57 protein-coding genes and 1 tRNA gene (1 of these 58 only partly in view) are annotated in these 55,381 nt (G+C 73.0%); 37 read left to right on the top strand and 21 right to left on the bottom strand.

The window, feature by feature from the left end; all coding sequences use genetic code 11:
* From ACIRQF_RS19615 to ACIRQF_RS19590, 6 genes are all read left to right on the top strand, one after another.
* Positions 1 to 128, top strand: the 3' end of a protein-coding gene (locus tag ACIRQF_RS19615; protein ID WP_382487644.1) for an ABC transporter substrate-binding protein. Its footprint begins 1,498 nt before the window's first position; the window shows 128 of its 1,626 coding nt (coding positions 1,499–1,626); its start codon lies off the left edge, out of view; it ends in the stop codon at positions 126 to 128.
* A gap of 112 nt (positions 129 to 240) precedes the next feature.
* Positions 241 to 1,164 (top strand): ABC transporter permease, encoded by a 924-nt coding sequence (locus tag ACIRQF_RS19610; protein ID WP_403517394.1) that lies wholly within the window; start codon positions 241 to 243, stop codon positions 1,162 to 1,164.
* The gene (locus ACIRQF_RS19605) at positions 1,157 to 2,188 is read left to right on the top strand and encodes an ABC transporter permease (RefSeq protein WP_376632073.1); all 1,032 of its coding nucleotides are present in this window, start codon (positions 1,157 to 1,159) and stop codon (positions 2,186 to 2,188) included. Before ACIRQF_RS19610 ends, ACIRQF_RS19605 begins: the two co-directional genes overlap by 8 nt.
* A gap of 6 nt (positions 2,189 to 2,194) precedes the next feature.
* A complete protein-coding gene (locus tag ACIRQF_RS19600; protein ID WP_376632075.1) occupies positions 2,195 to 3,178 on the top strand; it encodes an ABC transporter ATP-binding protein in 984 nt (327 codons plus the stop codon).
* Positions 3,171 to 4,523 (top strand): ABC transporter ATP-binding protein, encoded by a 1,353-nt coding sequence (locus ACIRQF_RS19595; protein WP_404093586.1) that lies wholly within the window; start codon positions 3,171 to 3,173, stop codon positions 4,521 to 4,523. Before ACIRQF_RS19600 ends, ACIRQF_RS19595 begins: the two co-directional genes overlap by 8 nt.
* Positions 4,524 to 4,724: 201 nt before the next feature.
* Positions 4,725 to 5,681: a hypothetical protein gene (locus ACIRQF_RS19590; RefSeq protein WP_404093584.1), complete on the top strand. Its 957-nt coding sequence runs from the start codon at positions 4,725 to 4,727 to the stop codon at positions 5,679 to 5,681.
* 4 nt (positions 5,682 to 5,685) lie between these two features.
* On the opposite strand, the gene ACIRQF_RS19585 is transcribed toward ACIRQF_RS19590, so the two are convergent.
* Positions 5,686 to 7,875, bottom strand: a complete 2,190-nt coding sequence (locus ACIRQF_RS19585) for an alpha/beta fold hydrolase (RefSeq protein WP_404093581.1) — start codon at positions 7,873 to 7,875, stop codon at positions 5,686 to 5,688.
* A gap of 156 nt (positions 7,876 to 8,031) precedes the next feature.
* On the opposite strand from ACIRQF_RS19585, the gene ACIRQF_RS19580 reads away from it, so the two are divergent.
* From ACIRQF_RS19580 to ACIRQF_RS19565, 4 genes are all read left to right on the top strand, one after another.
* A complete protein-coding gene (locus ACIRQF_RS19580; RefSeq protein ID WP_376632082.1) occupies positions 8,032 to 8,226 on the top strand; it encodes a hypothetical protein in 195 nt (64 codons plus the stop codon).
* Between the two features lie 41 nt (positions 8,227 to 8,267).
* Complete coding sequence (mshB, locus tag ACIRQF_RS19575) at positions 8,268 to 9,218, top strand: N-acetyl-1-D-myo-inositol-2-amino-2-deoxy-alpha-D-glucopyranoside deacetylase (RefSeq protein WP_376632083.1); 951 nt, start codon at positions 8,268 to 8,270, stop codon at positions 9,216 to 9,218.
* Complete coding sequence (locus ACIRQF_RS19570) at positions 9,215 to 9,631, top strand: DUF6113 family protein (RefSeq protein WP_404093578.1); 417 nt, start codon at positions 9,215 to 9,217, stop codon at positions 9,629 to 9,631. The genes mshB and ACIRQF_RS19570 overlap by 4 nt, the downstream gene beginning before the upstream one ends.
* A 291-nt stretch (positions 9,632 to 9,922) precedes the next feature.
* Complete coding sequence (locus tag ACIRQF_RS19565; protein ID WP_404093576.1) at positions 9,923 to 11,977, top strand: hypothetical protein; 2,055 nt, start codon at positions 9,923 to 9,925, stop codon at positions 11,975 to 11,977.
* 73 nt (positions 11,978 to 12,050) lie between these two features.
* On the opposite strand, the gene ACIRQF_RS19560 is transcribed toward ACIRQF_RS19565, so the two are convergent.
* Entirely contained in the window at positions 12,051 to 12,275 is a 225-nt protein-coding gene (locus ACIRQF_RS19560) for a hypothetical protein (RefSeq protein WP_376632089.1), read from the bottom strand.
* 124 nt (positions 12,276 to 12,399) lie between these two features.
* Between ACIRQF_RS19560 and ACIRQF_RS19555 the strand changes: the two genes are divergently transcribed.
* Positions 12,400 to 12,477, top strand: a tRNA-Trp gene (locus ACIRQF_RS19555).
* 10 nt (positions 12,478 to 12,487) lie between these two features.
* Here the strand turns inward: ACIRQF_RS19555 and ACIRQF_RS19550 are convergent.
* A complete protein-coding gene (locus tag ACIRQF_RS19550; protein WP_382483388.1) occupies positions 12,488 to 13,324 on the bottom strand; it encodes a tetratricopeptide repeat protein in 837 nt (278 codons plus the stop codon).
* Positions 13,321 to 14,322, bottom strand: a complete 1,002-nt coding sequence (locus ACIRQF_RS19545; protein ID WP_404093574.1) for a GNAT family N-acetyltransferase — start codon at positions 14,320 to 14,322, stop codon at positions 13,321 to 13,323. Before ACIRQF_RS19545 ends, ACIRQF_RS19550 begins: the two co-directional genes overlap by 4 nt.
* 112 nt (positions 14,323 to 14,434) lie before the next feature.
* On the opposite strand from ACIRQF_RS19545, the gene fdxA reads away from it, so the two are divergent.
* Positions 14,435 to 14,755 (top strand): ferredoxin, encoded by a 321-nt coding sequence (gene fdxA / locus ACIRQF_RS19540; protein ID WP_010474859.1) that lies wholly within the window; start codon positions 14,435 to 14,437, stop codon positions 14,753 to 14,755.
* 77 nt (positions 14,756 to 14,832) lie between these two features.
* Positions 14,833 to 15,927 (top strand): bifunctional succinyldiaminopimelate transaminase/glutamate-prephenate aminotransferase, encoded by a 1,095-nt coding sequence (locus tag ACIRQF_RS19535; RefSeq protein ID WP_404093572.1) that lies wholly within the window; start codon positions 14,833 to 14,835, stop codon positions 15,925 to 15,927.
* A 70-nt stretch (positions 15,928 to 15,997) separates the two neighbouring features.
* Here the strand turns inward: ACIRQF_RS19535 and ACIRQF_RS19530 are convergent, their stop codons facing one another.
* On the bottom strand, positions 15,998 to 16,459 hold the full coding sequence (locus tag ACIRQF_RS19530; RefSeq protein ID WP_376632097.1) for an ATP-binding protein: 462 nt from the start codon (positions 16,457 to 16,459) through the stop codon (positions 15,998 to 16,000).
* A gap of 391 nt (positions 16,460 to 16,850) precedes the next feature.
* Positions 16,851 to 17,789: a hypothetical protein gene (locus tag ACIRQF_RS19525; protein WP_404093569.1), complete on the bottom strand. Its 939-nt coding sequence runs from the start codon at positions 17,787 to 17,789 to the stop codon at positions 16,851 to 16,853.
* A gap of 38 nt (positions 17,790 to 17,827) precedes the next feature.
* On the opposite strand from ACIRQF_RS19525, the gene dapE reads away from it, so the two are divergent.
* The gene (dapE, locus tag ACIRQF_RS19520) at positions 17,828 to 18,922 is read left to right on the top strand and encodes a succinyl-diaminopimelate desuccinylase (RefSeq protein ID WP_382483392.1); all 1,095 of its coding nucleotides are present in this window, start codon (positions 17,828 to 17,830) and stop codon (positions 18,920 to 18,922) included.
* An 84-nt stretch (positions 18,923 to 19,006) separates the two neighbouring features.
* Positions 19,007 to 19,756 carry a TIGR00730 family Rossman fold protein gene (locus ACIRQF_RS19515; RefSeq protein WP_376632102.1) on the top strand — a complete coding sequence of 250 codons (750 nt, stop codon included), beginning with the start codon at positions 19,007 to 19,009 and terminating at the stop codon, positions 19,754 to 19,756.
* A 185-nt stretch (positions 19,757 to 19,941) separates the two neighbouring features.
* On the opposite strand, the gene folP is transcribed toward ACIRQF_RS19515, so the two are convergent.
* The gene (gene folP / locus ACIRQF_RS19510) at positions 19,942 to 20,802 is read right to left on the bottom strand and encodes a dihydropteroate synthase (protein WP_376632104.1); all 861 of its coding nucleotides are present in this window, start codon (positions 20,800 to 20,802) and stop codon (positions 19,942 to 19,944) included.
* Positions 20,803 to 20,915: 113 nt separating this feature from the next.
* Between folP and ACIRQF_RS19505 the strand changes: the two genes are divergently transcribed.
* Positions 20,916 to 21,236: a DivIVA domain-containing protein gene (locus ACIRQF_RS19505; protein ID WP_404093565.1), complete on the top strand. Its 321-nt coding sequence runs from the start codon at positions 20,916 to 20,918 to the stop codon at positions 21,234 to 21,236.
* On the top strand, positions 21,233 to 21,823 hold the full coding sequence (locus ACIRQF_RS19500) for a DNA-3-methyladenine glycosylase I (RefSeq protein WP_404093562.1): 591 nt from the start codon (positions 21,233 to 21,235) through the stop codon (positions 21,821 to 21,823). The genes ACIRQF_RS19505 and ACIRQF_RS19500 overlap by 4 nt, the downstream gene beginning before the upstream one ends.
* 21 nt (positions 21,824 to 21,844) lie before the next feature.
* On the opposite strand, the gene ACIRQF_RS19495 is transcribed toward ACIRQF_RS19500, so the two are convergent.
* Positions 21,845 to 22,648, bottom strand: coding sequence for an enoyl-CoA hydratase/isomerase family protein (locus tag ACIRQF_RS19495; protein WP_376632109.1), 804 nt, complete (start codon positions 22,646 to 22,648; stop codon positions 21,845 to 21,847).
* 280 nt (positions 22,649 to 22,928) lie between these two features.
* On the opposite strand from ACIRQF_RS19495, the gene ACIRQF_RS19490 reads away from it, so the two are divergent.
* Positions 22,929 to 23,096 (top strand): DUF3117 domain-containing protein, encoded by a 168-nt coding sequence (locus tag ACIRQF_RS19490; RefSeq protein WP_376632111.1) that lies wholly within the window; start codon positions 22,929 to 22,931, stop codon positions 23,094 to 23,096.
* 93 nt (positions 23,097 to 23,189) lie between these two features.
* Here the strand turns inward: ACIRQF_RS19490 and ACIRQF_RS19485 are convergent, their stop codons facing one another.
* A complete protein-coding gene (locus ACIRQF_RS19485) occupies positions 23,190 to 23,804 on the bottom strand; it encodes an O-methyltransferase (RefSeq protein ID WP_376632113.1) in 615 nt (204 codons plus the stop codon).
* Positions 23,805 to 24,012: 208 nt separating this feature from the next.
* On the opposite strand from ACIRQF_RS19485, the gene sigE reads away from it, so the two are divergent.
* The 5 genes from sigE (at position 24,013) to ACIRQF_RS19460 (ending at position 28,573) form a co-directional block, all read left to right on the top strand.
* Complete coding sequence (sigE, locus tag ACIRQF_RS19480; protein ID WP_376632115.1) at positions 24,013 to 24,771, top strand: RNA polymerase sigma factor SigE; 759 nt, start codon at positions 24,013 to 24,015, stop codon at positions 24,769 to 24,771.
* On the top strand, positions 24,768 to 25,469 hold the full coding sequence (locus ACIRQF_RS19475) for an anti-sigma factor family protein (RefSeq protein ID WP_376632117.1): 702 nt from the start codon (positions 24,768 to 24,770) through the stop codon (positions 25,467 to 25,469). The genes sigE and ACIRQF_RS19475 overlap by 4 nt, the downstream gene beginning before the upstream one ends.
* 85 nt (positions 25,470 to 25,554) lie before the next feature.
* Positions 25,555 to 27,363 (top strand): trypsin-like peptidase domain-containing protein, encoded by a 1,809-nt coding sequence (locus tag ACIRQF_RS19470; protein WP_404093557.1) that lies wholly within the window; start codon positions 25,555 to 25,557, stop codon positions 27,361 to 27,363.
* A 91-nt stretch (positions 27,364 to 27,454) separates the two neighbouring features.
* The gene (locus ACIRQF_RS19465; RefSeq protein WP_376632121.1) at positions 27,455 to 27,895 is read left to right on the top strand and encodes a sec-independent translocase; all 441 of its coding nucleotides are present in this window, start codon (positions 27,455 to 27,457) and stop codon (positions 27,893 to 27,895) included.
* A 75-nt stretch (positions 27,896 to 27,970) separates the two neighbouring features.
* Positions 27,971 to 28,573 carry a hypothetical protein gene (locus ACIRQF_RS19460; protein ID WP_376632123.1) on the top strand — a complete coding sequence of 201 codons (603 nt, stop codon included), beginning with the start codon at positions 27,971 to 27,973 and terminating at the stop codon, positions 28,571 to 28,573.
* A 148-nt stretch (positions 28,574 to 28,721) separates the two neighbouring features.
* On the opposite strand, the gene ACIRQF_RS19455 is transcribed toward ACIRQF_RS19460, so the two are convergent.
* The 3 genes from ACIRQF_RS19455 to ACIRQF_RS19445 are packed head-to-tail and all read right to left on the bottom strand — an operon-like array spanning position 28,722 to position 31,739.
* A complete protein-coding gene (locus tag ACIRQF_RS19455; RefSeq protein WP_376632125.1) occupies positions 28,722 to 29,855 on the bottom strand; it encodes an Mrp/NBP35 family ATP-binding protein in 1,134 nt (377 codons plus the stop codon).
* 44 nt (positions 29,856 to 29,899) lie between these two features.
* Positions 29,900 to 30,478: a DUF1003 domain-containing protein gene (locus ACIRQF_RS19450; RefSeq protein ID WP_404093554.1), complete on the bottom strand. Its 579-nt coding sequence runs from the start codon at positions 30,476 to 30,478 to the stop codon at positions 29,900 to 29,902.
* Entirely contained in the window at positions 30,471 to 31,739 is a 1,269-nt protein-coding gene (locus tag ACIRQF_RS19445; RefSeq protein ID WP_376632129.1) for a magnesium transporter MgtE N-terminal domain-containing protein, read from the bottom strand. The genes ACIRQF_RS19450 and ACIRQF_RS19445 overlap by 8 nt, the downstream gene beginning before the upstream one ends.
* 224 nt (positions 31,740 to 31,963) lie before the next feature.
* On the opposite strand from ACIRQF_RS19445, the gene ACIRQF_RS19440 reads away from it, so the two are divergent.
* Complete coding sequence (locus ACIRQF_RS19440) at positions 31,964 to 32,800, top strand: hypothetical protein (RefSeq protein WP_404093552.1); 837 nt, start codon at positions 31,964 to 31,966, stop codon at positions 32,798 to 32,800.
* Positions 32,801 to 32,914: 114 nt separating this feature from the next.
* Here the strand turns inward: ACIRQF_RS19440 and ACIRQF_RS19435 are convergent, their stop codons facing one another.
* On the bottom strand, positions 32,915 to 33,430 hold the full coding sequence (locus ACIRQF_RS19435; protein ID WP_404093549.1) for a hypothetical protein: 516 nt from the start codon (positions 33,428 to 33,430) through the stop codon (positions 32,915 to 32,917).
* A 50-nt stretch (positions 33,431 to 33,480) separates the two neighbouring features.
* On the bottom strand, positions 33,481 to 34,614 hold the full coding sequence (locus ACIRQF_RS19430) for a magnesium and cobalt transport protein CorA (RefSeq protein WP_376632134.1): 1,134 nt from the start codon (positions 34,612 to 34,614) through the stop codon (positions 33,481 to 33,483).
* A gap of 420 nt (positions 34,615 to 35,034) precedes the next feature.
* Here ACIRQF_RS19430 and ACIRQF_RS19425 point away from each other — a divergent pair, with 420 nt between their 5' ends.
* From ACIRQF_RS19425 to ACIRQF_RS19410, 4 genes are all read left to right on the top strand, one after another.
* The gene (locus ACIRQF_RS19425; RefSeq protein WP_404093546.1) at positions 35,035 to 35,625 is read left to right on the top strand and encodes a suppressor of fused domain protein; all 591 of its coding nucleotides are present in this window, start codon (positions 35,035 to 35,037) and stop codon (positions 35,623 to 35,625) included.
* A gap of 112 nt (positions 35,626 to 35,737) precedes the next feature.
* Positions 35,738 to 36,376: a DUF6758 family protein gene (locus ACIRQF_RS19420; RefSeq protein WP_382483406.1), complete on the top strand. Its 639-nt coding sequence runs from the start codon at positions 35,738 to 35,740 to the stop codon at positions 36,374 to 36,376.
* 276 nt (positions 36,377 to 36,652) lie between these two features.
* Positions 36,653 to 37,513: a PHP domain-containing protein gene (locus ACIRQF_RS19415; RefSeq protein ID WP_376632140.1), complete on the top strand. Its 861-nt coding sequence runs from the start codon at positions 36,653 to 36,655 to the stop codon at positions 37,511 to 37,513.
* Positions 37,514 to 37,681: 168 nt separating this feature from the next.
* Positions 37,682 to 38,287, top strand: coding sequence for a MarC family protein (locus ACIRQF_RS19410; protein WP_376632142.1), 606 nt, complete (start codon positions 37,682 to 37,684; stop codon positions 38,285 to 38,287).
* A 107-nt stretch (positions 38,288 to 38,394) separates the two neighbouring features.
* On the opposite strand, the gene ACIRQF_RS19405 is transcribed toward ACIRQF_RS19410, so the two are convergent.
* Entirely contained in the window at positions 38,395 to 38,547 is a 153-nt protein-coding gene (locus ACIRQF_RS19405; protein ID WP_376632144.1) for a hypothetical protein, read from the bottom strand.
* A gap of 108 nt (positions 38,548 to 38,655) precedes the next feature.
* On the opposite strand from ACIRQF_RS19405, the gene ACIRQF_RS19400 reads away from it, so the two are divergent.
* Entirely contained in the window at positions 38,656 to 39,573 is a 918-nt protein-coding gene (locus ACIRQF_RS19400) for an NYN domain-containing protein (protein ID WP_382483412.1), read from the top strand.
* On the opposite strand, the gene ACIRQF_RS19395 is transcribed toward ACIRQF_RS19400, so the two are convergent.
* Positions 39,533 to 40,435, bottom strand: coding sequence for an alpha/beta fold hydrolase (locus ACIRQF_RS19395; RefSeq protein ID WP_382483414.1), 903 nt, complete (start codon positions 40,433 to 40,435; stop codon positions 39,533 to 39,535). The genes ACIRQF_RS19400 and ACIRQF_RS19395 overlap by 41 nt on opposite strands.
* Before the next feature lie 144 nt (positions 40,436 to 40,579).
* Complete coding sequence (locus tag ACIRQF_RS19390; RefSeq protein WP_404093540.1) at positions 40,580 to 43,423, bottom strand: DEAD/DEAH box helicase; 2,844 nt, start codon at positions 43,421 to 43,423, stop codon at positions 40,580 to 40,582.
* A gap of 479 nt (positions 43,424 to 43,902) precedes the next feature.
* Between ACIRQF_RS19390 and ACIRQF_RS19385 the strand changes: the two genes are divergently transcribed.
* Entirely contained in the window at positions 43,903 to 44,634 is a 732-nt protein-coding gene (locus ACIRQF_RS19385; protein WP_376632152.1) for a ferritin-like fold-containing protein, read from the top strand.
* A gap of 17 nt (positions 44,635 to 44,651) precedes the next feature.
* Here ACIRQF_RS19385 and ACIRQF_RS19380 read toward each other — a convergent pair whose 3' ends face one another.
* The 4 genes from ACIRQF_RS19380 to ACIRQF_RS19365 form a co-directional block, all read right to left on the bottom strand.
* A complete protein-coding gene (locus ACIRQF_RS19380; protein ID WP_376632153.1) occupies positions 44,652 to 44,921 on the bottom strand; it encodes a hypothetical protein in 270 nt (89 codons plus the stop codon).
* Positions 44,922 to 45,122: 201 nt separating this feature from the next.
* Positions 45,123 to 45,350 (bottom strand): DUF3107 domain-containing protein, encoded by a 228-nt coding sequence (locus ACIRQF_RS19375; protein WP_376632155.1) that lies wholly within the window; start codon positions 45,348 to 45,350, stop codon positions 45,123 to 45,125.
* 129 nt (positions 45,351 to 45,479) lie between these two features.
* A complete protein-coding gene (locus ACIRQF_RS19370; protein WP_376632157.1) occupies positions 45,480 to 46,139 on the bottom strand; it encodes a TetR/AcrR family transcriptional regulator in 660 nt (219 codons plus the stop codon).
* Between the two features lie 422 nt (positions 46,140 to 46,561).
* A complete protein-coding gene (locus ACIRQF_RS19365) occupies positions 46,562 to 46,777 on the bottom strand; it encodes a hypothetical protein (protein WP_376632159.1) in 216 nt (71 codons plus the stop codon).
* Between the two features lie 123 nt (positions 46,778 to 46,900).
* Between ACIRQF_RS19365 and ACIRQF_RS19360 the strand changes: the two genes are divergently transcribed.
* The 7 genes from ACIRQF_RS19360 to ACIRQF_RS19330 all read left to right on the top strand — a co-directional run bounded on the left by ACIRQF_RS19360 (position 46,901) and on the right by ACIRQF_RS19330 (position 55,172).
* Positions 46,901 to 47,884 (top strand): alpha/beta fold hydrolase, encoded by a 984-nt coding sequence (locus tag ACIRQF_RS19360; RefSeq protein ID WP_376632161.1) that lies wholly within the window; start codon positions 46,901 to 46,903, stop codon positions 47,882 to 47,884.
* Between the two features lie 8 nt (positions 47,885 to 47,892).
* Positions 47,893 to 49,443 carry a DUF3152 domain-containing protein gene (locus ACIRQF_RS19355; protein WP_404093537.1) on the top strand — a complete coding sequence of 517 codons (1,551 nt, stop codon included), beginning with the start codon at positions 47,893 to 47,895 and terminating at the stop codon, positions 49,441 to 49,443.
* 122 nt (positions 49,444 to 49,565) lie between these two features.
* A complete protein-coding gene (locus ACIRQF_RS19350) occupies positions 49,566 to 49,661 on the top strand; it encodes an Ms4533A family Cys-rich leader peptide (RefSeq protein ID WP_376632165.1) in 96 nt (31 codons plus the stop codon).
* 174 nt (positions 49,662 to 49,835) lie between these two features.
* Positions 49,836 to 51,566, top strand: a complete 1,731-nt coding sequence (locus ACIRQF_RS19345; protein WP_404093534.1) for an ABC transporter substrate-binding protein — start codon at positions 49,836 to 49,838, stop codon at positions 51,564 to 51,566.
* Entirely contained in the window at positions 51,563 to 52,552 is a 990-nt protein-coding gene (locus ACIRQF_RS19340) for an ABC transporter permease (RefSeq protein ID WP_404093531.1), read from the top strand. Before ACIRQF_RS19345 ends, ACIRQF_RS19340 begins: the two co-directional genes overlap by 4 nt.
* Entirely contained in the window at positions 52,549 to 53,538 is a 990-nt protein-coding gene (locus tag ACIRQF_RS19335; protein WP_382483425.1) for an ABC transporter permease, read from the top strand. The genes ACIRQF_RS19340 and ACIRQF_RS19335 overlap by 4 nt, the downstream gene beginning before the upstream one ends.
* Entirely contained in the window at positions 53,535 to 55,172 is a 1,638-nt protein-coding gene (locus ACIRQF_RS19330) for an ABC transporter ATP-binding protein (RefSeq protein ID WP_404093528.1), read from the top strand. Before ACIRQF_RS19335 ends, ACIRQF_RS19330 begins: the two co-directional genes overlap by 4 nt.
* The last annotated feature ends 209 nt before the right edge of the window (positions 55,173 to 55,381 follow it).

Raw genomic sequence — 55,381 nt, 5'->3', positions numbered from 1 at the left:
TCAAGAACGACATGGGCGCCATCCCGCTCTGGTACCAGAACGGGAGCGCCGGCTACTCGGAGCGGGTCGAGAACGTGACGCTCAACCCGTTCAGCGTCCCCGTCTACGACCAGATCAAGGTCAAGTGACGCCTTAGCAGGCCGTACCGGTCGGCAGCGTACGGCCCGGCCCGCGGATCCCCCGCGCCGGGCCGTGCAGCTTTCCCCGCCCGGCTTCCTCCCCCCACTACTGGAGGTTTTCGTGGGTCGCTATGTGATCCGGCGGCTGCTGCAGATGATCCCGGTCTTCTTCGGCGCCACGCTGCTGATCTTCCTGATGGTGAACGTGATGGGCGACCCCATCGCCGGCCTGTGCGGCGACCGCGCCTGCGATCCCGCCACCGCCGCCCAGCTGGAGAAGGAGTTCGGCCTCGACAAGCCGGTCTGGCAGCAATACCTGACCTACATGGGCAACGTCTTCACCGGCGACTTCGGCACCGCCTTCAACGGCCAGCCCGTCACCGAACTGATGGCCAACGCCTTCCCCGTCACCATCCGGCTGACCATCGTCGCCATCCTCTTCGAGGTCGTCATCGGCATCACCCTCGGCGTCGTCACCGGCCTCAAGCGCGGCCACCCCGTCGACACCTCGGTGCTGCTGCTGACCCTGGTCGTCCTCTCCATCCCGACCTTCGTCACCGGCCTGCTGCTCCAGCTGCTGCTCGGCGTCGAATGGGGCTGGATCAAACCGGCGGTCTCGCCGGAGGCCCCCTTCAGCGAACTGATCGTCCCCGGCCTCGTCCTCGCCTCCGTGTCGCTCGCGTACGTCACCCGGCTCACCCGCACCTCCATCGCCGAGAACAAGCGCGCCGACTACGTCCGCACGGCCGTCGCCAAGGGTCTGCCGCGCCGCCGGGTGATCACCCGGCACCTGCTGCGCAACAGCCTCATCCCCGTGGTGACCTTCATCGGCGCCGACATCGGCGCGCTCATGGGCGGCGCCATCGTCACCGAACGGATCTTCAACATCCACGGCGTGGGCTACCAGCTGTACCAGGGCATCGTCCGCCAGAACACGCAGACCGTCGTCGGCTTCGTGACGATCCTCGTCCTGGTGTTCCTCCTGGCCAACCTGCTGGTCGACCTCCTGTACGCCGTCCTTGACCCGAGGATTCGCTATGCCTGAGCCGATTGAGCCGTTCGAGCCGCTGGAGTCGTACGGCGAGGAGGGACGTGCCGTGGCATCGACCGGAGCCGGAGGAGCGGCCGACTTCGGCACCGCGGAGGCCGAGACGCTGGAGAAGAGCCTCGAGAACGGACCGGACACCGGACCGGGCACCGGCCCGGAGGCCGGCGGCGACAAGAAGCCCCGCTCGCTGTGGTCCGACGCCTGGCACGACCTGCGGCGCAATCCGGTCTTCATCATCTCCGGGCTCATCATCCTCTTCCTCGTCGTCATCTCCATCTGGCCCTCGCTGATCGCCTCCGGAGACCCCCTCGACTGCGACCTGTCCAAGGCCCAGGAGGGCTCCCAGCCCGGCCACCCGTTCGGCTTCAACGGCCAGGGCTGCGACGTCTACACCCGGGTCGTCTACGGCGCCCGCACCTCCGTCACCGTCGGCGTCTGCGCCACCCTCGGTGTGGCGCTCCTCGGCGGCGTCCTCGGCGGACTCGCCGGCTTCTTCGGCGGTACGTGGGACGGCTTCCTGTCCCGGATCACCGACGTCTTCTTCGCCATCCCCGTCGTCCTCGGCGGTCTGGTGCTCCTTTCGGTGGTGACCAGCTCCACCGTCTGGCCCGTCATCGGCTTCATGGTGCTGCTCGGCTGGCCACAGCTCTCCCGCATCGCCCGCGGCTCCGTCATCACCGCCAAACAGAACGACTACGTCCAGGCGGCCCGGGCGCTCGGCGCCTCCAACTCCCGGATGATGCTGCGGCACATCGCGCCCAACGCGATCGCCCCCGTGATCGTCGTCGCGACCATCGCGCTCGGCACCTACATCGCCCTGGAGGCGACCCTGTCGTACCTCGGCGTCGGCCTGAAGCCGCCCACCGTGTCGTGGGGCATCGACATCTCCTCGGCCTCGCAGTACATCCGCAACGCCCCGCACATGCTGCTCTGGCCGGCCGGCGCGCTCGCCGTCACGGTGCTCGCCTTCATCATGCTCGGCGACGCGGTGCGCGACGCCCTCGACCCCAAGCTGAGGTAGCCGACCATGCTGCTCGAAGTGCGCGACCTGCACGTGGAGTTCCACACCCGCGACGGTGTGGCCAAGGCGGTCAACGGTGTCAACTACTCGGTCGACGCGGGGGAGACCCTGGCCGTGCTCGGCGAGTCCGGCTCCGGGAAGTCGGTCACCGCCCAGGCCGTCATGGGCATCCTCGACATTCCCCCCGGCAAGATCACCAGCGGCGAGATCCGCTTCCAGGGCCAGGACCTGCTCACGCTCAAGGAAGAGGAAAGGCGGAAGATCCGCGGCGCCAAGATGGCGATGATCTTCCAGGACGCGCTGTCCTCCCTCAACCCCGTCATCAGCGTCGGCGACCAGCTCGGCGAGATGTTCCAGGTGCACCGGGGCATGTCCCGCAAGGACTCCAAGGCCAAGGCCGTCGAGCTGATGGACCGGGTCCGCATCCCCGCCGCCAAGGAGCGCGTCGGCCAGTACCCGCACCAGTTCTCCGGCGGCATGCGCCAGCGCATCATGATCGCGATGGCGCTCGCCCTCGAACCCGAGCTGATCATCGCCGACGAGCCGACCACCGCCCTCGACGTCACCGTCCAGGCCCAGGTCATGGACCTGCTCGCCGAGCTGCAGCGCGAGCTCAACATGGGCCTCATCCTCATCACCCACGACCTCGGCGTGGTCGCCGACGTCGCCGACAAGATCGCCGTGATGTACGCGGGGAAGATCGTCGAGCAGGCGCCGGTGCACGAGATCTACAAGGCGCCCGCTCACCCCTACACCAGGGGTCTGCTCGACTCGATCCCCCGGCTCGACCAGAAGGGCCAGGAGCTCTACGCCATCAAGGGCCTGCCGCCCAACCTCCTGGCCATCCCGTCCGGCTGCTCCTTCAACCCGCGCTGCCCGCTCGCCCGGGAGCGGTGCCGGACCGACGTGCCGCCGCTGTACGACGTCACCGAATCGCCCGTACCGCGTACCAGCGCCTGCCACTACTGGAAGGAGTGCCTCCATGGCTGAGGCGATTCTCCAGGTCCGCGACCTGGTCAAGCACTATCCGCTGACCCAGGGCATCCTCTTCAAGAAGCACGTCGGCGCGGTCAAGGCCGTCGACGGGGTGGACTTCGACCTCAAGGCGGGCGAGACCCTCGGCATCGTCGGCGAGTCCGGCTGCGGCAAGTCGACCGTGGCGAAGATGCTGGTCAACCTGGAGCGGCCGACCTCCGGATCGATCTCGTACAAGGGCGAGGACATCACCAAGCTCTCGGCCAGGGCGCTCAGGGCCGTGCGCCGGAACATCCAGATGGTGTTCCAGGACCCGTACACCTCGCTGAACCCGCGCATGACCGTCGGCGACATCATCGGCGAGCCCTACGAGATCCACCCCGAGGTCGCGCCCAAGGGCGACCGGCGGCGCAAGGTGCAGGACCTGCTCGACGTCGTCGGCCTCAACCCCGAGTACATCAACCGGTACCCGCACCAGTTCTCCGGCGGCCAGCGCCAGCGCATCGGCATCGCGCGCGGACTGGCCCTGCGGCCCGAGATCATCGTGGCCGACGAGCCGGTCTCGGCGCTCGACGTCTCCGTGCAGGCCCAGGTGGTGAACCTGCTCGAACGCCTCCAGAACGAGTTCAGCCTCTCGTACGTCTTCATCGCGCACGACCTGTCGATCGTCCGGCACATCTCCGACCGGGTCGGCGTCATGTACCTCGGCCGGATCGTGGAGATCGGCAGCGACGCCGAGATCTACGACCACCCCACGCACCCCTACACCCAGGCGCTGCTCTCGGCCGTGCCGGTGCCGAACCCCGAGGCGCGCGAGCACCGCGAGCGGATCATCCTCTCCGGCGACGTGCCCTCGCCCGCCAACATCCCCTCCGGCTGCCGCTTCCGCACGCGCTGCTGGAAGGCCCAGGAGCGCTGTGCCCTGGAGGTCCCGCTGCTGGCCGTTCCCGCCGTCTTCCGGCTCACCGACTCCCCGGCGAGGCACGACTCGGCCTGCCACTTCGCGGAGGAGAAGCGCGTGGTCCCGCCGGATGAAGGGGAGGCACCGGGTACGGGACCCGCCTCCGGCCCGGGCGCGGGTCCCGGTCCCGGTCCCGGCAAGGGCGTCGGGCCGGCCTCCGGCCCGGGCGCGGGTCCCGGTCCCGGTCCCGGCAAGGGCGTCGGGCCCGCCTCCGGCCCGGGCGCGGGTCCCGGTCCCGGTCCCGGCAAGGGCGTCGGGCCCGCCTCCGGCCCGGGCGCCGGACCGGTTTCGCGCCCGGGCACCGGACCGGGTTCCGGCGCCACCCCGGAGTCCGGCTCCGGCACCGGGGCGGACCCCGGACGGGAGCCCGGGTCCGATCCCGGATTCGAAGCGCCTTAACGCACAGGCAACTTCACCGAATCGGTTCCGATATACGGACGCGGGAAGCTGCACAACGTACGGCCGTGCGGGTGCCGTTGGACCGGCCGGGGCGCGCCATGTCGCCCCGGCCGGTCGCCCCGCGACCCGACTTGACGCACACGCTTCCCGCATATGCGGAACCGCTTGTTTCGGCCGACGGCGACCGTGAGTATCGGCCCCGTGACTGTGACACGAACGGCACGTCTGACCGGCGCCGCCCTCAGCGCCGCGCTCGCCCTCGTCATCGTCGTCTGGCTGCTGCGCGACCTCGCGGTCTTCGGTCCGAGCACCGAACTGCTCTGGTACTGGGCCGGGGACCACGGCTTCCGGCTCCACGCCGGCGCCGCCACCTCGCTCGTCGACCCGTTGCTCCTCGTCGCCTACGCCGCCACCGCCCTCACCGCCCTGCGCTCCTCCCTTGCCGGGCCCGCGCTCGCCGTCACCGGGCTCACCACGCTCGCCCTGCGGCTGCCGGGACTGTGGGCCTCCGGGGTGGACGAGCTCGTCACGGCCCTCGTGAGCCTCGCACTCGGCGGCGCGCTCGTCGTCATCGCCGCCGCCGGCCGTGACGACCGCACCGGCCACGCGGAAGGACCGGACCTGCCGCCGGAACCGTCCGCCGAGCCGCCCGTCCGCACCGGACCCGCCGTCACCGCCGGGATCCTGTGCGCGCTCGCCGGGCTGATGTGGGCGGCCTGGGAGCTGCGCTGGGCGGCGCTGCTGCCCGCCGACTACACCGTCAGCCGCTTCACCGGCGGGCGCTCCCTGCTCCTGCCCGCCCTCGCCGTCCCGCCCGGCTGGCTGAACGTCGTGCTCGTGCTGCTGCTCCTCGGCGCCGCCGGCAGCGCCTTCGCCCGCGCCGGTCACGCCCGTTCGCTCGGACTGCTCGCCGGGCTGCTCCTCGCGGGCGTCGGGGCGAGCGGGGTCGCGGCGGCCCTGCGGCCCGAATGGCACACCTTCGTGCCCGAGCTGGAGCTCTACTCCGTGGCCTACGACCTCGCGTCCGGCTTCGCGCTGCTCGCCGGGCTCGCCGTCATGGCGCTGCTCGCGCGGCCGGGGCGCTCGCGCCGCGCCCCGTACCGCCCCGCCGCGGCCCTGCCACCGGCCCCGCCCGCCCGGCGCCCGCCCGGCTGGTGAAGTCCTAACCCCCGAGGCCCAGCGACCGCCGCAGGAAGTCCACCTGGAGCAGCAGCAGGTTCTCCGCCACCTGCTCCTGCGGCGTCATGTGCGTGACGCCCGACAGCGGCAGCACCTCGTGCGGCCGGCCCGCCGCGAGCAGCGCGGAGGAGAGCCGCAGGGTGTGGGCCATCACCACGTTGTCGTCGGCGAGACCGTGCACGATCATCATCGGCCGGGCCGGTTCCCGCGGCTCCGTCAGGCCGGCGTCCGACAGCAGCGAGTTCGCGGCGTAGACCTCGGGCTCCTCCTCCGGGCGGCCGAGGTAGCGCTCGGTGTAGTGGGTGTCGTAGAGCCGCCAGTCCGTCACCGGTGCGCCGACCACGGCCGCGTGGAAGACGTCGGGCCGGCGCAGCGCCGCGAGCGCGGCGAGATAGCCGCCGAAGGACCAGCCGCGGATCGCCACCCGCCCGAGGTCGAGCGGGAACCGCCCCGTCAGGTCGTGCAGCGCCTCCACCTGGTCGTCGAGGGACAGCGTGAGGTCCCGGCTGATCGCCTTCTCCCAGCCGGGGGAGCGGCCCGGCATGCCCCGTCCGTCGGCGACGACCACCGCGAAGCCCTGCTCGGCGAACCACTGCGAGGTCAGGTGCGGGTTGTGCGCGGCGAGCACCCGCTGCCCGTGCGGACCGCCGTACGGGTCCATCAGGACCGGCAGCGGCCCGTCGCCCTCCGTCCAGCCCGAGGGCAGCAGGACGGCGCACGGGATCCGCCGCGCACCCGCCGCGGTCAGCCGCACCCCGGCCGAGAGGACTGGGCGCTGCGCGTACGAGGAGACCTCGGCGACCCGCTTCCCGTCCCGCAGCACCCGCGTCACGCTGCCCGGCGTGTCCGTGCCGGTCGAGGACAGCACCGTCACGCCGCCCGACCGGACGGCGCCGTGCACGCCCGCCGCGTCGGACACCCGCTCCACCGACGCGCCGCCGCCGGCCGGGTAGCCGACCCGGTACACATGGATCTCACCGATCTCGGGCGTCCCCCCGGTCTCGGCCGCCTCACCCGCCGACGCCGAGATCAGGACATCTTCCGCGCCGACGTCCAGCACCGCCCGCACCTGCAGCCGCGCGTCCGTGAGCGCGCGGTCCCCGACTGCGAGCACGCGGGCACCGCTCTCGTCGGTGATCCGCACCAGCTGCCCGTCCGGCGTCCAGGCCGGCACCCCGCCGAAGAGTTCGAGCCACACCGGATCCTCGTCCACACGCACCGTCCGCGTGGCCCCCGACTCCGGGTCGACCGTCAGATACGCCTGCGTGCGCTGGTCCCGCGCCTGGACGAGGAGCAGCGGCGGCCCGCCGGCCGCCCAGTGGACCCGGGCCAGATACGGGAAGGCCTCCCGGTCCCACACCACCTCGGTGCGGTTTCCGGACAGATCCACCAGGAGGAGACCGACCTCCGCGTTGGGCGTGCCCGCCGCCGGGTACGCCACCGGCTGCGGCTCCCGGTCCGGGTTCGCCGGATCCGCGATCCACCAGCGCCGCACCGGCCGCGCGTCCGCCCGCTCCACCAGCAGCCGGTCCGAGGACGGCGCCCACCAGAAGCCCCGGGAGCGGCTCATCTCCTCCGAGGCCACGAACTCCGCGAGCCCGTACGTGATCCCCTCCGCCTCCGGTTCCGCGAGCGCCCGGTCGCCGGAGCCCTCCGCTCCGGTCACCCGCAGCGCCCCGCCCGCCGTGTAGGCCACGAACCGCCCGTCGGGCGAGGGCCGCGGGTCGACCACGGGCCCGGGCACCGGCAGCTCGCGCGCCGTACCCGCCCGCAGCTCCGCCGTGAACAGGCGCCCCGACAGCGCGAAGGCCGCCAACTCCACGGCTGCGTCCACCGCGTAGCCCACGATGCCCGCGGAGCCCTCCCGGCTGCGCTCCCGGCGGGCCCGCTCCTCCGCGGACAACTCCTCGGCGGCGCCCGCGAGCAGCACCTCCGGATCCGCCGCGAGCCGCTCCACCGCGCCGCCGGGTCCGGCCGCCCCGGCCGCCCCGTCGAGGGACAGCACCCAGAGCCCGTGCGACCGGTCCGTCCCCGAACCGGAGCGGAGGAACACCACCCGCTCGCCGTCCGGCGAGATGGCGAAGCCGCGCGGAGCACCCAGGGTGAAGCGCTGGGTCCGGGCGTGCTGACGGGGGAACGAGAGGGATGAGGACTGCTCCTGTGGCGAAGTCATATGACCGAAACTAGCGTCCGTGCGCCCCCTCATGCCCCCGTACACCGATCGATGCGATGGCACGGATAGTTATGATCCGTAGCGCTAGGTGGGTATGCATCCACCAGGCACATGCCAACCGAACGTCCGACCGAAGAAGTGTGGAGGTGAACCGCCGTGGCACTCTCGATTTCGGCGGTGGTGCTGCTGGCGATCGTCGTCTTCCTGCTGATCCGGAAATCCGGGCTCAAGGCTGGGCATGCGGCGGTCTGCGCGCTCCTGGGCTTCTACCTGGCGAGCTCGTCCATCGCCCCGTCCATCAGTACGTTCACCACGAACGTGGCGAGCATGATCGGGGGCCTCAAGTTCTGACCTGCCGGTCTTTCCGTGGCCCCGCCTCGTAGGGTGGGGCCATGACGGTTCTCCCAGCCCGTCGTCTGCTCCTCGTGCACGCGCACCCGGACGACGAGTCGATCAACAACGGCGCCACCATGGCCAGGTACGCGGCCGAGGGCGCGCTCGTGACCCTGGTGACCTGCACCCTGGGCGAGGAGGGCGAGGTCATCCCGCCCGAGCTCGCCCACCTCGCGCCCGACCGGGAGGACCGGCTCGGCGACCACCGCGTCGGCGAACTCGCGGCCGCGATGAAGGAGCTGGGCGTCACCGACCACCGCTTCCTCGGCGGACCCGGACGCTTCCGCGACTCCGGGATGATGGGCGTCGAGCAGAACCGGCGCGCGAACGCCTTCTGGAACACCGACGTCGACACCGCCGCCCCCCATCTCGTCGCGGTCGTCCGCGAGACCCGCCCGCAGGTCCTCGTCACCTACGACCCCGACGGTGGCTACGGCCACCCCGACCACATCCAGGCCCACCGGGTCGCCATGCGCGCCGCCGAGCTCGCCGCCGACCCCGCCTACCGTCCCGATCTCGGCCCGGCCCACGCCATCGCCAAGATCTACTGGAACCGGGTCCCGCGCCCGGTCGCCGAGGCCGGCTTCGCGCGGCTGCGCGCCGAGGGCTCGGTCTTCCCCGCCGACGCCGTGATCGGCGACGTGCCCGGCGTCGTCGACGAGGACCGCATCACCACCGAGATCACGGCGAGCGAGGCCCACGCGGCCCGCAAGGGCGCCGCCATGGCCGCCCACGCCACCCAAGTAGCGGTCGACGGCCCCTTCTTCGCCCTCTCCAACAACCTGGCCCAGCCGATCTTCACGACCGAGTACTACGAGCTGGTCCAGGGCAGGTCCGGCGCGCCCGCCGGCGAACGCGAGACCGATCTGTTCGCGGGACTCGCCGAGCCGGGTGCCGCCGCGGCGGCGGACGCCGGGTCCGGCGCCGGCGGGGCGGAGGCGGCCGGATGACCGCGCAGAAGCAGCCCGCCCGGTCCGGACGCGTCGAACACCCCGCGCACACCACGGGGGAACTCACCCCTGGTGCCCGGTACGCCTGGTATGCCGTGCTCGTCGTCCTCGGGACGCTCGTCGGCGCGGCCGGCTCGCTCGTCCAAGCCGCCTGGTTCCCCGTCGGGTTGTTGCTGGCCCTGCTCGGCTCCGCCGCCGTCTTCTACGGCGGACGGCGCGCCACACGGAACCAGCTCGGCGTCGCGGCGGCCGGCGGCGGCTGGCTCGTCGCCATCGTGCTGCTCAGCTTCGGACGCCCCGAAGGGGACGGCCTGTTCGGCGGCGGCATCGGGGAGATGGTGTTCCTGCTCGGCGGCATGGCCGTCGCTGTGATGTGCGCCACGATGACCCGATTGTCCCGACCGGCCCCCTGATCAGGGGGACTTGACCCCGCGCTGTCCCGACTTCGGCCGGAATGCCCGTGGCGGATCCACGCCGGGTCGGGTACGGATCGGCGGCGGCCAGTATGGTGGTGCGCGCCGCCGACCGCCCGGATCACCACGAGCATCAGCAAGAGCGGGCGGCGGAGCCAACCGGGAGATCCTGCTTTGAGTCGTGAAACTGGTCGAGAGACTGACAGTTCGTCCTCCGGCGCCCAGGGGCGCGGCGGGGCCGCGTACCCCTCGGGCACCCCGCCGTACGGCCTCCGCGGTGGCCAGGAAGCGGTGGAGGGGGCCGGGGCCTCCGCGCCGTCCGAGGAGCCGAAGACCGAAACCACGCTGACCACCCGCATCCGGATCAACATCCCGGGTTCGCGGCCGATTCCGCCCGTGGTCGTCCGCAAGCCGGTCGGCGACACCCAGAGCGGTGGTGGCGCGGCGGGCGAGCGCCCGGCCCCGGCGCCCGAGCCGAAGGCCGCGGCGGAGCCCGTACGCCCGGAGCCGGCGCCCAGGCCGGAGCCCGTGGCCCAGGCCGAGCCGGCGCCGCAGGCGGACGAGAAGACCAGCGACTGGTTCGCGCCGCGCAAGGCGTCCGCGCCGAAGCCCGCCGCGGGCGCTCCCGCCCTGGGCCCGGGTCCGACGGCCCCCGCCCCGGCCGCCCCCGCGGCTCCCGCCGCCCCGGGCTCCGGCTTCGCGGGTTCCGCGACCGACGGCGTCCCCTCGGTCGGCAGCACCACCCAGAGCATGCCGATCGTCACCCCGCTCACCGGCGGCACACCGGCCGGGGGTGCCCCCGCGTACGACGGCACTCCCGCCGGCGGCACCCCCATGTACGGGCACACGCCCGCGGGTGGCACGCCGAGGTACGACGGCACCCCGGCCGGCGGCACGCCGAGGTACGACGGCGCCGGGCACACGCCGGCCGGCGGCACCCCGGTGTACGACGGCACCCCGGCCGGCGGCACTCCCGCCTTCCACGCCCAGGGCGCTCCCGCCAACCCCCTCTACGACCGCGGCCCGGGCCACACGCCGGCCGGCGGCACGCCCGTCGCCGGCGGGGCCATGGCCCCCACCGGCCCGACCACCGGCCCGGTCACCGGCAGCAGCCCGGTCGTCGGCCCCGGTCACCCGGGCGGCGCGGCCCGGCGCGGAGGTCTGCCGAACCGTGGCCAGCAGCCCCCGCGGATGTCCGACGACACCGCGATCCTCACGCCCCAGCCCCCGGCCCCGGTGCCGGGCCCGGGCGGAGACCAGGGGCATGTCTCCGGCTCGACGCTGACCAGCGGCATTCCCGTCGTCCCGGCCGGCGGGCCGGACCTGACCCCGCGCATCCCCGAGCGGACCGAGCCCCCGGCGCCGCCGAGGCCCGCCGCGGCGGCGAGGCCCGCGAAGAAGCAGCGTTCCAAGCTGGTCCTGGCCGGTGTCGGCGTGTTCGGCCTGGTCGGCCTCGCCTACGGCGCCGGACTCCTGATGAACCACGCCGACGTGCCGAAGGGGACCACCGTCCTCGGCGTGGACATCGGCGGCGGTACGAAGGAGGAGGCCGTCGCCAAGCTGGAGGCGTCGCTCGGCAAGCGCGCCCACGCCCCGCTCCAGCTCAACGTGGGCGGCAAGAAGGCCGAGCTGGCCCCCGACAAGGCCGGTCTCGCCCTGGACGCGCAGGAGACGGTGCGCGGCGCGGCCGGCAGCGACTACAACCCGGTCAGCGTCATCGGCTCGCTCTTCGGCGGCGAGCGGGTCGTCCAGCCGGTCTTCCCGATCGACGAGGAGAAGCTGGGCGTCGCCCTCACCGACCTGGCGGGCAGCTCCGGCTCGGCCGCCGAGGGCACGATCGTGTTCTCGCCGGGCAAGGCCACCGCGGTCGAGGGCAAGCCGGGCAAGGGACTGGACGTCCAGCGCTCGATGATCGCGGTCAAGGACGCGTACCGCGCCCAGGTCGAGACCGGCCGCCCGAACACGGTGGACCTCCCCGTCGTCACCCGCCAGCCGACCATCACCAAGGCGGAGCTGGACCGGGCGATGGAGGAGTTCGCGGTGCCGGCCATGTCCGGCAAGATCAAGATCAAGGCGGGTGCGAAGTCCATCGACTTCGGTCCGGCGAAGTCCCTGCCGAAGATCCTCTCGATGAAGGCCGTCGACGGGCGCCTGGTCGAGGTCTACAACAAGCAGGCGATCGACGAGCTCCTCGACGGCGTCTTCGACGGCATCATGATCACCAAGGCGGACGGCACCAAGCACCAGGTGTCGGCCGACGACGTGGCCTTCGTGATGCGGGACGCGCTGCGCGGCAAGACGGCTTCGGAGCGCACGAAGACGATCGACCTGTCGGGCGAGGGCTGACCGGCACCCGTACGCCGAAGGGCCGCGGGCCGCACGCAGAGTGCGGCCCGCGGCCCTTTCCGAGCCGTGGGGCCTACCACTCGCCGCCGTAGCGCTGCTTCCTCGCCCGCAGCCAGGCCTGGATCTCCGCGGCCTCGCGCGGGGTGGCGACCCGCAGGTCCTCGGTGCGCACGGTCGCGACGTAGTGCACGAACCGCACCCGCCGGTGCCGGCCGTCCACGCCGATGACCTTGCCGGGGCCGTAGACGTCGGTGCCCGTGTGGGCGACGAAGCTGCCGGGGCCGTGAGGGGTGTTCATCGCGCGCCTTCCACTCGGTGTGCTCTTCCGGTCACACAGTGGCGCGGGAGGTGGGGGCGCCGGCCGGAGGACACGCGCGACGCCACGAACGGCCCGCCGCTCCTGCTCCTATGCTTCTCCCCGGGCGGGGTCGTAGCGCAGTGGTCGTCGCGCGCGGTCTCCAAAACCGCGAGGACGCCGGTTCGAATCCGGCCGCCCCGCCCTCCCGCGGGTCAGTTCAGCAGGGCCCGCGCCGCCTTCGCCTTCCGCCGGATCGTCTCCGCCGCGCTCGGCTCCACCGCGTCCATGATCGTCGCGTACGCCTCCATCTCCGCGGCGCCCGTGAGGAAGTCGCCGCGCTGGACGAGGAGTTCCGCGCGGGCGTAGCGCAGGCGGGCCGGGTGGGAGGGGAGGAGCAGGGAGAGCTCGACGGCCCAGAGGGCCACGTCGGAGCGTTCGGGACGGGCCGAGGCCCAGGCGCGGATGTTGTTGAGGATGCGCAGCACGATCGCCGCCGGTGTCGCAGGGCGCAGCATCGACGGGTCGAGGGCCTCCCCGGTGGCGCCCGCGACGAGGAGTTCCGCGTCGGCACCGGTCATGGCGCGGCCGCCGGCGAAGGGGTCGGCCAGGTGCAGGTCCTCCGGATCGCCGAAGCCGACCACGAAGTGGCCGGGCAGCCCCAGGCCGTAGACGTGGGCCCCGGCCCGGCGGGCCACCTCCATCCAGATCACGGAGAGCAGGATGGGCAGGCCGCGGCGGCGCCGCAGCACCTCGTGCAGCAGGGAGGACTCCAGGCGCTGGTAGTCGGCGGGAACGCCCTGGAAGCCCTCGTGCCGGCCGAGCAGGTCGGCGAGCGCCGTGACCCAGGCGTCGGGGCTCCGCGTCCCGTACGGCACGAGTCCGGCCAGCCGGTCCAGTTCGATCTCGGCGGAGTCCAGGTCGGCCTGGGTCACCGTCGGGTCGGCCACCGCGCCGAGGAGGAGGCAGAGCCGGACGAGGTCGGGCCGCTCCGCCCGGGCCTCCTCCGCGAACTCCCGCCGCCAGTCGGTCACGCCGCCTCCGTCGGTCACGCGTCCGTCTCTCGGTAGTGGTGGTAGTGGTGGTGGGTGTGGAAGCCCATCCCTTCGTACAGCGCCCGAGCGCCGTCGTTGTCCGACTCCACCTGGAGCCAGGCCGCCGACGCGCCCTCGTCGAGGGCCCGGCGGGCGAGTGCCGTCATGACGGCCGTCGCCAGGCCGCGACGGCGGTGCTCGGGGGCGACCTCCACCGCCATGAAGCCGGCCCAGCGGCCGTCCACCACACAGCGTCCGATCGCCGCCGGTATGTCTTCCGTGCCCGGTACGGACGCGAACCACACACGGGGGCCGCTGCCGAGCACCTTCAGGACGTGCGGGCCGGGTTCGCCGAAGCGCTGGTAGCGGCGCAGCCAGTGCGCGTCGAAGGACGGGGCGAGGCGGACCGCCGTGACGTCGGCATCGAGGTCGCCCAGCGGGGCCAGGCCCGCGACGCGGACCTCGGCGGAGACCTCCCGCGTCCAGCCCCGCCGTTCCAGCTCGGCGCACAGCACCTCCTGGGTGCCCTCGGCGCCGGTCGAGGCCTGGATGTACGCGGGCAGGTCACGGGCCGCGTACCAGGCCCGTACGCGGTCGAGCGCGGCGTCGAGGGGCAGGCCGGGGTCGCCGAGGGGGAGGACCGAGTTGGCGCGGCGGGTGAACCCGGAGGCGGCCCGCAAGGTCCACTCGCCGAGCGCCTCGCTCTCCAGCGGCTGCCAGCCGCGGGCCGCTACCCGGGCGAGTTCGGCGAAGGAGGCGGCCGGACCGCGCCGGCGGGCCGGCGCGGCGGGGACGACCTTGCCCGCGACCAGGGCCGATTCCACGATCCGGACGGCCTCGCCGGTCCGGCGTGTGATCAGCAGCACACCCGCTTCCCACGATGTGAGAACACCGACCGCGTCGGTGAAGGTCTCACCCGGCGTACCCGAGTCCGTCAGGTACCGCACCGAGACGCGTTTCCCCACGTCAGAGGCGGTAATGCGGACTTCGAGACGTCCTCCACCGGTGAATTCCACAGCTTCTGAGCCCCTCCTGTTCGGATCGTCCCCAAGAACGGAGATACTAGGGGCGGGCATCGACGACACCGCGCTCCCGCGCAGACCAGCCCTATCGAGGAGGAACGACAGCGTGACCTACGTCATCGCGCAGCCTTGTGTCGACGTCAAGGACAAGGCGTGCATCGAGGAGTGCCCCGTCGACTGCATCTACGAGGGCCAGCGGTCCTTGTACATCCACCCGGACGAATGCGTCGACTGTGGGGCCTGTGAGCCGGTCTGCCCGGTCGAGGCGATCTTCTACGAGGACGACACTCCGGAGGAGTGGAAGGACTACTACAAGGCGAACGTCGAGTTCTTCGACGAGCTCGGTTCGCCCGGTGGTGCCTCCAAGCTCGGCCTGATCGAGCGCGACCACCCCTTCATCGCCGCCCTGCCGCCGCAGAACGGCTGATCATTCGCCCTCGGTCCCGTACGGCCTCGCCGCTGTACGGGACCGATGCGTATTCCGTAGCTACGAGGAGTCATTCCGTGAGCGCCGTCTCTTCGCGTCTTCCCGTGTTCCCCTGGGACAAGCTGGAGCCCTACAAGGCGACCGCTTCGGCCCACCCGGACGGGATCGTGGACCTGTCCGTGGGCACCCCCGTGGACCCCGTTCCCGTGCTGATCCAGGAGGCCCTGGTCGCGGCGGCGGACACGCCGGGTTATCCCACGGTGTGGGGCACGAAGGAGCTGCGGGACGCGCTCACCGGCTGGTGCGAGCGCCGGCTCGGCGCCACCGGCTTCGCCCACGAGAACGTGCTGCCGGTGGTCGGCTCCAAGGAGCTGGTGGCCTGGCTGCCGACGCAGCTCGGCCTCGGCGCCGGCGACCGGGTCGCCTACCCGCGGCTCGCGTACCCGACCTACGAGGTCGGTGCCCGGCTCTGCGGCGCCGAGCCCGTGGTCTACGACGACCCGACGGAGCTCGACCCGGCCGGTCTGAAGCTGCTGTGGCTCAACTCCCCGTCCAACCCGACCGGCAAGGTCCTCGGCAAGGACGAGCTGACCCGGGTCGTGGCCTGGGCGCGCGAGCACGGCGTGCTCGTCTTCTCCGACGAGTGCTACCTGGAGCTGGGCTGGGAGGCCGACCCGGTCTCCGTGCTCCACCCGGACGTCTGCGGGCGCTCGTACGAGGGGATCGTCGCGGTCCACTCGCTGTCCAAGCGCTCCAACCTGGCCGGCTACCGGGCCGCGTTCATCGCGGGCGACGCGGCCGTCCTCGGCGAGCTGCTGCAGATCCGCAAGCACGGCGGCATGATGACCGCCGCCCCGGTGCAGGCCGCCACGGTCGCGGCGCTCGGCGACGACGAGCACGTGGCCGAGCAGCGGGCCCGGTACGCCGCCCGGCGCGCGGGCCTGCGCGCGGCCCTGGAGGGGCACGGCTTCCGGATCGAGCACAGCGAGGCCAGCCTGTACCTGTGGGCGACCCGGGACGAGCCGTGCTGGGACACGGTGGCCTACCTGGCCGACAAGGGCATCCTGGTGGCGCCCGGCGACTTCTACGGCACGGCCGGCGAGCGTTTCGTGCGCGTGGCGTTCACGGCGACCGACGAGCGGGTCGAGGCGGCGGTCAAGCGCCTGGGGTGACACCGGGGACCGCGGACACGCGTGAGGGCCGGGGAGCGCTGCTCCCCGGCCCTCACGCGTGGTGCGGCGGTCAGCCGCCGATCGGCAGGCCGCCCATCAGGCCGTTGGTCGGCAGGTTGCCGGTCGGCAGGGCGCCGACCGCGCCGCCGGTGGGGGCCTCGGCGCTCTCGGTGGCGGCGCCCGCGGTCTGTCCGAGGACCTCGCCGGCGTTGCCGGCGGTGTCACCCGCGACCTTCCGGGCGGCCGGGGTGGCGGTCTTGCCGGCGGTCCCGAGGGTCTCGCCGGCGGCCGGGAGGGCGGTGCCGACGGCCTTGCTGCCGGTGTCGCCGACGACGCCGGTCGCGGTCTGCGAGGCGGTGTCGACGGTGGAGCCCGCCGCGGTGGCGTCCAGGGCGGTCAGACCCGACAGGCCGGCCGGGGCGAGGGTGTGGTCCATGGCGCTCGCGGAGCCGGCCGCACCGACCACGGGGGCTGCTCCGGCCGCGACGAGCAGGGCGGCGCGGGCGATCCGACGGGTCAGGGGGAGGGACATGGTGCTCCTTCGACGGAGAGGACGACGAGGTCGATTACGCGGTGACAACCGGCCCCGGGGCGGGGGAGGTTGCGGACGCCGAAGGCAAAGACTGAGTAATGCGTCGTATTGTCGGGCGGGGAGGAAACCGGACGAACGCGTCAATGCGGCGGGGAGTGCCGAACCGTCACTTCCCTTGCGGCGCAAGGGCCTTGCGGTGACATGTCAGCCCCCTGGGAAGTTGTCCGCAGAGCTTCGCCGCGCACCGGCCCTAAGACACGTCCGGGTGACAGCCCGCACGGATGCCCGCCCCGCCGATCCGGTCGGGACAGGACCTGGCGCCGGCCTCCCGGATCCTCCTGGGCCCGGTGTCCCGGCCTCCCCGATCCGGCCCGGCCCGAGGGGGCCCGGCCTAGCGCGCCAGCCTGATCCGTACCGCCGAACCGTCCGTGCCCCGGGACTTCGCCGGCTCCCAGTCGCCCGACGCGTCGTCCGCGACCCACACCCGGTCCCCGTACGACACCTCCGCGATGCGCAGCTCGTCCGCCCGCGCCACGGCCCACTGCGCCAGCTCCCAGCCGCGCTGCTCCCGGGTGCTGTGCTCCCGGCGGTTCTCCCGCACCGGCACCGTGAGTTCCACCGCGGCCGTCCCGGCCGCCATCGCGCCGGCCGCCCCGGCGCCCTTCACGTCCGGCTTCGGCGCCGTCTCCGGGTCGAACGCCCGCACCAGCTCGGCGCGCACCCGGGCCGGATCGCCCGGCCGGCCCTCCTTGACGTCCGCCGTGCAGGACAGCGAGGCCGGCGCCCGGCCGGTCAGCGCCGCCGAGAGCAGCGTCGCGTCCGGCTCGTGCTTCGCGTACGCCTGCGGGAAACCGCTGCGCTGCACCTTCTGTGCCGCCACCGTCAGCGGCAGCCGCGAATAGCCCGGGACCTTCTCCAGGCCCTGGTAGAACCGCCCCGACGAGTACACCGGGTCCAGGATCTGCTCCGGCGTCCCCCAGCCCTGCGAGGGTCGCTGCTGGAACAGGCCGAGCGAGTCCCGGTCGCCGTGCTGGATGTTCCGCAGCCCCGACTCCTGGAGCGCCGTCGCCAGCGCGATGGTGACCGCCCGCTCGGGCAGTCCCCGGGTGGTGCCCACGGCGGCGATCGTCGCCGCGTTGGACGCCTGCTCCGGAGTGAACTCGTACCGGTTCGCTCCGGTTCCGACCGTGCACCGCGGCGCACCCTTGCTGCCGGTGACGTAGTGCACCGCGACATACGCGACCAGGCCGAGGAGCACGGCGAACGCCGCCGCGAACCGGGCGGGACGACCGCGACGGGCGGGACGGGGGACACGGCTGGGCTCGGACACGCGCCCCACCGTACTGGAGGCCGAGTTAGGGTCGACACATGGCTGACACCGCTCCTCTCGCGACCTCCCTGGACCTCACGCTCGACGGCGCCGCGCTCACCGCCGCCCTCGTCGACCTCCCCTCCGTGAGCGGAACCGAGAAGCCGCTCGCCGACGCGATCGAGCAGGCCCTGCGGGCCCTGCCGCACCTCACCGTCGACCGGTACGGGAACAACGTCGTCGCCCGCACGCAGCTCGGCCGGGACGAGCGGGTCGTCCTCGCCGGACACATCGACACCGTCCCGATCGCCGACAACGTGCCCTCCAGGCTCGACGACGAGGGCATCCTCTGGGGCTGCGGCACCTCCGACATGAAGTCGGGCGTCGCCGTCCAGCTGCGCATCGCCGCGACGGTCCCCGCGCCCAACCGCGACCTCACCTTCGTCTTCTACGACAACGAGGAGGTCGCCGCCGACCTCAACGGCCTCGGCCACATCGCCGGCGCCCACCCGGAGTGGCTCGCTGGCGACTTCGCCGTCCTGCTGGAGCCCTCCTTCGGCGAGGTCGAGGGCGGCTGCCAGGGCACCCTGCGCGTCAAGCTGCGCACGGAGGGCGAGCGGGCCCATTCCGCGCGCTCCTGGATGGGCTCCAACGCCATCCACGGCGCCGCCCCGATCCTCGCCCGGCTCGCCGCGTACGAGCCGCGCAAGCCGGTCATCGACGGCCTGGAGTTCCACGAGGGCCTCAACGCGGTCGGCATCGAGGGCGGCGTCGCCACCAACGTCATCCCCGACGAGTGCGTCGTCACCGTCAACTACCGCTACGCCCCCGATCTCTCCCCGGAGCAGGCCGAGGCGCACGTCCGCGAGGTCTTCGCGGACTGCGGCGTCGCCGAGTTCGTGATCGACGACCAGAGCGGCGGCGCCCTGCCTGGCCTCTCCCACCCGGCCGCCGCGGCCTTCATGAAGGCGGTCGGCGGCAGCGCCCACCCCAAGTTCGGCTGGACCGACGTCGCCCGCTTCAGCGCGCTCGGCGTCCCCGCGGTCAACTACGGCCCCGGCGACCCGCTCTACGCGCACAAGCGGGACGAGCACGTGCACGTCGAGCGGATCCACCACTGCGAGGCACGTCTCCGCGACTGGCTGACCGACTGATTCCCGGAATTTCGCTTTTCGTCACCACTGTGGTCCTACCCTGACCGGACCGGAAGATCAGTGGAACGGTGAAAGGAGCCGGCCATGGGTGTAGCCGAGGAGCCGATGAAGCCCGAGGAGCAGCGGCTGGGACCGGTGCTCAGGCGCCGTGAACAGGTCCAGCCCGGCACCACGGACCAGCGCCTGCTCGACACCGAGGGCGACTCGGAGTGGGTGCACACCGATCCCTGGCGGGTCATGCGCATCCAGTCCGAGTTCGTGGAGGGCTTCGGCGCCCTGGCGGAACTGCCCAGCGCGATCAGCGTCTTCGGCTCGGCCCGCACGAGGCCCGACTCGCCCGAGTACGAGGCCGGCGTCCGCCTCGGCCAGGCGCTCGTCGAGGCCGGCTTCGCGGTGATCACGGGCGGCGGCCCCGGCGCCATGGAGGCGGCCAACAAGGGCGCCCGCGAGGCCAACGGCATCTCCGTCGGACTCGGCATCGAGCTGCCCTTCGAGCAGGGCCTCAACCCGCACGTCGACATCGGGGTCAACTTCCGCTACTTCTTCGTCCGCAAGACGATGTTCGTGAAGTACGCGCAGGGCTTCGTCGTCCTGCCGGGCGGCCTCGGCACCCTCGACGAGCTCTTCGAGGCCCTGACCCTGGTCCAGACCCGCAAGGTCACCCGCTTCCCGATCGTCCTGTTCGGGAGCGCGTACTGGAAGGGTCTCGTCGACTGGCTCCGCGACTCGGTCGTCGCGGGCGGCAAGGCCTCCGAGCAGGACCTCCTCCTCTTCCACGTGACGGACGACGTGGACGAGGCGGTCGCCCTGGTGACGAAGGAGGTCGGCCGCTAGCCGAGCGCCCGGGTCCTGCGGGGCCGGTCGGACGTGAACGGTCCGTCGGCCCCTCCCCGGGACCGGTTCCGGGGAGGGGCCGACGGGCGGGCCGACGGGCACGTCAGGGCAGCGCCGGGCAGGTCAGGAACTGGCGGGCAGGTCAGGGCAGCGCCGGGCAGGTCACGACACCGGCGCCCCGACGCCTAGGCCAGCCCGCGGCGGGCGACCGCGGGCGGCCGGTGCCCGGCGATGGACGCCACCATGTCCAGTACCTGCTTCGTCTCGGCCACCTCGTGCACCCGGTACACCCGGGCGCCCAGCCACGCCGACACCGCCGTCGTCGCAAGGGTTCCCAGGACCCGCTCCTTCACCGGCCGGTCCAGCGTCTCGCCGACGAAGTCCTTGTTGGACAGGGAGACCAGCACCGGCCATCCGGTGTCCGCCATCTCTCCCAGCCGCCGCGTCGCCTCCAGGCTGTGCCGCGTGTTCTTCCCGAAGTCGTGCCCCGGGTCGATCATGATGCCGTCCCGCCGCACGCCCAGCGCCACCGCGCGCTCCGCGAGGCCCACCGTCACGCCCAGGATGTCGGCCATCACGTCCTCGTACGCGACCCGGTGCGGCCGGGTCCGCGGCTCCACGCCGCCCGCGTGGGTGCACACGAGCCCCGCCCCGTACTTCGCCGCGACCTCCGCGAGCCGCGGATCGACCCCGCCCCACGCGTCGTTGAGCAGGTCCGCGCCCGCCTCGCACACCGCCTCGCCGACGTCCGCCCGCCAGGTGTCCACGCTGATCACGACGTCCGGATGGCGCCGTCGCACCTCGGCGACGAAGCCGACGGTGCGCCGCGCCTCCTCCTCGGGCGTGACCTCCTCGCCGGGGCCCGCCTTGACCCCGCCGATGTCGATGATCGCGGCGCCCTCGGCCACGGCCTGCTCGACGCGGGCGAGCGCCGGCTCGTCGCGGAACGTGGCTCCCTGGTCGTAGAAGGAGTCCGGGGTCCGGTTCACGATCGCCATGATCACCGGCTCGTGCGGCCCGAATTCACGCCGTCCCAAGCGCAGCATCCTTTATGTCCTCCCTCGCGACCGGTCGCCTGCCTCGTCTGCGACCCTAACTGTCGGTGGCGCATGGCACGATCGGCACGGGACGTTTTCCACGGACGGGGAGAGGCGCGCAGGTGTTCTGGTTTCTGCTGATCACGATGGTCGTGGTCGTCGCGGCGGTCACCCTGGCGGTGGTCGGCGGCGGTGACAGTGAGGTGCTGCCCGAGGCGGCGCCCGAGCAACTGGTGGATCCGCTTCCCGCGACCCGCCCGGTCGGCCCGGGCGACGTCGAGGCGCTGCGCCTCCCCGTGGCGGCCCGGGGCTACCGGATGGGGGACGTGGACGACGTCCTGGACCGGCTCGGCGCCGAACTCGCCGAGCGGGACGCCCGGATCGCCGACCTGGAGGCCGCCCTGGCGGGCGCCCGGCGGCGGGGCGAGGAGGAGGGCGAGTGAGCGACGGCAGGGCGATCGCGGGGCCGGACGGCCGGCTGCGCTGCCCCTGGGGTCTGTCGGCCGAGGACTACGTGGCGTACCACGACGAGGAGTGGGGCCGCCCGGTCCACGGCGACGACGCCCTCTTCGAGCGCCTGTGCCTCGAGGCCTTCCAGTCGGGACTGTCGTGGATCACGATCCTGCGCCGCCGTGAGGGCTTCCGGAAGGCGTTCTCCGGCTTCCGGATCGCCGAGGTGGCCCGGTTCACCGACGCCGACCGGGAGCGGCTGCTCGCGGACGAGGGGATCATCCGCAACCGCGCCAAGATCGACGCCACGATCGCCAATGCGAAGATCCTGGTCGACTGGAAGCCGGGCGAGCTCGACACGCTGATCTGGTCCTACGCACCGGACCCGGCGGCCCGCCCGGCCCCCGCGTCCGTCACCGAGGTACCGGCGGTGACGGACGAGTCGACGGCCCTGTCGAAGGCCCTGAAGAAGCGCGGTCTGCGCTTCATCGGCCCCACCACGGCGTACGCCCTGATGCAGGCCTGCGGTCTGGTCGACGACCACCTCGCCGACTGCCTGGCGCGCGGCGCCGGCCGCTGAGCCGGCGCCCGGCCGGTCCGCTCAGCGGCCGAGGTACTTCGGCTTCTCCTTGGCGATGAAGGCCTGCACGGCGATCGTGTGGTCCTCCGAGGCGCCCGCCTTCGTCTGGAGCTCGTCCTCCTTCTCCAGGGCCTCGGCGAGCGAGTGGTCGGCGCCGTACGCGAGGGACTCCTTCAGGGCCGCGTAGGCGACGGTCGGGCCCTCGGCCAGCGCGCGGGCCACCTTCGCGGCCTCCTCGGCGAGCGCGTCCGGGGCCACGAGCCTGTTCACGATGCCCAGCTCGTAGGCCTCCTGGGCGCTGATCGAGCGGGGGAAGAGCATCAGGTCGGCGGCCCGGCTGTGGCCGACGAGGCGCGGCAGGGTCCACGACATGCCCGAGTCGGCGGTGAGGGCCACACCGGCGAAGGAGGTGTTGAAGGAGGCCGTCTCCGCGACCACCCGGTAGTCGGCCGCGAGCGCGAAGCCGAAGCCGGCGCCGGCCGCGACGCCGTTCACAGCTGCGACGACCGGCTTCGCCATTCCGGTGAGGGCCCGCACGATCGGGTTGTAGTGGTCGCGCACCGTGTTCATGGTGCTGCTCGTGCCGGTCTCCTTGTCCTGGAGGAGCAGCCCCACGTGCTCCTTCAGGTCCTGGCCCACGCAGAACGCGCGGTCGCCGGCCGCGGTGAGCAGCACCGCCCGTACGGCGGGGTCCGCGGCGGCCGCCTCGGCCGCGTCGCGCAAGGCGACCTTGGCCGCCACGTTCATCGCGTTCATGGCCTCGGGGCGGTTGATCGTGATGGTGGCGAGCCCGTCGCTCACCTCGTACAGCACCGTGTCGGCCATCAAGGGATCCCTTCGCGTCTTCGCGTCGTCTGACTGGCCCAGCATGGCGGAGATCACGGGGTCCGCACATGTGAGCTGCGTCAAAGAATCGCCGCCCGGACGGCGACCGATGGCGGCGAAGTATCGCAGGTGGATCGGCGAAATGTGCGGCTTTGTGAAAGCGCGTTGCGGAAGCGATGCCACCTGATGTTGGTCATCGGGTCCTGTGATGCGGGATAATGACCGGGAAGCAATCGTGTTCGATGCTGACGTTGAGCTGGTTTCAGGAAGGGGAACGAGCATGGCGGCCATGAAGCCGCGGACGGGTGACGGCCCGCTCGAGGTGACCAAGGAGGGGCGGGGCATCGTCATGCGCGTTCCGCTCGAAGGCGGCGGCCGGCTCGTCGTCGAGCTGACCCCGGACGAGGCGAAGGCGCTCGGCGAAGCCCTGCGAGAAGTCGTCGGCTGACCCGCGCCTCGCGCGCATTTCCGCTTCTGCCCCGGCACGGTGACCACCGCGCCGGGGCAGCGGTGTGTCGGGGGCCGGGCACCGGGGTGGGGCTCAGACGCCCCTGCGCACCGCGCACAGCAGACCGTCGCCCACCGGAAGCAGGGTGGGCAGCAGCTCCCGGCTCTCCCGTACGGTCCGCAGCAGCTCGCGTATCCGCTGCACCTCGGCCGGCTGGGCCGCCGAGTCGACCGTGCGCCCGTCCGCGAAGACGCCCTCGAAGCAGACCAGACCGCCCGGTCGCAGCAGGCGCAACGATTCAGCGAGGTAGTCCAGGAGCTCCAGCCGGTCGCCGTCGCAGAAGACCAGGTCGTAGCCGCCGTCCGCGAGCCGGGGGAGGACCTCCAGCGCCCGGCCCGGGATGAACCGGGCCCGGTTGCCCGCGAAACCCGCCGCGCGGAACGCCGCCTTCGCGTGCGCCTGACGCTCCGGCTCCATGTCCACGGTGGTCAGCACCCCGTCGGGCCGCATCCCCAGCAGCAGGTAGATGCCGGACACGCCCGTGCCCGTGCCGATCTCCGCCACCGCCTTGGCGTCCGCCGTCGCCGCCAGCAGGCGCAGCGCGGCGCCGGTGCCCGGAGACACCGAGGGCAGCCCCGCCTCACGGGCCCGGTCACGGGCCCAGCGCAGCGCTTCGTCCTCGGCGACAAAGGCCTCGGCGAACGCCAAGCTCGTCTGCCGGTTGGCGGTAATGGCCCTCTCCTGTCCCCGTCATGGACGCCGTAGTTGACGCAGGCGTCGACTGTATCCGCTGCGCGCGGGAACCCGCAGATGGGACCGCGCGTTCATAGAGACAGGAAGCGGGGCGGGTCGCGGACGCGAGCCGGACCCAAATTCGCGTAAAGATTCTTATCCGGAGCTAACGGGCGAGGTGGCTATGGTAGGGGCTCCACTGGACACCACCAGAGCCGACAGGGGAGGTGCGGCTGCGCCTGGGGATCGGAGAGGAGTGCTCCGTCGCCTTCTCCGTTCGGCAGGTGAGCCGAAATCCGTGACCGACACCGCTGACCGTTCCCGCACCACCGACTCCGCACCCACCACCGCGACCTTCGCATCGGACGCGGAATCGCAGGCGTGGACTCCGCCCAGCTGGGAGGAGATCGTCAGCACGCACAGCGGCCGGGTGTACCGGCTCGCCTACCGCCTGACCGGCAACCAGCACGACGCCGAGGACCTCACCCAGGAGGTCTTCGTCCGCGTCTTCCGCTCCCTGTCGTCCTACACGCCGGGGACCTTCGAGGGCTGGCTGCACCGCATCACCACGAACCTGTTCCTGGACATGGTGCGCCGCAAGCAGCGCATCCGCTTCGACGCGCTCGCCGACGACGCCGCCGAGCGGCTGCCCAGCCGCGAGCCGTCCCCGCAGCAGGCCTTCAACGACACCCACTTCGACGCCGACGTGCAGCAGGCCCTGGACACCCTCGCGCCCGAGTTCCGCGCCGCGGTCGTCCTCTGCGACATCGAGGGCCTCTCGTACGAGGAGATCGCCGCGACCCTGGGCGTGAAGCTCGGCACCGTCCGCAGCCGCATCCACCGTGGCCGCTCCCACCTGCGCAAGGCGCTCAAGCACCGCTCGCCCGAGGCGCGGGCGGAGCGGGCCCTTGCCGCCGTCGGCTGGGAGGGCGTAACGGCGTGAGTGGCACCAGTCCGTCACCGACCCCCGCGGAGCACCATCTCGGGGACCGGCTCGCCGCGCTCGTCGACGGCGAACTCGGTCACGACGCCCGCGAGCGAGTCCTCGCACATCTCGCGACCTGCCCCAAATGCATGGCCGAGGCCGACGCGCAGCGCAGCCTGAAGAGCGTCTTCGCCGCCAGCGCGCCCCCGCCGCCCTCGGAGGGGCTGTTGGCACGCCTCCAGGGGCTGCCGGGGGGAGCGGATGACCAGGGGGGATCCTTCGACGACCTCTTCCGCCGGGGAGGGGTGCGCTCCGACGGTTTCGCCACGGCGGCGCCCGTCACCCCGGACAGCGGATTCCGTATCCACGAGGTCGGCGACCGCTCCTCCGGGCGGGGCCGGCGCTTCGCCTTCGCGGCGGCCAGCGCGGTCTCCTTCGCGGCCATCGCGCTGAGCGGCACCATGCAGCTCGACGCGACCCGCGGCGGCCAGGGCACCGGGAACAACGTCACCCCGCTGCGCGCCCCGGCGACCTTCGCGTCCGGATCCCGCCGCGACGCGGGCGCGGAGCCCGCGCCTCCGACGGTCGTTCCGGCCCGGCTCGAACTGTCCCCGTTCATACGTCCCGCGAGCCCGGCGCTGCGCCTCTCGTACGCTCCGGGCGCCGACCTGAAAATTCCGACCGTCACCCCGGCCCCCAGTCCCTCCCACCACTGACCGGCGACCTGGTTGAATCCAGGGGCAGGGGCGCGCCGCCCGGCGATGCGGGCGGCGCGGACAGGTCATCTGGTGCGGGGAGAGCATGAAGAACGGGAAGCCGACCTGGTGGAGCCGGCCGTCGAGCAGCACACCACCCACGACGCCGGCCGCACCCGGTGAACCGGCCGAGGACACGGACTTCACCCTCGCCGCCCCGACGCCGGTCGCCGTGGCGACCGAGCCTGAGGCGGCTCCCGCTGCCGCGGCCGCGCCCGAGGCGGCTCACGAGGGCTTGCCCGCACCCGAGGCCCCGGGAGCGACCGTCGTGCCCGCCCCGGCATCCGAGCCGGAGGTCCCGGCGGCGTCCGTCATACCCGGGCCCGCCCCCGAGGTCCCGGCCGCGCCCGTCGTACCCGCGCCCGCGTCCGCGCCGGAGCCCGAGGTCACGGCTCCCGTGCCGGTCGTCCCGCAGGCGCCCGGGGCGTCCGCCTCCGCGCCGGTCCCGGAGCCGACCGTCCAGCCGGCGCCCGAGGCGGCCCCCGCTCCCGTACCGGCGCAGACCGCCCCCGCCGAGCAGCCGGTCCCGCAGCCCCTGCACGCCCCCGATCCGTACCGGACACCGCCCTACGGCGAGCCCGGCCCGTGGGCGCCCGCGCCGCCCGTCCAGCGGCCCGTACCGCCGGTCCCGCCGGCCCACGCGGCCCAGGCGGCACCGCAGCCACCCACGGCCTCCCTGACGCCCGCCTACGACCCCTGGGGGATGCCGCCGCAGGCGCCGGCCGAGGGCAAGGCGCCCAGGAAGCCGCGGCGCGGCCTCGCGCTCGTCGGCGCGCTGGCCTTCGCCCTCGTCACCGGCGTCATCGGCGGTGGCGTCGGCGCGTACGTCGAACGGCACGGCGGCATCACCACCATCGAGCTGCCCCAGGCCGACCCCGAGGCCATCGGACGCGCCCCCGAGAGCGTCGCCGGGATCGCCGCGCGCGCCCTGCCCGGCGTCGTCACCATCCATGTCAGCGGCGGCGGTTCCTCCGGTACCGGCACCGGCTTCGTGCTCGACACCAGCGGCCACATCCTCACGAACAACCACGTGGTGGACGCGGCCGCCTCCTCCGGGGAGATCTCCGTCACGTTCTCCAACGGCGAGTCCGCCCGCGCCAAGCTCATCGGCCGCGACACCGGCTACGACCTCGCCGTCATCCAGGTGTCCGGCGTCTCCGGCCTCGAACCGCTACGGCTCGGCAACTCCGAGAACGTCCGCGTCGGCGACCCCGTCGTCGCCATCGGCGCCCCCTTCGACCTCTCCAACACCGTGACCTCCGGCATCATCAGCGCCAAGGAGCGCCCGATCACCGCCGGCGGCGAGAAGGGCGACGGTAGCGACATCAGCTACGTCGACGCGCTGCAGACCGACGCCCCCATAAACCCCGGCAACTCCGGTGGCCCGCTGCTCGACTCGCAGGCCCGGGTCATCGGCATCAACAGCGCCATCCGCGCGGCCGGCAACGGCTCCGGCGGCGAGAGCGGCGGGCAGTCCGGCTCCATCGGCCTCGGCTTCGCCATCCCGATCAACCAGGGCAAGCGGGTCGCCGAGGAGCTCATCAACACCGGCAAGGCCACCCACCCGGTGATCGGCGTGAGCCTCGACATGCAGTACGGCGGCGACGGCGCCCGGGTCGGCGTGAAGGGCAAGGGCGGCGCCTCGTCCGTCACGCCCGGCGGCCCGGCCGACAAGGCCGGCATCCGTCCCGGCGACGTCATCACCAAGGTCGACGGGCAGCGCGTGCACAGCGGCGAGGAGCTGATCGTGAAGATCCGCGCGCACCGACCGGGCGACCGGCTGAAGTTGACCCTGACCCGCGACGGCAAAGAGCAGACAAAGACCTTGACCCTCGGTACCTCGACGGGCGGCTGACCGCCATGTGGAGGACATCACGTGGTACCCGCCCGACAGATTCGGCGGGTACCGTGGAGCGGTCCGGGGACCGGCGTGAAGGAGCTACAGGGTGTTCAGCGACATAGGCGCGCTCGAGCTGGTGACGCTGGTGGTGCTCGCCGTGCTCATCTTCGGCCCGGAGAAGCTGCCCAAGGTGATCCAGGACGTGTCCCGGTTCATCCGCAAGGTCCGCGAGTTCTCCGACAGCGCGAAGCAGGACATCCGCAACGAGCTCGGCCCGGAGTTCAAGGACTTCGAGTTCGAGGACCTCAACCCCAAGACCTTCATCCGCAAGCAGCTCGAAGGCAACGAGGACCTCAAGGACCTCAAGGAGCTCCGCTCCACCTTCGACCTCAAGAAGGAGATGAACGAGGTCGCGGACGCGGTGCACGGCCGGGAGGTCGCGGCCGCCCCCGCTCCCGCCGCGGTCAACGGCTCCCCGGACCTGCTGAAGAAGCAGGACAAGCCGGACGCCGGCGAGCGCCCGCCGTACGACTCGGACGCCACCTGACGACGGCCTGTCACCGCCCCACTGCGTCCTGGTGGCTATCCTCCCTCTGTTGACGCAACGAGGAGGCTGCCGGAGATGAAGACGACGAGTCGGGTGGAAGCCGACGGGTTTCTGCGCGCGCCCTTCGCCTGGTACGGGCTCGACGAGGCGTTCACCGGGCCCCGCCGGCTGATGCAGATCGGCACGGCGGCGGACGGGACCGTACAGCACGGGTCGATGGGCCATGGTGACGAGCCGTCGATAAAGTCCGAGGCCGGCGGCGCGGAGAAGGAGCGGTTCGCGATCGTCGTGACGGTCGCCGCCCACCCCGTACGCCGCTCCGGCGACGGCACGGGCGTCCTGGACGCCACGACGGTGTCCTCGGCGGCCTGGCTGGCCGGCTCGGGGCTCCTGGCCCACACCTGGCCGGCCCAGCTCGACCACGCCCTGCGGGACAACTGGCTGGACCAGCAGACCGAGACGGCCTTCGAACTCGCCGACGACCTCGAAGGTCCCGCCTGGTCCACGCTCTCGCTCCCGGTGGACGGCGTACCCGTGCCGTTCCACTACCGGGAGTCCGAGTTCGGATGGGTGCTGGCGGGGTCGGCCCCCGGGGTGCACATCGGGGCCTACGGGCGGGGGATGAGCGCGTACGGGCTCGGCTTCGCGCAGGTGAAGGACCTCGGCGCGTACGCATGACGGCATGACGGCGTGACGGCTTGAAGGCACGCAGGCACGAAGGAGGGGCACCCCGTTCGCGGGGTGCCCCTCCTTCGTGCGCGCGGCCCGGCGGCCGGTGGTCCGGCCGTGTCCGCGGCCGGGGCGGGCGAGTGCCCGCCCCCGGGCCTCAGAACTTGTTCTTCGGCGTGATGCCCAGGCTCATGCCCGACAGACCGCGCTGGCGGCCGCCGAGCTTGCCGGCGATGGTGCGCAGGGCCGCACCGGCCGGGGAGTCGGGGTCGGCCAGGACGACCGGCCTGCCCTCGTCGCCGCCCTCGCGGAGACGGACGTCGATCGGGATGGACCCGAGCACCGGGACCGTGGCTCCGGTGGTCTTGGTCAGACCGTCCGCGACGCGCTGGCCGCCGCCCGAGCCGAACACGTCGACCATCTCGTCGCAGTGCGGACACGGCATGCCCGACATGTTCTCGACGACGCCGACGATCTTCTGGTGGGTCTGCACGGCGATCGAGCCGGCCCGCTCGGCCACCTCGGCCGCGGCCTGCTGCGGGGTCGTGACGACCAGGATCTCCGCGGTGGGCACGAGCTGCGCGACCGAGATCGCGATGTCGCCGGTGCCCGGCGGGAGGTCGAGCAGCAGGACGTCCAGGTCGCCCCAGTACACGTCCGCGAGGAACTGCTGGAGCGCGCGGTGCAGCATCGGGCCGCGCCACACGACCGGCGCGTTGCCCGGGGTGAACATACCGATGGAGATGACCTTCACGCCGTTCGCCGACGGCGGCATGATCATGTTCTCGACCTGGGTCGGACGGCCGTCCACGCCCAGCATGCGGGGCACGCTGTGGCCGTAGATGTCGGCGTCCACGACACCGACCTTCAGACCGTCGGCGGCCATCGCCGCCGCCAGGTTGACCGTCACCGAGGACTTGCCGACGCCGCCCTTGCCGGAGGCGACCGCGTAGACGCGGGTCAGCGAGCCGGGCTTCGCGAACGGGACCTCACGCTCGGCGGTGGTGCCGCGCAGCGCCGCCGCGAGCTCCTTGCGCTGCTCGTCGCTCATCACGTCCAGCGAGACGTCGACGCCCGTGACGCCCTCGACGCGGGACACGGCGTCGGTGACCCGCTGGGTGATGGTGTCGCGCATGGGGCAGCCGGAGACCGTCAGATAGACGGTGACCGCGACCCGCCCGTCGGAACCGATCTCCACCGACTTGACCATGCCGAGGTCGGTGATCGGCTTGTTGATCTCGGGGTCGTTCACCGTCGCCAGTGCTTCGCGCACCGCGTCTTCCGTAGCCATAGTAGAGATGGTACGGCGACGACCACCGGCTCATGAAAGCCCTGTCAACGGTCGGGTACGTCACTCCCGCGGGCGCCCTCGTCCGGGAATAGATCCCGGCGGTCCCCGTCGCGGTGCTCCAGCTCCTTGAGCAGGTCCTGGAGCTCCGAGCGCATCCAGTCGCGCGTCGCCACCTCGCCGAGGCCCATCCGCAGCGCCGCGACCTCCCGGGTCAGGTACTCGGTGTCGGCGATCGAGCGCTCGTTCTGCTTGCGGTCCTGCTCCAGGTTGACCCGGTCCCGGTCGTCCTGCCGGTTCTGGGCGAGGAGGATCAGCGGGGCCGCGTACGAGGCCTGCAGGGACAGCATCAGGGTCAGGAAGATGAACGGGTACTTGTCGAAGCGCAGGTTCTCCGGCGCGGAGACGTTCCACACCACCCAGGCGATGATGAGGAGCGTCATCCACACGAGGAACCGCCCCGTCCCCAGGAAGCGCGCGATGCGCTCCGAGAGGCGCCCGAAGGCCTCCGGGTCGTACTCGGGGAGCAGCCGGGGGCGCCGCACGCGCGGCTGGTCGAGCCGGATCCGCGGCAGCGCGCGGTCCCGGTCGCGCTCGCGGTCCCGTTCCTGAGTGCGCTCAGCCACCGTGCACCCCCTCCTCGTGGAACTCGGTCTCGCGCCAGTCGTCCGGCAGCAGGTGGTCGAGCACGTCGTCCACCGTCACCGCGCCCAGCAGCGAACCGCCCTCGTCCACCACCGGGGCCGCGACCAGGTTGTACGCGGCGAAGTAGCTGGTCACGGCCGGCAGCGGGGTGGCTGGGCCGAGCGGTGGCAGATCACTGTCCACCAGCGCGCTGACCAGCGTGAACGGCGGATCCCGCAGCAGCCGCTGGAAGTGCACCGTACCCAGGTACTTGCCCGTCGGCGTCTCGTCCGGCGGCCGGCACACGTACACCTGCGCCGCGAGCGCGGGGGACAGGTCCTGCTGGCGCACCCGGGCGAGCGCGTCGGCGACCGTGGCGTCCGGGCGCAGCACGATCGGCTCGGTGGTCATCAGACCGCCCGCGGTCCGCTCCTCGTACGCCAGGAGCCGGCGAACGTCCGCCGCGTCGTCCGGCTGCATCAGCGTGAGCAGCCGCTCCTGGTCCTCCTCCGGCAGCTCCGAGAGCAGGTCGGCGGCGTCGTCCGGATCCATGGCCTCAAGGACGTCGGCGGCCCGCTCCTCCTTCAGCTTGCCCAGGATCTCGACCTGGTCGTCCTCCGGCAGCTCCTCCAGGACGTCGGCGAGCCGGTCGTCGTCGAGGGCGGCGGCCACCTCCGCCCGGCGCTTCGGGGAGAGGTGGTGCAGCACATTGGCGAGGTCGGCCGGGCGCAGCTTCTCGAAGGTGGCGACCAGGTTTTCGGCGCCCTGCCCGTGCTCCTCCAGGGAGAAGCCGGTGACGGCCGACCACTCGACGGTCAGCGCCTCGCCCTTGCGGCGCAGCGCCCCGCCCTTGCCGCGCCGTACGTAGACCTTGTCGATCTCCCAGTCGCGGCGGGCCGGCAGCTGCTGGATGGCCACGTCGAGGACGGTGACCTCCTCGCCGGACTCGACCAGCGTCACCCGGCGGTCGAGGAGCTCGCCGAGGACGAGCCGTTCGGTGGGGCGCTGCTCGAAGCGGCGCATGTTGACCACGCCGGTGGTGATGACCTGCCCGGATTCGACGCCGGTGATCCGGGTCATCGGCACGAAGACACGACGCCGGGACAGCACCTCGACCACCATGCCGAGGAGCCGGGGCGGGCGGCGGCCGACCCGCAGCATCGCCACCAGGTCGCTGACCCGGCCGACCTGGTCGCCGACCGGATCGAAGACCGGGACTCCGGCGAGATGGGAGACGAAGATCCGGGGGGCGCCAGCCGCCATGCCACGCGCCTCCTCGGTTCCGCACGATTCGGGTCCGTCCGGGGCCGACGCCCCGCTTGCCGGGTTCAGGCTAGCCCGTGCCGCTCGGTGCCGCTCCGGCAGAGCCCCCGTCCGGCTGCCTGCGGCGCCGTGACCCGGCCCGGGTACGCTGCGGTCTGCCGACCCCACCGGCACCCGGCTCCGACCGGGGCCTGTCCCCCCCCCACCGACCGAGAGGCGCCCAGGTGACCGTCCTCCGTCCGTCCTCGCGCATCCGCCGGGCCGTCCTGCCACTGGCACTGTGCGCCGGTCTCATGACGACGCTGACCGCCTGCGCCTCCGACCCGGACGAGGGGACCAACGGCGTCGGGAAGCTCGAGGCGACGGCCATCGAGAAGAAGGCCCAGTCGGCGGCGGACGCGGCCAAGGCGGTCCGCCTGTCCGGCACGCTCGTCAGCAAGGGCGGCACGTACAAGCTGAACATGCGGCTCAAGCAGGACGGCGCCTCCGGCTCGGTGACCATCAAGAACAGCACCTTCGAGCTGCTGCGGGTCGGCGACGAGCTCTTCCTCAAGGCCGACGCGGCGTTCTGGGAGCACGAGGACCCCTCGTCGGGCGAGTCCTCGGGTGCCCCGTCCTCCTCGGGTTCCGGCTCCGGCTCCGACTCCTCCTCGGAATCCGGCGGGGACTCCGACGCCGGCTCCGACGCCGGTTCCGAGGCCGCCGACAAGCTCGACGACATGTACGTGAAGGTGCCGCAGGACGACCCCTCGTACAAGCAGCTGCGCGGCTTCACCGACATGGACCTGCTGCTCGACGGGCTCATCGGCCTGCACGGCGACGTCGCCAAGGGCGACTACGACAAGATCGGCGGGGTCCGCACGATCAACGTCAGGGGCGGTGAGGACGGCGAGGGCGGCTCCCTCGACGTCTCCCTGGAGGGCACCCCGTTCCCGGTGCGCTTCGCGCGCGGCGGCGGCGCGGGCGTGGTCGTCCTGTCCGAGTGGGACAAGGACTTCCCGCTCGCCGAGCCGGCCAAGGGCCAGACCCTCGACTACGGCAAGCAGCTGCCGCGCGGCTGAGGCCCGGGGTACGGGCGGGCGGCGGCGTCGGTCGACGCGACCGGCGGTACGCCGAGGGGGTGCCCTGTGCCGCCTGGCGCGCGGGGCTGCCTCTCAGGGGGTGTCCTCTGCCCCCTAGCGCGCGCGGCGCTTCCTCTTGAAGAGCAGCTTCGGCAGGCCGGCCGGGACCGGGCGGCGGGTGATGCCCGGGGACGGGAGCGGGACGGCGGCCAGCGAGCCGTCCGGGAGGTCGGTGGTCGAGCCGCGCGGGTCGAGGCGGACCACGCGGCACTCGCGGGCCCAGCGGTCCGGCATGGCCTCGCCGTCGGAGGCGTTGAGCCGCTTGCCCTTCAGCTCGGCGACGGCCGCGTCCCACTCCTCCGAACCGGCCGGCAGCTCGCGCACCGCGGCCGTCCAGGCCACGATCCGGCCGCCCTTGTCCTTGCTGCGTACGGTGACCTCGGCGGTGCCGCCGTCCACCAGGCCCGGCAGCGGCTGCTCGCCGGGTCCGTCGCCGACCACATGGGCGGCGCCGTCGTGCCAGACGTGCCAGAGCGCCCGTGCGGCCGGGGCGTCGCCCCGGACCCAGATGAGGCCTGACTTCTTCGTGGCCTCCTCGACGAGGGCGGGCCCGAGCTGCGCGTCTGTCATGCCCGCAGCTTAGCCACCGCGGGCGACACCGATCCCGGTGGCGGGGATCCCTACAGCCAGCCGTTGCGCTTGAGGGTGCGGTGGATGGCGAAGCAGATGACGGCGATGCCGCCGAGCACCATCGGGTAGCCGTACTTCCAGTGCAGTTCCGGCATGTGGTCGAAGTTCATGCCGTAGACGCCGCAGACCGCCGTGGGGACGGCGACGATGGCCGCCCACGAGGTGATCTTGCGCATGTCCTCGTTCTGCGCGACGGTCGCCTGCGCCAGGTTGGCCTGGAGGATCGAGTTGAGCAGCTCGTCGAAGCCGATGACCTGTTCCTGGACGCGGGCCAGGTGGTCGGCGACGTCCCGGAAGTACTTCTGGATGTCGGGGTCGACCAGTCGCATCGGGCGCTCGCTGAGCAGCTGCATCGGGCGCAGCAGCGGCGTGACGGCCCGCTTGAACTCCAGTACCTCGCGCTTGAGTTGGTAGATCCGGCCGGTGTCCGTGCCGCGGGTGGAACCCTTGGCGGGCGGCGAGAAGACGTCGATCTCGATCTGGTCGATGTCGAGCTCGACGGCGTCGGCGACCGCGATGTAGCCGTCGACGACGTGGTCGGCGATGGCGTGCAGCACGGCCGAGGGGCCCTTGGCGAGGAGTTCGGGCTCGCCCTGGAGGCGGTGCCGGAGGTTGCGCAGGGAGCCCTGGCCGCCGTGCCGGACGGTGATGACGAAGTCGGGGCCGGTGAAGACCATGACCTCGCCGGTCTCCACGACCTCGCTGGTCGCGGTGAGTTCGGCGTGCTCCACGTAGTGGATCGTCTTGAAGACGGTGAAGAGGGTGTCGTCGTAGCGCTCCAGCTTCGGTCGCTGGTGGGCGTGGACGGCGTCCTCGACGGCGAGCGGGTGCAGCCCGAACTCCGCGGCGATACCGGCGAATTCGGCCTCGGTCGGCTCGTGCAGGCCGATCCACGCGAAGCCGCCGCTCTCGCGCACCTGGCGCATCGCGCCGCGCGGCGTCAGGCAGGCCCGGTCGTCGACCCGGCCTCCGTCGCGGTAGACGGCGCAGTCCACGACGGCGGTCGCGGCCGTGGGGTCGCGCGTGGCGTCGTAGTTGGCGTACGAGGAGACGGTCGTGGTCTTGCGCAGGGAGTGCCGCAGGGACGGACGTACGGCGGCGCGCAGGTCACGGATCATCGACATGGGCGTGCTCCTTCACGGAGAGGCCGTCGGCGACCGTGGCACAGCCCGGAATGAGGACGTGGAGCTACGTCGTCCACAAAGCGGGCGGCACCGGAGGATCGCGGTGACGGCGTTCGCTACAGACAGGCAAAGAGGGAAGCTCTTCCGTCGTGCGAGATGCCGGGGAGGAAAGGGGACCTGAAGCGGTCCCCGGATCACCGGGAGGAGAGGCGCACCGGGCCGGGTGCGCTGCGGCGGAAGAGCCTGCTGGTACTGCCCGATCGACTTCGATCCATCGCAGTCCCACCTCCTCCGGCCGGTCCCTCGTGAGGGATGACGTGTGACGAGCAGTCGGGAATCCCGACCAGTGGCCAAGACTATCAGCCGACAGAGGGTCAATCCCTTACTTTGCCCGTTCCATACGCGCTTTATGCTCGCGGCATGGGAGAAATTCTTGCTCTGGTCGAGGCCCGGCTGCGCACGGCCCTCGGCGAGCCGGACGCACGTGCCGCGATCACCTTCCTCGGCACCGACCGCATCGAGGTCCTGCGCTTCGTCGACGCCGACGCCGGCCTCGTGCGCTACGCGACCCTCGGCATGTCCGCGCAGCCGATGGCGGACCCGACCTCCGCGCTCGCCGACCCGGTGAAGGGTCCGCGCGCGGAGCTGGTGCTCTCGGTGCGGGCCGGGATCGCCGAGACCGACAAGGTGCTCCGCCCGCTCGCGGTGCTCGCCGCCACCCCGCAGGTGGAGGGCGTGGTCGTGGCCCCGGGCGCCTCGCTCGACGTGGGTGAGCCGCTGTGGCCGGGCGCCCCGTTCAGCTCCGTGCTGGTCGCCGAGTCCGGCGGCCTGGTGGAGGACCTCGAGCTCGACGAGCCGATGGATCCGGTGCGTTTCCTGCCGCTGCTGCCGATGACCTCGAACGAGGCGGCGTGGAAGCGGGTGCACGGGGCGCAGGCCCTGGAGGAGCGCTGGCTGGTGAACGGGACGGACCTCCGCGATCCGTCGCGCAGGTCCGTCACGCTGGACTGAACGGGTTCGGTATCCGACAACCGTCGGCGGAGTGTGAACGGCTCGGGCCGGACGGGTGATCATCGGTGATCGTCCTTGACGCGGGGCTCCAGGGGTAGGACCGTTGAGCCCTATGAGGGGCGAACCCAGTTGCCCGAAGTGCGGTGGCCGGGTCAGGGCGCCCGGTCTCTTTGCCGACTCCTGGCAGTGCGACGTGCACGGCTCGGTGCACCCGCTCCAGCCCGTGATCCCGCCCAGCGTCGAGGCCCTCGGTGTCGTGGTGCACCGTGCCCACGTGCCGGTGTGGATGCCGTGGCCCCTACCCGTCGGATGGCTGTTCACCGGGGTCGCGTACGCCGGTGACGACCGCAGCGGTGGACGCGCGACCGCCGTGGCCTGTTCGGGACCCGGGCCGCTCGGCGGCATCGGGGAGCTGCTGCTCGTCGCCGAGGAGCTCGGCGTCGGGCTCGGCGCTCGGTACGCGGGCATCGACGGTCCCGACCCCGGCGCCGGCATGGCGATCGACAAGCCGCCGCAGGTCAAGGTGCTCGCCGCCGGCCGGCCGACCCCGCTCTGGCACGTCACCGGGGCCCCGCAGGACCGTGCGGTCTTCGCGGGGGAGGCGCGCGGGCTCTGGCTGTGGGCGATCGTCTGGCCCGAGCAGTCGGGCCTGCTGATGTACGACGAGCTGGTGCTGACCGACCTGCGGGACGCCGGCGCTGAGGTCGAGCTGCTGCCGTGCGGGGCGCTGACCCCGAGGCTGCTGACCTGAGGCGGCGAGGGCGGTAGGGGTCCGGCCGCGCAGGCGGGCCTCGTGCCGGTGCCGACCCGTGCGGTGTGCGAGATCCGGGCACCGGCGGTGCGCGGTGCCGGCCGCCACGGCCGTCGGCGGGGCCGGTGGCGCCGGGCGGGGAGCCCGTCGGGCGCGACGCGGCGCTGCTCGGTGTGTAAGGAGCGAGCGCTTCACTGGATCCGTACGGATGTGTGCTCTTCGCCCGTTATGCTGGAGCGTTCCCACCGTCCGCCCCGAACCCTGGAGACCCGCGTCGTGCGCATCGATCTGCACACCCACTCCACGGCCTCGGACGGCACGGACACTCCGGCCGAGCTTGTCCGCAACGCGGCCGCCGCCGGTCTCGACGTGGTCGCGCTGACCGACCACGACACCACCCGCGGGTACGCGGAGGCCATCGCCGCCCTGCCCGAGGGGCTCACCCTCGTCACCGGGGCCGAGCTGTCCTGCCGCCTCGACGGGGTGAGCCTGCACATGCTGGCGTATCTCTTCGATCCGGAGGAGCCCACCCTCTCCGCCGAGCGCGAGCTGGTCCGGGACGACCGCGTGCCGCGGGCGCGCGCCATGGTCGGCAAGCTCCAGGAGCTCGGCGTCCCCGTCACCTGGGAGCAGGTCGCCCGGATCGCCGGCGACGGTTCCGTGGGCCGCCCGCACGTCGCCGAGGCCCTCGTGGAGCTGGGTGTCGTGCCGGACGTCTCCGGCGCCTTCACCCCCGACTGGCTCGCCGACGGCGGCCGGGCGTACGTGGGGAAGCACGAGCTCGACCCGATCGAGGCCGTCCGGCTGGTCAAGGCCGCCGGCGGGGTCACCGTCTTCGCGCACCCGCTGGCCGTCAAGCGCGGTGAGTGCGTGCCCGAGTCCGCGATCGCCCGGCTCGCCGAGGCCGGTCTCGACGGCATCGAGGTGGACCACATGGACCACGACGAGCCGACCCGGGCGCGGTTGCGCGGCCTCGCGAAGGAAGTGGGGCTGCTGACCACGGGCTCCAGCGACTACCACGGCAGCCGCAAGACCTGCGCCCTCGGGGAATTCACCACGGACCCCGAGATCTTCGGCGAGATCACCCGCCGGGCCACGGGCGCCTTCCCGGTGCCGGGCGCCGGCGGACGCGGCTAGCCGCCGACACCACCACGTTCCGCCCTGCCGGGCGCCGCGCGGCGTGACCGCCGTGCGCTCCGGAGTGGTGCGTCCGTCCTCCCTCTCCGCGGGGTCCTCCCTGCCCATCCTCCGGAACCCCATGTTCCGGATGCCCTTGTACACCCCTTTCCCACAAGGCCCTTCACCGTGTTCGACGTCGCCGTCTTCGGCTCGCTGTTCCTCACCCTCTTTGTGATCATGGATCCCCCCGGGATCACGCCGATCTTCCTCGCCCTCACCTCCGGCCGCGCCGCGAAGGTCCAGCGCCGCATGGCCTGGCAGGCCGCCGCCGTCGCCCTCGGTGTCATCACCGTCTTCGGCATCCTGGGCCAGCAGATCCTCGACTACCTGCACGTCTCGGTCCCCGCGCTGATGATCGCGGGCGGGCTGCTCCTGCTGCTCATCGCGCTCGACCTGCTCACCGGCAAGACCGACGAGCCCAAGCAGACCAAGGACGTCAACGTCGCGCTCGTCCCGCTGGGCATGCCGCTGCTGGCCGGTCCCGGTGCCATCGTGTCGGTGATCCTCGCCGTGCAGCACGCGGACGGCGTCGCCTCGCAGGTCTCCGTGTGGACGGCCATCGTCGCCATGCACGTGGTGCTGTGGCTGACCATGCGCTACTCCCTGGTGATCATCCGGGTCATCAAGGACGGCGGCGTCGTCCTGGTGACGCGGCTCGCGGGCATGATGCTCTCCGCGATCGCCGTGCAGCAGATCATCAACGGCGTCACCCAGGTCATCCAGGCCTCCTGAGGCCCTCGGACGGCGCCTCCGGAGACCCCCGGACACCACTGCGCCCCCGTACGGATTCCGCTTCTGCGAAGTCCGTGCGGGGGCGCGGTGCGTGAAAGGTGTGCCCGTTACGAGGCCGTGGTCTCGGCGGGGCGGATCCAGATGCGCTGGCCGACTGCGGCGGCCTGCTGCACGATCCCGTTGACGGAGGCGGCGTCCACGACGGTCCGGTCGACGGGCGTACCGTCGATGTCGTCAAGTCGCAGGATTTCGAAGCGCACGGGCTTCTCCCTTCGTCTGAGTTGATCCTCCTGATGGAGAACTGCGTTACGTAGGGGTTCAACGGCATGCATCCTGCAAACATTCCCTACGCTAAGGAAATTTTTCGGATGACTAACTACTCGCAGGTAGGGAGGGATGAGCCGATCGGAATCGAGGCCCGCCTGGAGCGCACCAACGAGCTCCTCCAGCGGATGCTGGCCGAGGTGGCGAAGACCCCCTCCACCCATGCCATCTTCGTCGACGCGGGTTACGTCTATGCTTCCGCCGGGTTGCTGGTCGCGGGCACCGAGGACCGGCGCAACTTCGACCTGGACGCCGAGGGCCTCATCGAGGCCTTCATCGACACGGCGCGCACGATCTTCGCGGACAGCCGCCTGCTGCGCGTCTACTGGTACGACGGTGCCCGGCGCCGCATCCACACCCCCGAACAGCAGGCCGTCGCCGCGCTGCCCGACGTCAAGGTCCGCCTCGGCAACCTCAACTCCAACAACCAGCAGAAGGGCGTCGACTCCCTCATCCGCTCCGACCTGGAGTCCCTCGCCCGGCACCGCGCCATCAGCGACGCCGCCCTCGTCGGCGGCGACGAGGACCTCGTCTCCGCCGTCGAGGCCGCCCAGGGCTACGGCGCCCGCGTCCACCTGTGGGGCATCGAGGCGGCCGAGGGCGGCAACCAGGCCGAACCCCTGCTCTGGGAGGTCGACAGCCAGCGCGTCTTCGACCTCGACTTCTGCCGCCCCTACGTGACCCGCAAGCCCGTCACGCTGTACGAGAACGAGGGCGAGCCCCCGCCCTCACGCGACGAGGTCCGCTTCATCGGCGCGCAGATCGCCGCGACCTGGCTCGCCGAGCGCGGCCGCGACCAGCTCGGCGAGCTGCTTCCCGGCCACCCGTATCTGCCGGGCCCCGTCGACCAGGACCTCCTCGTCGAGGCGGAGCGCCTGCTCAGCCGGTCCCTGCGCGGCCACGCCGCACTGCGCCGTTCCCTCAGGGACGGCTTCTGGCAGCACCTGCGGGCGCAGTACTGACCTCGGCAGCCCGGTCCCAGAACGCGGTCAGCCGCGCCGCCAGCTCCCGCGGATGCGAGACGTTGGGGGAGTGACCGGCACCCACCACCACCGTGTGCTGCGCGCCGGTGCGGACGGCCGCGGCGGCCAGGTCCGGGACCGGCCACACGGTCTCCTCGTCGCCGTACGCGATGTGCAGGGGCAGCGGCAGCGCCCGTAGCGCCGCCGTGCCGTCCGGCTCGCCGAGCAGCAGCCGGCCCGCACCCGCCAGCTGGGCGATCCGGGTCCGCATCCAGCGCCGGCGCAGGAACCGCACGATCTCCGGCGGGTCCCCCGCGCCCGGCTCCTCGCCCCGGCTGTCCAGCCAGCGGGTCGCCTGCCACACCCGCTCCTTCGGCAGCAGCGCGAGCGCGCCGCGCAGCGCCCGGACCCGGACGCGCTGCGAACGGGCGACCCGGGTCGGGCCCGAGGACAGCAGGGTGAGCGAGACGAAGGCGTCGGGCGCGAGCTGCGCCGCCGCGCGGGCCACCAGCCCGCCGAAGGAGTGCCCGAGCAGATGCACCGGGCCGTCGCCGAGCACCGCCGCCTGCGCCACCGCGTCCAGCGCGAGCGCCTTGCGGCGGTAGGCGGCCCGGCCGCGCGGTCCGGGCGTCTCGTGCTGGCCGCGTCCGTCGACGGCGACGACGCGGTAGCCGGCCTCGGCGAGCGGGGCGAGCAGCGCGAGGAAGTCCTCCTTGCTGCCCGTGTAGCCGGGCAGCAGCAGCGCGGTCCCGTGCGGGGTGCCGACCGGGGCGGTGTCGAGGACGGCGAAGTCGCCGCGTGCGGTGCCGAGCCGGTAGGCACGGGTGCGCGGCGGCAGCTCCAGGGACCGGGGCTTGCTCATACAGGGACTGTAACCGGCAGGGTGCGGCACTCCGGCCTCCGGCCTGGCGGCGCCGGACCGGACGTCGCGGGGCCGGTTCCGTACGCGCCACGGCCCGGCCCCTCGGGGAGGGACCGGGCCGCGGCGGATCATGCTCGGGCGTGCCTACGCCTCCGGCTCGGCGGCCGCCTTCTTGGCGACGCGCTTGCGCGGCGCGGCCTTCTTGGGCGCCTCCGCCGGGTCGACCGCCTCGGCGGCCTTCTTCACCGTGCGCCGACGGGTCGGCGTCTTCGGCTCCGACGCGTCCGGCGCCTCGGCCGCGACGGCCTTCTTGGCGACCCGCTTGCGCGGGGCCTTCGGCGCGGCCTCGACCACCTCGGCGACGGCCTCGGTGACGGCCTCGGCGACCTTCTTGACGACCCGCTTGCGCGGGGCGGCCTTCTTCGGGGCCTCAGCGGCCTCGGCCTCGGCGACCGGCGCCTCGGCCGCGACGGCCTTCTTGGTGGCGCGCTTGCGCGGGGCCTTCGGAGCCTCCGTCACCTCGGCGGCGGCCTCGGCGACGACCGGCTCGGCGGCCTTCTTGGCGGTCCGCTTGCGCGGGGCCGCCTTCTTCGGCGCCTCGGCCTCGGCGGGCGGGACGACGACCGGGGCGACGACGACCGGGGCGGCCTCGACGATCACCACGGCCTCGGCGGCCGGGGTGGTCGTCACGGGGCTCGACACCCGACGGGTGGCACGGCGGCGGGCCGGCTTCGGCTCCTCGACCGGCGCGGCCGGAGCCTCCGGCTCCTTCGGCGCCTCCACCGTCGCGGTCGTGCTCGTCACCGGGCGGGTGGCACGGCGACGGGCTCGCGGCGCGGACACGACCGGCTCGGCGGCCTGCGCCGGGACGGAGGCGGTGACGACCGGGGCGGCTGCCTTCTGCTGCACGGCGGGGGCCGGGGTCGGCTCCGTCGTGCTCTGCGCCGGAACCGTGGCGGTGGCGGTGGCGGCGAGCGCGGCGGCGGCCGTCTCGACCGTCTGGAACGTCACGCTGTCCTCGGTGACCGGGCGACGCACGCGACGCCGACGCGCGGCCGGCGTCTCGACGCCGACTGCGGCGCGGGCGGCCGGGGCGGCCGTGGTCTCGCCGGCCTCCGGGCGGGCGCCACCACGGGCACGCCGGCGGCGGGGCTTGACCTCGGTCACGGCCGCCTCGACGACGGGCGCGGGGGCTTCGACGACCGGGGCCGCGGCCGGTGCCTCGGGGGCCGGAGCCTCCGCGACGACGGCCTCGGCGGTGGGGCCGTTGCCGGACCGGCCACGGGTGCGGCGCGGACGGGCCTCGCCGGCGGGGGTCTCCGCGGCGGGAGCCTCCACGGCCGGAGTCGCGGCGACGACCGGCTCGCCGGCCGGCGCCTCGGTGACCACGGTCTCCGTGGTCCCGGCCGCGCGGCCGCCGGAGCGGGACCGGGTGCGGCGGGTGCGCGGCTCGGCGGCGGGGGTCTCCGCGGCCGGGCTCTCCACGGCAGGGGCCTCGGCGGCAGGGGCCTCGGCCACCGGGGCCTCGGCCGCCTCCGCGACGGACGTGGTCGCGCCGGCGACCGGGATGCCGGCCGACGGGGTGTTGCCGCGGGTGCGGCGGCGACGGGGGCGGCGCGCAGCCGGAGCCTCCGCGGAGTCCGCGTCGGCGGCCGGGGTCCCGGTGGCGGTGGTCTGCTCCGGGGCGTCCGTCGGGGTCGAGCCACCGCGGGTGCGGCGACGCTGGCGCGGGGTCCGGGTGCGCTCCGGGCGCTCCTCGGTCTTCTCCGGGCGTCCGCCGCGGGCACGGCGGCCACCGGGCTCGCCCAGGTCCTCGAGCTCCTCCGCGTCGAGGCCGGCGCGGGTGCGCTCGGCGCGCGGCAGGATGCCCTTGGTGCCCTCGGGGATGTCGAGCTCGGCGTAGAGGTGCGGCGAGCTGGAGTACGTCTCGACCGGGTCGTTGAAGTTCAGCTCCAGCGCCTTGTTGATCAGCTGCCAGCGCGGGATGTCGTCCCAGTCGACCAGCGTGATCGCCGTACCGCTCGCGCCCGCGCGGCCGGTGCGGCCGATGCGGTGCAGGTAGGTCTTCTCGTCCTCGGGGGACTGGTAGTTGATGACGTGCGTGACGCCCTCGACGTCGATACCGCGCGCGGCCACGTCGGTGGCGACGAGCACGTCGACCTTGCCGTTGCGGAAGGCGCGCAGCGCCTGCTCACGGGCGCCCTGGCCGAGGTCGCCGTGGACGGCGCCGGAGGCGAAGCCGCGGCGCTCCAGCTGCTCGGCGATGTCGGCGGCGGTGCGCTTCGTACGACAGAAGATCATCGCGAGACCGCGGCCGCGGGCCTGCAGGATGCGGGAGACCATCTCCGGCTTGTCCATCGAGTGGGCCCGGTAGACGTGCTGCGCGATGTTGGCGTGGGTCGCGCCCTCGTCGTCCGGCGACGTGGCGCGGATGTGCGTGGGCTTCGACATGTAGCGGCGGGCCAGACCGATGACGGCGCCCGGCATGGTCGCCGAGAACAGCATGGTCTGACGCTTCGCCGGAAGCATGCTGATGATCTTCTCGACGTCGGGCAGGAAGCCGAGGTCGAGCATCTCGTCCGCCTCGTCCAGGATCAGCGCCTTGACGTGGGAGAGGTCGAGCTTGCGCTGCCCGGCCAGGTCGAGCAGTCGGCCCGGGGTGCCGACGATCACGTCGACGCCCTTCTTCAGGGCCTCGACCTGCGGCTCGTAGGCGCGACCGCCGTAGATGGCGAGGACGCGCACGTTGCGCACCTTGCCGGCGGTCAGCAGGTCGTTCGTGACCTGCTGGCACAGCTCACGGGTGGGGACGACGACGAGCGCCTGCGGGGCGTCGGTCAGCTGCTCGGGCGTCGCCCGGCCGGCCTCGACGTCCGCGGGGACGGTGACGCGCTCCAGGATCGGGAGGCCGAAGCCGAGGGTCTTGCCCGTACCGGTCTTGGCCTGGCCGATGACGTCGGTGCCGGAAAGGGCGACCGGAAGGGTCATCTCCTGGATGGGGAAGGGGGAAACGATGCCGACGGCTTCCAGGGCCTCGGCCGTCTCGGGAAGAATCCCGAGGTCTCGGAACGTAGTCAGGGTGCTGCCTCTTCTGTGAGACGCGGCGCGAGGCGAACGAAGGGGGTCTCACCGTGCCGGGAACTTCCGATGGGATCGGAAGGATCTCCACCGGGTGGCGCGGGACCACTGCCGCCGCTCGAGCGTCGTGCCGCTGAGGGACCCTTCGGCGGGCCGCCGGAAGGGCTGTCGGGCCGGAGCCGATCGGGCCACCGACCGGGCATCCTCATTCATGAGTCGGCCCACCGTGTACGTCCGAACGTGCGAAAGCATGTCCGCATACTCAGCAGGCGCATTACCACTGTACCCCGGAATCGCGCATGTGTGTCGGGAGAATTCCCGACGAGGCCACGGTCACAGTCACTGACCAGGGCCTAGGCCCACCGGCGGAGCGGGCTATTGTGCGCTTCATGGAGACGCCTGACAACGCCACACCCACCGGTATCGCCGCCCAGGACTGGGCGACGGCCTCCGCCGTGCCGCAGTACCGCGCCGCCGTGATCGACCTGCTCGGCGCGCTCGCGTACGGCGAGCTCGCGGCCTTCGAGCGGCTCGCCGAGGACGCCAAGCTGGCGCCGAGCCTCGCGGACAAGGCGGAGCTGGCGAAGATGGCCTCCGCCGAGTTCCACCACTTCGAGCAGCTGCGCGACCGGCTCGCGGCCGTCGAGGCCGAGCCGACCTCCGCGATGGAGCCCTTCGCCAAGGCGCTGGACGACTTCCACCGCCAGACCGCTCCGTCCGACTGGCTGGAGGGCCTGGTCAAGGCGTACGTCGGCGACTCGATCGCGAGCGACTTCTACCGCGAGGTCGCCGCCCGCCTCGACTCCGACACCCGCGCGCTGGTGCTCTCGGTGCTCGACGACACGGGCCACGGCAACTTCGCCGTCGAGAAGGTCCGCGCCGCGATCGACGCCGACCCCCGCGTCGGCGGCCGCCTCGCGCTGTGGGCGCGCCGGCTGATGGGCGAGGCCCTGTCGCAGGCGCAGCGCGTGGTCGCCGAGCGCGACGCGCTGTCCACGATGCTGGTCGGCGGCGTCGACGGGATGGCCGCGGGCTTCGACCTCGCCGAGGTCGGCCGCATGTTCTCCCGGATCACCGAGGCACACACCAAGCGCATGGCGGCCCTCGGCCTCGCGGCCTGACGGACCCTCTTACCCGCCTACACCGCGGCTGATCGGCGCAGCCGTCGCGAGGCCGGCCGCAGCAGCAGCGAGAGCAGCACGGCCGCGACCGCGACGGCACCGACCAGGGTGGCGAGGAAGTGCCCCGGGCCGAGTGCCCCGTGGGTCACCAGGGCGCCGAAGACCCCGCCGAGCGTCCCGGCCACGAGGACGACGCCCCGTGCGGGGAGGCGGTCTGCGAGCCGGTGCACGGCGGTCCAGGCCAGGGCGAAGCCGAGCAGAGCGGAACCGAGGGCTTCCAGAAACACGGCGTATCACCTCGCGTCGGGGCGGGGCGGGCAGGTCGGTCACACCCGTCCTACCCGGTCACTCGTGATGACAATCCTCCCCGTACGCCCTGACGTGCGCAGACGGCGGCCGGGCGGCGGAGGCTCGGCCGTACCGGGGCCGGACATGCGAAAGGCCCGGTGGACCGAGGTCCACCGGGCCTTTCGGGTCCGATCCGCCGATCAGAGTGCGCCGAAGCCCACCCGGCGCACCGCCGGCTCACCGAGCTCGACGTATGCGATCTTGTCGGCCGGCACCAGGACCTTGCGGCCCTTCTCGTCCGCCAGGCTGAGCAGCTGCGCCTTGCCGGCCAGCGCGTCGGCCACCGCGCGCTCGACCTCCTCGGCGGACTGCCCGCTCTCCAGCACGATCTCCCGGGGTGCGTGCTGCACGCCGATCTTGACCTCCACGGCTATGTCCCTCCGAACGGTCAGCCTTGCGCGTGGGTCCCGCGCCGTACCTGCCACACATTAGCCCGGTAAGGGGACGGACACGGCGCGGGCGCGGAACGCCAAGAGCGAACAGGGCCGGTCGGGACCTCAGTGCCCTTCGGCGCTCAGCTGCCCGTCCGCGCCGTGCAGCGGGAAGCCGGCGATGCCGCGCCAGGCCAGCGAGGTCAGCAGGGCCACCGCCTTGTCGCGCGGGATCGGCGACTCGCTGGAGAGCCAGTAGCGGGCGACGACCTGCGAGACGCCACCGAGGCCCACGGCCAGGAGCATCGATTCGTCCTTGGCGAGCCCGGTGTCCTCGGCGATCACCTCGGAGATGGCCTCCGCACACTGCAACGAGACCCGGTCGACGCGCTCGCGCACGGCCGGCTCGTTGGTGAGGTCGGACTCGAAGACGAGCCGGAAGGCGCCGCCCTCGTCCTCGACGTACGCGAAATAGGCGTCCATCGTCGCCGCGACCCGGAGCTTGTTGTCGGTGGTGGAGGCGAGCGCCGTGCGCACCGACTGGAGCAGGGCCTCGCAGTGCTGGTCCAGCAGGGCGAGGTAGAGCTCGAGCTTGCCCGGGAAGTGCTGGTAGAGCACCGGCTTGCTGACTCCCGCCCGCTCGGCGATGTCGTCCATGGCGGCCGAGTGGTACCCCTGGGCGACGAACACCTCCTGGGCCGCGCCGAGAAGCTGGTTGCGTCGGGCACGGCGCGGCAGGCGCGTGCCCCGCGGGCGTGCTGCCTCTGTCTGCTCGATGGCGCTCACGCCGCCTCCCAAAATCGATCCATGCGCGCATATGCGTCGCGCCGCCATCGTACTTTTGGGTAACCCGGCTGTGCGCGGTGCGAACGCAGAATTTCACGGACCGGACGCCCGGGGCGAGAGGCACCGGGCAAGAAGATGGTCATGGAATCGAACAGAACGGCAGGGGACGACGGGGCTACTCGGCGGTAGCCGAAGGCGCGCGGCCAAGCGGCAGAAGCAGCCGACTCGCCGCGGCAGAACGGGGCGAGCCCACGTCGCCGGGGCGGACCGGAGAGGCCGACGCCGCCGCGGCAGAACAGGGGGCCCGACGTCGCCGGGCCACAGCGACGGAACCGACACCCCCGGGGCAGACCGAAGGAGCCGCTGCGACGGGGCGGGGCCGGGGAGCCGGGGCCTCGGGGCGGGACCGCGACCGCCGGGCGTCAGCGGTAGTCGTCCTCGTCGAGCGTGACCACGCGCGCCTGCTCGGCGGCGTCCGCGTCGTTCGCCGACTCGTGCGTGATCTGGCTCAGCGGCTCGTCCTCGTGCTGCTGCAGCTCGGCGTGCTGCTCGGCCGCGTCGGCCTCCGGGGTCTCCTCGTCGAGCACGACGTCCTCTTTCTCGGCGAATGTGTCCGGCTCGTTCGGGTCGGCAGTCATGCGGTTCCTTCCGGTCGCGATGACTCTCATCTCCGAGCCTAGGAGTTCCCCCGGCGCGCCGCACCCGATCCTGTGACGCCACACACACGCGCCCGAGCGTGATCGTCTCGTAATATCGCCTCCATGTCCTCGACCGAGCTGCCGGAAACCCGGACCGCCGCACCGCCCGCGACCCGGTCGCGCACCGTGCGGATCGCCGACGGCGAGGAGCTGCGCTCCGTCGCGCTGCCCGGGCTCACGCTCACCGTGCGCGCCCGGCCCGGCGAGCGCCCCGGACTTCCCCCCGCGCTGTACGTGCACGGGCTCGGCGGTTCCTCGCAGAACTGGTCGGCCCTGATGCCGCTGCTCGCGGACCTCGTCGACGGCGAGGCGGTGGACCTGCCCGGCTTCGGCGACTCGCCGCCGCCGGACGACGGCAACTACTCGGTCACGGGACACGCCCGGGCCGTCATCCGGCTGCTCGACGCGGCCGGCCGCGGCCCGGTGCACCTCTTCGGCAACTCGATGGGCGGCGCGGTCGCCACCCGGGTCGCCGCCGTGCGCCCCGACCTGGTCCGCACCCTCACCCTGGTCTCGCCGGCCCTGCCCGAGCTGCGCGCCCAGCGTTCCGCCTGGCCGACCGCGCTGCTCGCACTGCCCGGCGTCGCCTCCCTCTTCGCGCGGCTCAGCAGGGACTGGACGCCCGAGCAGCGGGTCCGCGGGGTGCTCTCCCTCTGTTACGGCGACCCCGGCCGCGTCACCGACGAGGGCTTCCGGCACGCGGTGGAGGAGATGGAGCGGCGCCTGGAGCTCCCCTACTTCTGGGACGCGATGGCCCGCTCCTCGCGCGGCATCGTCGACGCGTACACGCTGGGCGGCCAGCACGGGCTGTGGCGCCAGGCCGAGCGGGTGCTGGCCCCGACGCTCCTGGTCTACGGTGGCCGCGACCAGCTGGTCGGGTACCGGATGGCGCGCAGGGCGGCCGCGGCGTTCCGCGGTTCGCGCCTCCTGACGCTCCCGGACGCCGGGCACGTCGCGATGATGGAGTATCCGGAGACCGTCGCCGCGGCGGTACGCGGGCTGATCACCGATGCCGCGCACCAGGCGGCGGCCGAGGGCGGGAGCTGAGCCGGACCGTGGGACGACATAGTCGCAAGGGCCCCGTGGCCCCGGTGGCCGACACCGGGCAGCGGGAGGCCACAGGGCCGGGCCCGGGGACGGGGCGACGCAGGCGCGGCCAGGGCCAACAGCCCCCGGCGCCCCCGCAGTCACCGACCCCCTACGACACGCAGAGTCACGACACGCCGACGCACGGCGTCCCCGGATACGGCGCACGCGGGCAGGCGGCCCCGGGCCAGGGCCCGCGAGACCAGGCCGTACCGGATGACGGCACCGCCCGGAACCAGCGCCCGCAGGGCCGGACCGCGCCGGGATACGGCACCGCCCCGGGTTACGGCCCGCGAGGCCAGGCGGCCCCGGCGCAGGGCCCGCGAGGCCAGGCCCGGCCCCCGTACGACACGCCGGCGCACGGCGTCCCCGGCTACGGCCCGCGCCGCCCGGCGGCCCCCGGCTACGAAACGCCCGCACGCGGCGTCCCCGCGTACGACACGTCCGGCCGCGGCGTACCGGCCGCGTCCGCCTTCGACACGCCCATGCACGGCACGCCCCGCTACCAGGGGCCGTACGACACCGCCGCCCGTGGCGGGCATCCCGTGCACGACGAGGCCGCGCCCGCCGCGCCCTTCATTCCCGGGCCGCGCCGTGCGGCTCCGGCGGCGCCCGCGCCGGCCGAGCCCGCCGAGCGGTCCGAGGGGGCGGCGCAGGAGTCTCCCGCGGACGAGCCGGCCCCGTCGTCCCCGGAGCACCGGCCCGCCCGGACGGGGCGGACCCTCACCGGCATCGCCGCGGCGGCGATCACCACCGTGCTCGTCGTCGTCGTCGCCGGCCAGGTCGCCGGGCAGGAGAGCGACGGCGGGCACAGCACCAGCGCGGCGGACGACTCCGCGGACCGGGTCGGTGCCGCGAGCCCGGCCTCCCGCTCCGACGACCGGCCGGCGCCTGCGAAGCCGGTGCCGGCCGCGCCGCCGACGTACGAGCAGCTGATGGCCCGCCAGTTCCCCATCGACCCGAAGCTGAAGGCGTCCGGGGAGTTCCAGGCCGTGCCCGGGTTCGACAAGGCGCCGGGGAAGGGCCGCAAGATCCGCTACCGGGTCGATGTGGAGAAAGGGCTCGGCCTCGACGGCGTGTTGTTCGCCCGGGCGGTGCAGAAGACGCTCAACGACCCGCGCAGCTGGGCGGGGAAGAACGAGATGACCTTCGAGCGCATCTCCAGCGGCGAGCCGGAGTTCGTGATCACCCTGGCGAGCCCCGGGACCACCGGCGACTGGTGCCGGAAGTCCGGCCTGGACACGACGGTCGACAACGTGTCCTGCGACTCCGCCTCCACCGAGCGCGTGATGATCAACGCCTTCCGGTGGGCGCAGGGCTCGGTGACCTTCGGCCCCCAGGCGATGCACGCGTATCGCCAGATGCTCATCAACCACGAGGTCGGGCACCGGCTCGGCCACGGCCACGTGAGCTGCCGGACGCCCGGTGCGCTCGCGCCCGTGATGCAGCAGCAGACGAAGTCCCTGGACATCGACGGCATCACGTGCCGACCCAACCCGTGGGTGCACCCCGGTAGTTGACGTCACGTCGGCTCGGCGCGCCGTACCGTGCGCCGGGCCCGCGTCCCGGTCCGTGAGACGGGTGTCTCAGAAGTGCGTTCCGCGCGTTGACATCGTTCGGGCGGTCGTCCATATTTCTCGGCATGTCGCACCGTCCCGTCACCTCCGATCGCGCCGCCCTTGAGCTGGCGCTCTTCGGCGTGACCGGACACGCGGTCGCCGACGTTCTCTGTCGCTGACGCCTGCCCGAGCGCACGCGTCGGCCATCGCCGCCGCCCTTCCTCCGCGCGCCCGGGTCCCCTCCCGCAGGCGCGCGTTCCCGTTCCCGCTCGGACCCCTTTCGGTGCCGGCCGCGCCGTGCCTGCGGAAGTCTCCTTCCTTTTCCCGCAGTTCACCCCGAGAGGTACCTTTCGATGCGTCCATCGTCCGTCATTTCGCGCCGCGTGGCAGCGGCCGCCGTCAGTCTCGTCCTGGCCTCGGGCGCCGCCGCCTGCGCCGGACCGCAGGACGCCTCCGGCGGCGGGGCCGCCGGCCAGGGCGCCGACGGGGCGCCCCGTAAGGGCGGCACCCTCACCGTCCTCAACAACGAGGCCCAGAGCGACTTCGACCCGGCCCGCCTCTACACCTCCGGCGGCGGCAACGTCCCCTCCCTCGTCTTCCGCACGCTCACCACCCGCAACCGCGAGGCGGGCGCCGCCGGCACCGAGGTCGTCCCGGACCTCGCCACCGACACCGGCCGCCCCAACAAGGACGCCACCGAGTGGACGTACACCCTCAAGGAGGGCCTGAAATTCGAGGACGGCACCCCCATCACCAGCGCCGACGTCAAGTACGGCATCGAGCGCTCCTTCGCCGCCGAACTCTCCGGCGGCGCCCCCTACCTGCGTGACTGGCTCGTCGGCGGCGACACCTACCAGGGTTCCTACAAGGACCCCAAGGGCCTCGCCTCGATCGTCACCCCCGACGCCCGGACCCTGGTCTTCAAGCTGAAGAAGCCCGAGGGCGAGTTCCCCTTCGTCGCCACCCAGACCCAGTTCGCCCCCGTGCCCAAGGCCAAGGACACCGGCGCGAAGTACGAGGAGCACCCGGTCTCCTCCGGCCCGTACAAGGTCGTGAAGAACGAGAACGACGGCGAGCACCTCGTCCTGGAGCGCAACCCCCACTGGGACCCGAAGACCGACGAGGAGCGCAAGGCCTACCCCGACCGGATCGACGTCCGCTCGGGGCTCGACGAGGCCGTCATCAACCAGCGCCTCGCCACCTCCGCCGGCGCCGACGCGGCCGCCGTCACCACGGACACCAACCTCGGCCCGGCCGAACTCGCCCAGGTCGGTTCCGACCAGGAGCTCGCCGCCCGCGTCGGCACCGGCCACTTCGGCTTCACCAACTACATCGCCTTCAACCCGAAGGTGAAGCCCTTCGACAACGCCAAGGTGCGCCAGGCGATCGCGTACGCGGTCAACCGCACCAGCGTCGTCAACGCCGCCGGCGGCTCCGCGCTCGCCGAGCCCGCCACCACCTTCCTGCCCGAGCAGAAGGCCTTCGGCTTCACCGCCTACGACCACTTCCCGGCCGGGAAGACCGGCAACCCGGAGAAGGCGAAGCAGCTCCTCAAGGAGGCGGGCTACCCGAACGGCCTGACCGTCACCCTGCTGCACTCCACCGCCCAGAACCGCACCACCAGCCCGGAGATAGCCACCGCCGTCCAGGAGGCGCTCGCCAAGGCCGGCATCACCGTCAAGCTCGACGGCCAGCAGCCCAACTCCTTCAACGAGAAGCGCTGGAGCGTCAAGGACGCCCCCGGCTTCTTCCTGTCCCGCTGGGGCGCCGACTGGCCGGCCGGCGGGCCGTTCCTCGCGCCGATCTTCGACGGCCGGCAGATCGTGACCAACGGCTCCAACTACAACCACGCCCAGCTGAACGACCCCGCGGTCAACAAGGAGATCGACGAGATCAACAAGCTGACGGACCTCAAGGCCGCCGCCGCCCGCTGGGGCGCCCTCGACCGGAAGATCGGCGCCCAGGCCCTCGACGTGCCGCTCTTCCACCCCGTCTACAAGCGGCTCGTCGGCAAGGACGTCAAGAACGTCGTCATCAGCGACTGGACCGGTGTCCTCGACGTCTCCCAGGTCGCGGTCAAGTGACCGTGCTGACCGACCTCCCGGCGCCGGTGGCGGGCACCCCCGCCACCGGCGCCGCCCGGCAGGTGTGGCGGCGGCTGCGCACCCGCCCGTCCGCGCTCACCGCCGCCTCCGTCCTCGTCCTCCTCGTGCTGCTCGCACTCGCCGCGCCGCTGCTCGCGGCCCTCACCGGCCAGGACCCGCACACCTACCACGACGACCTGGTGGACTCCGCCCGCGGCGGCGTCCCGTACGGCGCCTTCGGGGGCATCGGCGCCGAGCACTGGCTCGGCGTCGAACCCGGCACCGGACGCGACCTGTTCGTCCGGCTCCTCTACGGCGCCCGGATCTCGCTGCTCGTCGCCGTCGGCGCCACCGCCGTCCAGGTCCTCGTCGGACTCCTCGTCGGCCTCGCCGCCGGCCTCGGCAACCGCTGGGCCGACGCCGTCCTCGGCCGCGTCACCGACGTGTTCCTCGCCCTGCCGTTCCTCGTCCTCGCCATCGCGCTCACCGCCGTCGTGCCCCGCGACTTCCCGCGCCCGCTGCTGCTGATCCTCGTCATCGGGCTGCTCGGCTGGGCCGGGACCTCGCGGATCGTGCGCGCCCAGACCCTCACCCTCAAGAGCCTCGACTTCGTCGCGGCCTCCCGGCTCGCCGGCTCGGGCGCCCGGCGCACCGCCCGGCGCGAGCTGCTGCCCTCGCTCGCCGCGCCCGTCATCACGTACGCGGCGATCCTCGTCCCCACCAACATCGTGGTCGAGGCCTCGCTCTCCTTCCTCGGCGTCGGCGTCACCCCGCCCACCCCGTCCTGGGGCCAGATGCTGTCCACCGCGCAGACCTGGTTCCGCGCCGACCCGGCGTACGTGCTGCTGCCGGCCGGTCTGCTCTTCGTGACCGTGCTCGCCTTCACCGTCCTCGGCGACGCCGTCCGCACCGCCCTCGACCCGCGCGAGGCCGGCCGGCTGACCGTCGGCACCCGCAAGGCCCGACCCAAGGAACGTTCCGCATGACCCGCTACGTCCTGAAGCGGCTCGCGAGCGCCGTCCTCGTCCTCCTCGCGCTCTCCGTCCTCGTCTACGCGCTGTTCTACCTGGCACCGGGCGACCCGGCCCGGCTCGCCTGCGGCGAACGCTGCAACCCGCAGCAGGTGGCCCAGGTGCGCGAGCGACTCGGCCTGAACGAGGGCGTGTTCGTCCAGTACCTGCACTTCCTCCAAGGGATCGTGGCCGGCCGTGACTACTCCGCCGGCACCGGCGTCCTGCACTGCGACGCCCCCTGCCTCGGCCTGTCGTACCGGACCGACCAGCAGGTCACCCAGGTCATCCTGGAGCGGCTGCCCGCCACGGCCTCGCTCGCCCTCGGCGCGATGGTGATCTGGCTCGTCGTCGGGATCGGCACCGGCCTGCTCTCCGCGCTGCGCCGCGGCGGAATCACCGAGCGGACCCTGACCGTGCTCACCCTCGCCGGCACCGGCACGCCCGTCTTCATCCTGGGCCTGCTGCTCCTCATGACGGTCTGCGCCTACCTCCGGTGGCTGCCCTTCCCGACCTACGTGCCGCTCGGCGAGGACCCCGAGCAGTGGGCCTGGAACATGCTGCTCCCCTGGCTGACCCTCGGCTTCTTCGAGTCCGCCAAATACGCCCGGCTCACCCGCAGTTCCACGCTGGAGACGCTCGCCGAGGACCACATCCGCACCTTCCGCGCGTACGGCGTGGGGGAGCGGTCCGTCGTCACCCGCCACGCCCTGCGCGGCGCCGTGCCGCCGGTCATCGCGCTCAGCGCGATCGACCTCGGCACCATGTTCGGCGGGGCCGTGCTCACCGAGTCCCTCTTCGGCATCCCCGGCCTCGGCAAGACCCTCATCGACGGCGTCCGGCACATCGACCTGCCGATCGTCGTGGGCGTCGTGCTCCTGACGGGCGTCGCCGTGGTCCTGGCGAACGTCCTCGCCGACCTCCTCTACGCCCTCGCCGACCGAAGGGTGGCACTGACATGACCCCGCTCGTGACCGTGGACGGGCTGACCGTCGCGTACGAGGACGGTGTGCGCGCCGTCGACGACCTGTCCTTCACCCTGGAGGCCGGCCGGGCGCTCGCCCTCGTCGGCGAGTCCGGCAGCGGCAAGTCCACCGTCGCCGGCGCCCTCCTCGGCCTCCACCACGGCACCGGCGCCCGGGTCGGCGGGCGCGTCACCGTCGACGGCATCGACGTCGGCACCGCGAACCCCGCCGCACTGCGGGCGCTGCGCGGCTCCGTCGCCGCCATGGTCTTCCAGGACCCGCTGTCCGCCCTCGACCCGTACTACGCGATCGGCGACCAGATCGCCGAGGTGTACCGGGTCCACCGGCGCGGCACCCGGAAGGCCGCGCGGGCCCGCGCCGTCGAGGTCCTCGACCGGGTCGGGATCCCCGAGGCCGCCCGGCGCGCCCGCTCCCGCCCGCACGAGTTCAGCGGCGGCATGCGCCAGCGCGCCCTCATCGCCATGGCCCTGGCCTGCGAACCGCGGCTGCTCGTCGCCGACGAGCCGACCACCGCCCTGGACGTCACGGTCCAGGCCCAGATCCTGGATCTGCTGCACGAACTGCGCCGCGAGACGGGCCTGGCGCTGCTGCTCGTCACCCATGACGTGGGCGTGGCGGCCGAGAGCGTCGACGACGTGCTGGTCATGCGGGGCGGACGCGAGGTCGAACGCGGTCCCGTCACCCGGGTGCTGGGCGCACCCGCCCAGCCGTACACCCGCGAACTGCTCACCGCCGTGCCCCGGTTGGACGGCCCGCTGCGGGACCCCGGACCCGCACGCGGTGAGCCGCTCCTCGAAGCGAAGGACCTGCGGAGGGAGTTCGGGCGGGGCGCGGCCCGTGTCACCGCCGTCGACGGCGTGTCCCTCACCGTGCGCGCGGGGGAGACCCTCGGCGTGGTCGGCGAGTCCGGCAGCGGCAAGACCACCCTCGGCCGGATGCTGGTCCGGCTCCTCGACCCGACCGACGGCACGCTGCGCTACCGGGGCACGGAGATCGGCCGCCTGTCGGACCGGGAACTGCGACCGTACCGGCGCGAGATCCAGATGGTGTTCCAGGACCCCGTCTCCTCGCTCAACCCCCGCCGTTCGGTCGGCGAGTCCGTCGCCGACCCGCTGCGCGCGGCGGGTACGACGGACGACACGCGGATCCGGGCCCGGGTGCGCGGACTCCTCGACCGGGTGGGGCTCGACCCCGACCGGTACGACGCCTACCCGCACGAGTTCAGCGGCGGCCAGCGCCAGCGCGTCGGCATCGCCCGGGCACTCGCCGCCGAGCCGCGCCTGATCGTCTGCGACGAACCCGTCTCGGCCCTCGATGTCACCACCCAGGCCCAGGTGACCGCCCTCCTCGCCGACCTCCAGGCCGAACTCGGCCTCGCGCTCGTCTTCATCGCCCACGACCTGTCGGTGGTACGCCAGGTCAGCGACCGGGTCGCCGTGATGCGGGGCGGCCGGATCGTCGAGCAGGGCACGGTCGAGGACGTGTACGGCGCTCCGCGCGATCCGTACACCCGCAGGCTCCTGGCGGCCGTCCCGTCCCTCGACCCGGTGCTCGCGGCCGAGCGGCGCGAGCACCGCCGCAGCCTCGTCCCGGAGGCCGCCGCTGCCTGACCGAGGGTGACCGAACCGCCTCGTACCGCGACAGAACGCGACCGTGGTGGGAAAGTTACGTGCATTCACCCCTTCCGGTGGTGGGGGGGGGGGGCGGCCCCCCCCCCCCCCCCCCAAAAAAAAAAAAAAAAAAAAAAACACGGCGCCCGGCCCACCGGGGCCGACGCCGGCCCCGCCCGCCCGCGCACGGGGCGACGGGGGCGGAGGGC

The sequence above is a fragment of the Streptomyces sp. NPDC101191 genome (assembly GCF_044767915.1).
Taxonomy (GTDB): Bacteria; Actinomycetota; Actinomycetes; order Streptomycetales; family Streptomycetaceae; genus Streptomyces.
This window is presented reverse-complemented; position numbering and strand designations above follow the sequence as displayed.

Coding starts and splice junctions, on each gene's coding strand:
- ACIRQF_RS19605 (WP_376632073.1), top strand. CDS start 1,157: ATGCCTGAGCCGATTGAGCCGTTCGAGCCGCTGGAGTCGTACGGCGAG.
- ACIRQF_RS19600 (WP_376632075.1), top strand. CDS start 2,195: ATGCTGCTCGAAGTGCGCGACCTGCACGTGGAGTTCCACACCCGCGAC.
- ACIRQF_RS19595 (WP_404093586.1), top strand. CDS start 3,171: ATGGCTGAGGCGATTCTCCAGGTCCGCGACCTGGTCAAGCACTATCCG.
- ACIRQF_RS19585 (WP_404093581.1), bottom strand. CDS start 7,875: ATGACTTCGCCACAGGAGCAGTCCTCATCCCTCTCGTTCCCCCGTCAG.
- mshB (WP_376632083.1), top strand. CDS start 8,268: ATGACGGTTCTCCCAGCCCGTCGTCTGCTCCTCGTGCACGCGCACCCG.
- ACIRQF_RS19570 (WP_404093578.1), top strand. CDS start 9,215: ATGACCGCGCAGAAGCAGCCCGCCCGGTCCGGACGCGTCGAACACCCC.
- ACIRQF_RS19560 (WP_376632089.1), bottom strand. CDS start 12,275: ATGAACACCCCTCACGGCCCCGGCAGCTTCGTCGCCCACACGGGCACC.
- ACIRQF_RS19530 (WP_376632097.1), bottom strand. CDS start 16,459: ATGTCCCTCCCCCTGACCCGTCGGATCGCCCGCGCCGCCCTGCTCGTC.
- dapE (WP_382483392.1), top strand. CDS start 17,828: ATGGCTGACACCGCTCCTCTCGCGACCTCCCTGGACCTCACGCTCGAC.
- ACIRQF_RS19515 (WP_376632102.1), top strand. CDS start 19,007: ATGGGTGTAGCCGAGGAGCCGATGAAGCCCGAGGAGCAGCGGCTGGGA.
- folP (WP_376632104.1), bottom strand. CDS start 20,802: ATGCTGCGCTTGGGACGGCGTGAATTCGGGCCGCACGAGCCGGTGATC.
- ACIRQF_RS19495 (WP_376632109.1), bottom strand. CDS start 22,648: ATGGCCGACACGGTGCTGTACGAGGTGAGCGACGGGCTCGCCACCATC.
- ACIRQF_RS19490 (WP_376632111.1), top strand. CDS start 22,929: ATGGCGGCCATGAAGCCGCGGACGGGTGACGGCCCGCTCGAGGTGACC.
- sigE (WP_376632115.1), top strand. CDS start 24,013: ATGGTAGGGGCTCCACTGGACACCACCAGAGCCGACAGGGGAGGTGCG.
- ACIRQF_RS19470 (WP_404093557.1), top strand. CDS start 25,555: ATGAAGAACGGGAAGCCGACCTGGTGGAGCCGGCCGTCGAGCAGCACA.
- ACIRQF_RS19460 (WP_376632123.1), top strand. CDS start 27,971: ATGAAGACGACGAGTCGGGTGGAAGCCGACGGGTTTCTGCGCGCGCCC.
- ACIRQF_RS19455 (WP_376632125.1), bottom strand. CDS start 29,855: ATGGCTACGGAAGACGCGGTGCGCGAAGCACTGGCGACGGTGAACGAC.
- ACIRQF_RS19445 (WP_376632129.1), bottom strand. CDS start 31,739: ATGGCGGCTGGCGCCCCCCGGATCTTCGTCTCCCATCTCGCCGGAGTC.
- ACIRQF_RS19435 (WP_404093549.1), bottom strand. CDS start 33,430: ATGACAGACGCGCAGCTCGGGCCCGCCCTCGTCGAGGAGGCCACGAAG.
- ACIRQF_RS19430 (WP_376632134.1), bottom strand. CDS start 34,614: ATGTCGATGATCCGTGACCTGCGCGCCGCCGTACGTCCGTCCCTGCGG.
- ACIRQF_RS19425 (WP_404093546.1), top strand. CDS start 35,035: ATGGGAGAAATTCTTGCTCTGGTCGAGGCCCGGCTGCGCACGGCCCTC.
- ACIRQF_RS19420 (WP_382483406.1), top strand. CDS start 35,738: ATGAGGGGCGAACCCAGTTGCCCGAAGTGCGGTGGCCGGGTCAGGGCG.
- ACIRQF_RS19400 (WP_382483412.1), top strand. CDS start 38,656: ATGACTAACTACTCGCAGGTAGGGAGGGATGAGCCGATCGGAATCGAG.
- ACIRQF_RS19395 (WP_382483414.1), bottom strand. CDS start 40,435: ATGAGCAAGCCCCGGTCCCTGGAGCTGCCGCCGCGCACCCGTGCCTAC.
- ACIRQF_RS19390 (WP_404093540.1), bottom strand. CDS start 43,423: ATGACCCTTCCGGTCGCCCTTTCCGGCACCGACGTCATCGGCCAGGCC.
- ACIRQF_RS19385 (WP_376632152.1), top strand. CDS start 43,903: ATGGAGACGCCTGACAACGCCACACCCACCGGTATCGCCGCCCAGGAC.
- ACIRQF_RS19365 (WP_376632159.1), bottom strand. CDS start 46,777: ATGACTGCCGACCCGAACGAGCCGGACACATTCGCCGAGAAAGAGGAC.
- ACIRQF_RS19360 (WP_376632161.1), top strand. CDS start 46,901: ATGTCCTCGACCGAGCTGCCGGAAACCCGGACCGCCGCACCGCCCGCG.
- ACIRQF_RS19350 (WP_376632165.1), top strand. CDS start 49,566: ATGTCGCACCGTCCCGTCACCTCCGATCGCGCCGCCCTTGAGCTGGCG.
- ACIRQF_RS19345 (WP_404093534.1), top strand. CDS start 49,836: ATGCGTCCATCGTCCGTCATTTCGCGCCGCGTGGCAGCGGCCGCCGTC.
- ACIRQF_RS19335 (WP_382483425.1), top strand. CDS start 52,549: ATGACCCGCTACGTCCTGAAGCGGCTCGCGAGCGCCGTCCTCGTCCTC.
- ACIRQF_RS19330 (WP_404093528.1), top strand. CDS start 53,535: ATGACCCCGCTCGTGACCGTGGACGGGCTGACCGTCGCGTACGAGGAC.